The 42,060-nt window shown below is 33.1% G+C and carries 65 protein-coding genes; 16 read left to right on the top strand and 49 right to left on the bottom strand.

What is annotated here, in order from left to right; translation table 11 throughout:
• Window positions 1-808 precede the first annotated feature (808 nt).
• From CN514_RS01000 to CN514_RS00890, 23 genes are all read right to left on the bottom strand, one after another.
• Complete coding sequence (locus CN514_RS01000) at window positions 809-1,627, bottom strand: peptidoglycan recognition protein family protein (RefSeq protein WP_176525746.1); 819 nt, start codon at window positions 1,625-1,627, stop codon at window positions 809-811.
• Window positions 1,608-1,994, bottom strand: a complete 387-nt coding sequence (locus tag CN514_RS00995) for a phage holin family protein (protein ID WP_098230986.1) — start codon at window positions 1,992-1,994, stop codon at window positions 1,608-1,610. Before CN514_RS00995 ends, CN514_RS01000 begins: the two co-directional genes overlap by 20 nt.
• 59 nt (window positions 1,995-2,053) lie before the next feature.
• A complete protein-coding gene (locus CN514_RS00990; protein ID WP_098230985.1) occupies window positions 2,054-2,308 on the bottom strand; it encodes a hypothetical protein in 255 nt (84 codons plus the stop codon).
• Window positions 2,309-2,322: 14 nt separating this feature from the next.
• On the bottom strand, window positions 2,323-2,640 hold the full coding sequence (locus tag CN514_RS00985) for a hypothetical protein (RefSeq protein ID WP_098230984.1): 318 nt from the start codon (window positions 2,638-2,640) through the stop codon (window positions 2,323-2,325).
• Between the two features lie 2 nt (window positions 2,641-2,642).
• Entirely contained in the window at window positions 2,643-3,716 is a 1,074-nt protein-coding gene (locus CN514_RS00980) for a hypothetical protein (protein WP_098230983.1), read from the bottom strand.
• Between the two features lie 5 nt (window positions 3,717-3,721).
• Window positions 3,722-4,861, bottom strand: a complete 1,140-nt coding sequence (locus CN514_RS00975) for a siphovirus ReqiPepy6 Gp37-like family protein (protein WP_098230982.1) — start codon at window positions 4,859-4,861, stop codon at window positions 3,722-3,724.
• A 2-nt stretch (window positions 4,862-4,863) separates the two neighbouring features.
• Window positions 4,864-5,724: a phage distal tail protein gene (locus tag CN514_RS00970; RefSeq protein ID WP_098230981.1), complete on the bottom strand. Its 861-nt coding sequence runs from the start codon at window positions 5,722-5,724 to the stop codon at window positions 4,864-4,866.
• Window positions 5,717-7,660 carry a phage tail protein gene (locus CN514_RS00965; protein WP_098230980.1) on the bottom strand — a complete coding sequence of 648 codons (1,944 nt, stop codon included), beginning with the start codon at window positions 7,658-7,660 and terminating at the stop codon, window positions 5,717-5,719. The genes CN514_RS00970 and CN514_RS00965 overlap by 8 nt, the downstream gene beginning before the upstream one ends.
• A 41-nt stretch (window positions 7,661-7,701) precedes the next feature.
• Window positions 7,702-7,992, bottom strand: coding sequence for a hypothetical protein (locus CN514_RS00960; RefSeq protein ID WP_098230979.1), 291 nt, complete (start codon window positions 7,990-7,992; stop codon window positions 7,702-7,704).
• Window positions 7,964-8,287 carry a hypothetical protein gene (locus CN514_RS00955; protein ID WP_098230978.1) on the bottom strand — a complete coding sequence of 108 codons (324 nt, stop codon included), beginning with the start codon at window positions 8,285-8,287 and terminating at the stop codon, window positions 7,964-7,966. Before CN514_RS00955 ends, CN514_RS00960 begins: the two co-directional genes overlap by 29 nt.
• Window positions 8,288-8,314: 27 nt before the next feature.
• Window positions 8,315-8,761, bottom strand: a complete 447-nt coding sequence (locus tag CN514_RS00950; protein ID WP_098230977.1) for a phage tail tube protein — start codon at window positions 8,759-8,761, stop codon at window positions 8,315-8,317.
• 12 nt (window positions 8,762-8,773) lie between these two features.
• Window positions 8,774-9,181 carry a tail completion protein gp17 gene (gene gp17 / locus CN514_RS00945; protein ID WP_098230976.1) on the bottom strand — a complete coding sequence of 136 codons (408 nt, stop codon included), beginning with the start codon at window positions 9,179-9,181 and terminating at the stop codon, window positions 8,774-8,776.
• 5 nt (window positions 9,182-9,186) lie between these two features.
• A complete protein-coding gene (locus tag CN514_RS00940) occupies window positions 9,187-9,657 on the bottom strand; it encodes an HK97-gp10 family putative phage morphogenesis protein (RefSeq protein ID WP_176525745.1) in 471 nt (156 codons plus the stop codon).
• A complete protein-coding gene (locus CN514_RS00935) occupies window positions 9,644-9,958 on the bottom strand; it encodes a hypothetical protein (RefSeq protein ID WP_098230974.1) in 315 nt (104 codons plus the stop codon). Before CN514_RS00935 ends, CN514_RS00940 begins: the two co-directional genes overlap by 14 nt.
• Window positions 9,955-10,281 carry a phage head-tail connector protein gene (locus CN514_RS00930; protein ID WP_098230973.1) on the bottom strand — a complete coding sequence of 109 codons (327 nt, stop codon included), beginning with the start codon at window positions 10,279-10,281 and terminating at the stop codon, window positions 9,955-9,957. The genes CN514_RS00935 and CN514_RS00930 overlap by 4 nt, the downstream gene beginning before the upstream one ends.
• 15 nt (window positions 10,282-10,296) lie before the next feature.
• Window positions 10,297-11,118 carry a minor capsid protein gene (locus CN514_RS00925; protein ID WP_098230972.1) on the bottom strand — a complete coding sequence of 274 codons (822 nt, stop codon included), beginning with the start codon at window positions 11,116-11,118 and terminating at the stop codon, window positions 10,297-10,299.
• A gap of 51 nt (window positions 11,119-11,169) precedes the next feature.
• Complete coding sequence (locus CN514_RS00920) at window positions 11,170-11,349, bottom strand: hypothetical protein (RefSeq protein ID WP_098230971.1); 180 nt, start codon at window positions 11,347-11,349, stop codon at window positions 11,170-11,172.
• Window positions 11,350-11,370: 21 nt separating this feature from the next.
• Window positions 11,371-12,363: a major capsid protein gene (locus tag CN514_RS00915; protein ID WP_098230970.1), complete on the bottom strand. Its 993-nt coding sequence runs from the start codon at window positions 12,361-12,363 to the stop codon at window positions 11,371-11,373.
• 17 nt (window positions 12,364-12,380) lie between these two features.
• Window positions 12,381-12,974 carry a DUF4355 domain-containing protein gene (locus CN514_RS00910; protein WP_176525744.1) on the bottom strand — a complete coding sequence of 198 codons (594 nt, stop codon included), beginning with the start codon at window positions 12,972-12,974 and terminating at the stop codon, window positions 12,381-12,383.
• A 41-nt stretch (window positions 12,975-13,015) separates the two neighbouring features.
• A complete protein-coding gene (locus tag CN514_RS00905; RefSeq protein ID WP_176525743.1) occupies window positions 13,016-14,362 on the bottom strand; it encodes a phage portal protein in 1,347 nt (448 codons plus the stop codon).
• 11 nt (window positions 14,363-14,373) lie between these two features.
• Window positions 14,374-15,687: a PBSX family phage terminase large subunit gene (locus CN514_RS00900; RefSeq protein WP_176525742.1), complete on the bottom strand. Its 1,314-nt coding sequence runs from the start codon at window positions 15,685-15,687 to the stop codon at window positions 14,374-14,376.
• Window positions 15,687-16,415, bottom strand: coding sequence for a phage terminase small subunit (gene terS, locus CN514_RS00895; RefSeq protein ID WP_098230966.1), 729 nt, complete (start codon window positions 16,413-16,415; stop codon window positions 15,687-15,689). Before terS ends, CN514_RS00900 begins: the two co-directional genes overlap by 1 nt.
• A gap of 248 nt (window positions 16,416-16,663) precedes the next feature.
• Entirely contained in the window at window positions 16,664-16,891 is a 228-nt protein-coding gene (locus tag CN514_RS00890; protein WP_098230965.1) for a hypothetical protein, read from the bottom strand.
• A 445-nt stretch (window positions 16,892-17,336) separates the two neighbouring features.
• Between CN514_RS00890 and CN514_RS00885 the strand changes: the two genes are divergently transcribed.
• On the top strand, window positions 17,337-18,821 hold the full coding sequence (locus CN514_RS00885; protein ID WP_176525741.1) for a DNA/RNA helicase domain-containing protein: 1,485 nt from the start codon (window positions 17,337-17,339) through the stop codon (window positions 18,819-18,821).
• On the opposite strand, the gene CN514_RS00880 is transcribed toward CN514_RS00885, so the two are convergent.
• The 19 genes from CN514_RS00880 to CN514_RS00815 form a co-directional block, all read right to left on the bottom strand.
• Window positions 18,814-19,197 carry an ArpU family phage packaging/lysis transcriptional regulator gene (locus tag CN514_RS00880; protein WP_098230964.1) on the bottom strand — a complete coding sequence of 128 codons (384 nt, stop codon included), beginning with the start codon at window positions 19,195-19,197 and terminating at the stop codon, window positions 18,814-18,816. The two genes, CN514_RS00885 and CN514_RS00880, sit on opposite strands and share 8 nt — an antisense overlap.
• Before the next feature lie 28 nt (window positions 19,198-19,225).
• Window positions 19,226-19,381: a DUF6906 family protein gene (locus CN514_RS25460; protein ID WP_176525740.1), complete on the bottom strand. Its 156-nt coding sequence runs from the start codon at window positions 19,379-19,381 to the stop codon at window positions 19,226-19,228.
• A gap of 12 nt (window positions 19,382-19,393) precedes the next feature.
• Window positions 19,394-19,816 carry a hypothetical protein gene (locus tag CN514_RS00875; protein ID WP_098230963.1) on the bottom strand — a complete coding sequence of 141 codons (423 nt, stop codon included), beginning with the start codon at window positions 19,814-19,816 and terminating at the stop codon, window positions 19,394-19,396.
• On the bottom strand, window positions 19,813-20,163 hold the full coding sequence (locus tag CN514_RS00870) for a hypothetical protein (protein WP_098230962.1): 351 nt from the start codon (window positions 20,161-20,163) through the stop codon (window positions 19,813-19,815). Before CN514_RS00870 ends, CN514_RS00875 begins: the two co-directional genes overlap by 4 nt.
• 227 nt (window positions 20,164-20,390) lie before the next feature.
• Window positions 20,391-21,107, bottom strand: a complete 717-nt coding sequence (locus CN514_RS00865; protein WP_098230961.1) for a 2-methylcitrate dehydratase — start codon at window positions 21,105-21,107, stop codon at window positions 20,391-20,393.
• A gap of 13 nt (window positions 21,108-21,120) precedes the next feature.
• Window positions 21,121-21,543 carry a RusA family crossover junction endodeoxyribonuclease gene (locus CN514_RS00860; protein ID WP_098230960.1) on the bottom strand — a complete coding sequence of 141 codons (423 nt, stop codon included), beginning with the start codon at window positions 21,541-21,543 and terminating at the stop codon, window positions 21,121-21,123.
• Window positions 21,540-21,815: a hypothetical protein gene (locus tag CN514_RS00855; RefSeq protein WP_098230959.1), complete on the bottom strand. Its 276-nt coding sequence runs from the start codon at window positions 21,813-21,815 to the stop codon at window positions 21,540-21,542. Before CN514_RS00855 ends, CN514_RS00860 begins: the two co-directional genes overlap by 4 nt.
• Window positions 21,812-22,024, bottom strand: a complete 213-nt coding sequence (locus CN514_RS00850) for a DUF8096 family protein (RefSeq protein ID WP_098230958.1) — start codon at window positions 22,022-22,024, stop codon at window positions 21,812-21,814. The genes CN514_RS00855 and CN514_RS00850 overlap by 4 nt, the downstream gene beginning before the upstream one ends.
• A gap of 116 nt (window positions 22,025-22,140) precedes the next feature.
• A complete protein-coding gene (locus CN514_RS25455; protein WP_176525739.1) occupies window positions 22,141-22,296 on the bottom strand; it encodes a hypothetical protein in 156 nt (51 codons plus the stop codon).
• 3 nt (window positions 22,297-22,299) lie between these two features.
• Window positions 22,300-23,106, bottom strand: coding sequence for an ATP-binding protein (locus tag CN514_RS00845; protein WP_098230957.1), 807 nt, complete (start codon window positions 23,104-23,106; stop codon window positions 22,300-22,302).
• Window positions 23,039-23,836 carry a DnaD domain-containing protein gene (locus tag CN514_RS00840; protein WP_098230956.1) on the bottom strand — a complete coding sequence of 266 codons (798 nt, stop codon included), beginning with the start codon at window positions 23,834-23,836 and terminating at the stop codon, window positions 23,039-23,041. Before CN514_RS00840 ends, CN514_RS00845 begins: the two co-directional genes overlap by 68 nt.
• A 24-nt stretch (window positions 23,837-23,860) precedes the next feature.
• Window positions 23,861-24,739 carry a RecT family recombinase gene (locus tag CN514_RS00835; RefSeq protein WP_098230955.1) on the bottom strand — a complete coding sequence of 293 codons (879 nt, stop codon included), beginning with the start codon at window positions 24,737-24,739 and terminating at the stop codon, window positions 23,861-23,863.
• Window positions 24,732-26,261, bottom strand: coding sequence for an AAA family ATPase (locus CN514_RS00830; protein WP_098230954.1), 1,530 nt, complete (start codon window positions 26,259-26,261; stop codon window positions 24,732-24,734). Before CN514_RS00830 ends, CN514_RS00835 begins: the two co-directional genes overlap by 8 nt.
• A gap of 13 nt (window positions 26,262-26,274) precedes the next feature.
• Complete coding sequence (locus CN514_RS00825) at window positions 26,275-26,520, bottom strand: DNA-entry nuclease (RefSeq protein ID WP_286141503.1); 246 nt, start codon at window positions 26,518-26,520, stop codon at window positions 26,275-26,277.
• Window positions 26,521-26,613: 93 nt separating this feature from the next.
• The gene (locus CN514_RS25450; protein ID WP_176525738.1) at window positions 26,614-26,763 is read right to left on the bottom strand and encodes a hypothetical protein; all 150 of its coding nucleotides are present in this window, start codon (window positions 26,761-26,763) and stop codon (window positions 26,614-26,616) included.
• 65 nt (window positions 26,764-26,828) lie between these two features.
• On the bottom strand, window positions 26,829-27,497 hold the full coding sequence (locus CN514_RS00820; protein ID WP_098230953.1) for a Rha family transcriptional regulator: 669 nt from the start codon (window positions 27,495-27,497) through the stop codon (window positions 26,829-26,831).
• A gap of 45 nt (window positions 27,498-27,542) precedes the next feature.
• Window positions 27,543-27,671, bottom strand: a complete 129-nt coding sequence (locus CN514_RS26310; protein ID WP_286141502.1) for a hypothetical protein — start codon at window positions 27,669-27,671, stop codon at window positions 27,543-27,545.
• Window positions 27,672-27,818: a hypothetical protein gene (locus CN514_RS25445; RefSeq protein WP_176525737.1), complete on the bottom strand. Its 147-nt coding sequence runs from the start codon at window positions 27,816-27,818 to the stop codon at window positions 27,672-27,674.
• Window positions 27,819-27,867: 49 nt separating this feature from the next.
• Window positions 27,868-28,056 carry a helix-turn-helix transcriptional regulator gene (locus tag CN514_RS00815; protein WP_098230989.1) on the bottom strand — a complete coding sequence of 63 codons (189 nt, stop codon included), beginning with the start codon at window positions 28,054-28,056 and terminating at the stop codon, window positions 27,868-27,870.
• A 344-nt stretch (window positions 28,057-28,400) separates the two neighbouring features.
• On the opposite strand from CN514_RS00815, the gene CN514_RS00810 reads away from it, so the two are divergent.
• A complete protein-coding gene (locus CN514_RS00810) occupies window positions 28,401-28,817 on the top strand; it encodes a helix-turn-helix domain-containing protein (protein WP_098230952.1) in 417 nt (138 codons plus the stop codon).
• Between the two features lie 8 nt (window positions 28,818-28,825).
• Here CN514_RS00810 and CN514_RS26305 read toward each other — a convergent pair whose 3' ends face one another.
• Window positions 28,826-28,957, bottom strand: a complete 132-nt coding sequence (locus CN514_RS26305; protein WP_286141501.1) for a hypothetical protein — start codon at window positions 28,955-28,957, stop codon at window positions 28,826-28,828.
• Window positions 28,958-29,239: 282 nt separating this feature from the next.
• Here CN514_RS26305 and CN514_RS00805 point away from each other — a divergent pair, with 282 nt between their 5' ends.
• Entirely contained in the window at window positions 29,240-29,572 is a 333-nt protein-coding gene (locus CN514_RS00805) for a helix-turn-helix domain-containing protein (RefSeq protein ID WP_098230951.1), read from the top strand.
• An 81-nt stretch (window positions 29,573-29,653) separates the two neighbouring features.
• Here CN514_RS00805 and CN514_RS00800 read toward each other — a convergent pair whose 3' ends face one another.
• Complete coding sequence (locus CN514_RS00800) at window positions 29,654-31,123, bottom strand: recombinase family protein (RefSeq protein ID WP_098230988.1); 1,470 nt, start codon at window positions 31,121-31,123, stop codon at window positions 29,654-29,656.
• A 174-nt stretch (window positions 31,124-31,297) separates the two neighbouring features.
• Between CN514_RS00800 and CN514_RS00795 the strand changes: the two genes are divergently transcribed.
• Window positions 31,298-31,537, top strand: a complete 240-nt coding sequence (locus tag CN514_RS00795; protein ID WP_098230950.1) for a hypothetical protein — start codon at window positions 31,298-31,300, stop codon at window positions 31,535-31,537.
• Between the two features lie 82 nt (window positions 31,538-31,619).
• On the opposite strand, the gene CN514_RS00790 is transcribed toward CN514_RS00795, so the two are convergent.
• The 5 genes from CN514_RS00790 to CN514_RS00770 form a co-directional block, all read right to left on the bottom strand.
• Window positions 31,620-33,773 carry an ATP-binding protein gene (locus CN514_RS00790; RefSeq protein WP_098230949.1) on the bottom strand — a complete coding sequence of 718 codons (2,154 nt, stop codon included), beginning with the start codon at window positions 33,771-33,773 and terminating at the stop codon, window positions 31,620-31,622.
• A gap of 1 nt (window position 33,774) precedes the next feature.
• Window positions 33,775-34,197, bottom strand: coding sequence for a hypothetical protein (locus CN514_RS00785; protein WP_098230948.1), 423 nt, complete (start codon window positions 34,195-34,197; stop codon window positions 33,775-33,777).
• A gap of 10 nt (window positions 34,198-34,207) precedes the next feature.
• On the bottom strand, window positions 34,208-34,489 hold the full coding sequence (locus CN514_RS00780; protein ID WP_098230947.1) for a hypothetical protein: 282 nt from the start codon (window positions 34,487-34,489) through the stop codon (window positions 34,208-34,210).
• A 138-nt stretch (window positions 34,490-34,627) separates the two neighbouring features.
• Complete coding sequence (locus tag CN514_RS00775; RefSeq protein ID WP_098230946.1) at window positions 34,628-34,876, bottom strand: hypothetical protein; 249 nt, start codon at window positions 34,874-34,876, stop codon at window positions 34,628-34,630.
• A complete protein-coding gene (locus tag CN514_RS00770) occupies window positions 34,869-35,702 on the bottom strand; it encodes a ParM/StbA family protein (RefSeq protein WP_098230945.1) in 834 nt (277 codons plus the stop codon). Before CN514_RS00770 ends, CN514_RS00775 begins: the two co-directional genes overlap by 8 nt.
• A 186-nt stretch (window positions 35,703-35,888) precedes the next feature.
• On the opposite strand from CN514_RS00770, the gene CN514_RS00765 reads away from it, so the two are divergent.
• The 12 genes from CN514_RS00765 (at window position 35,889) to CN514_RS00715 (ending at window position 42,047) form a co-directional block, all read left to right on the top strand.
• Complete coding sequence (locus tag CN514_RS00765) at window positions 35,889-36,086, top strand: helix-turn-helix transcriptional regulator (RefSeq protein ID WP_098230944.1); 198 nt, start codon at window positions 35,889-35,891, stop codon at window positions 36,084-36,086.
• A gap of 233 nt (window positions 36,087-36,319) precedes the next feature.
• Window positions 36,320-36,997, top strand: a complete 678-nt coding sequence (locus tag CN514_RS26300) for an Rv1352/Rv1906c domain-containing protein (protein WP_098230943.1) — start codon at window positions 36,320-36,322, stop codon at window positions 36,995-36,997.
• Window positions 36,998-37,047: 50 nt separating this feature from the next.
• The gene (locus CN514_RS00755) at window positions 37,048-37,752 is read left to right on the top strand and encodes a YHYH domain-containing protein (protein ID WP_286141500.1); all 705 of its coding nucleotides are present in this window, start codon (window positions 37,048-37,050) and stop codon (window positions 37,750-37,752) included.
• Between the two features lie 151 nt (window positions 37,753-37,903).
• Complete coding sequence (locus CN514_RS00750) at window positions 37,904-38,185, top strand: hypothetical protein (protein ID WP_098230941.1); 282 nt, start codon at window positions 37,904-37,906, stop codon at window positions 38,183-38,185.
• Between the two features lie 262 nt (window positions 38,186-38,447).
• The gene (locus CN514_RS00745; RefSeq protein WP_097976245.1) at window positions 38,448-39,005 is read left to right on the top strand and encodes a hypothetical protein; all 558 of its coding nucleotides are present in this window, start codon (window positions 38,448-38,450) and stop codon (window positions 39,003-39,005) included.
• Window positions 39,005-39,253 carry a hypothetical protein gene (locus CN514_RS00740; protein ID WP_097976247.1) on the top strand — a complete coding sequence of 83 codons (249 nt, stop codon included), beginning with the start codon at window positions 39,005-39,007 and terminating at the stop codon, window positions 39,251-39,253. Before CN514_RS00745 ends, CN514_RS00740 begins: the two co-directional genes overlap by 1 nt.
• A 187-nt stretch (window positions 39,254-39,440) precedes the next feature.
• Window positions 39,441-39,734 carry a hypothetical protein gene (locus CN514_RS00735; RefSeq protein WP_098230940.1) on the top strand — a complete coding sequence of 98 codons (294 nt, stop codon included), beginning with the start codon at window positions 39,441-39,443 and terminating at the stop codon, window positions 39,732-39,734.
• A gap of 184 nt (window positions 39,735-39,918) precedes the next feature.
• Window positions 39,919-40,080 carry a hypothetical protein gene (locus CN514_RS25440; RefSeq protein ID WP_176525736.1) on the top strand — a complete coding sequence of 54 codons (162 nt, stop codon included), beginning with the start codon at window positions 39,919-39,921 and terminating at the stop codon, window positions 40,078-40,080.
• 76 nt (window positions 40,081-40,156) lie between these two features.
• On the top strand, window positions 40,157-40,390 hold the full coding sequence (locus tag CN514_RS00730; protein ID WP_098230939.1) for a YczI family protein: 234 nt from the start codon (window positions 40,157-40,159) through the stop codon (window positions 40,388-40,390).
• A gap of 184 nt (window positions 40,391-40,574) precedes the next feature.
• Window positions 40,575-40,826: a hypothetical protein gene (locus tag CN514_RS00725; RefSeq protein WP_098230938.1), complete on the top strand. Its 252-nt coding sequence runs from the start codon at window positions 40,575-40,577 to the stop codon at window positions 40,824-40,826.
• Between the two features lie 191 nt (window positions 40,827-41,017).
• The gene (locus CN514_RS00720; RefSeq protein WP_141529274.1) at window positions 41,018-41,503 is read left to right on the top strand and encodes a hypothetical protein; all 486 of its coding nucleotides are present in this window, start codon (window positions 41,018-41,020) and stop codon (window positions 41,501-41,503) included.
• Between the two features lie 199 nt (window positions 41,504-41,702).
• Complete coding sequence (locus tag CN514_RS00715) at window positions 41,703-42,047, top strand: hypothetical protein (RefSeq protein ID WP_098230936.1); 345 nt, start codon at window positions 41,703-41,705, stop codon at window positions 42,045-42,047.
• The last annotated feature ends 13 nt before the right edge of the window (window positions 42,048-42,060 follow it).

Below are 42,060 nucleotides of genomic sequence, written 5' to 3'. Positions count from 1 at the left end.
TGATTAAGTATAGAAACCATAGATTATTTAAGGCTTATGTAACTAACGCATTGCGATTCTTCAATAGAAGATCGCTTTTTTTATTAAACAAAATGGCAGTTTAGTTCAATAAGGATTGACTAAATTAGATGAAAAAGGCGAAATTCCCCCAAATCACAAAGTAGAATGGTTGAGATATAATCATTAAATAAGTATAGGTGCAATTAAGGAGTTTTACGTTAAGTTTAAGCTATTGAGATTGGTAAAAAACTAAGATGACAGGGTGAATAAGAACAAAATGGTGAAATTAATAAGTGCTCATCTCTTTAGATTAATATTTTTCTATGTATGTATATATTTAATAGTTAATAATTCTTTTCTCAAATTAATGTTAATAACAATAATCACTGTAATACCACTAATTCAGTTGAAAATTGATAAAAAGACAAATATAAAAAAGAAATTAGTATGGATTATAGCTAACTTGGATTCGATAATGATGGGTTTAATATTTTTTATTTATTTGATACAAGAAAAATTTTCAATCAATTATTTTGGATTCATTGTAACTGGTTTATTAATCTATATAACTGGGAAAGGCAAGAAAAAATAATAAAGTAAAATGTTGAATAGAAAAACTAATTTAATGATGGTGATTCCTTGTTTAACTACCATGGGAGAGCGATATAATCTTCCATTCACTGTTGTGAATCACTGATTCATGGGTGGCTAATGCAGTGCTTTAGTTGAACAAAAGTGTCAAAGGACTGTCAGTTTTAGGCAGTCCCTTTTTCAATAACAAATTTAAAATCTTACTTTAACCGAACTTTTAATTAAATAATTTAGCCCATGTTTTAGGACCAACTTTCCCATCTACTGTTAACCTCTTTTTCTTTTGGAAGTCCCTCACTGCTTTTTCTGTTAATGGACCAAACTTTCCATCTACTGTAACTTTTAATATCGCTTGAACTAATTTAACATTACTTCCTTTAGAACCTACTTTTAAAAGTGCTCCTGGATAAACAGGAGGTTTAGGTTTTACAATAGGTATAACTTCTGGCTTTGGTGTAGGAGGATTAAGAACTAAAGCTACTTGTTTTTTGAAGTCCTCGAATAATTTTTCTTCCTTTACAAAAGGCTCAGGACAATCTTTATCAGTTACATCATAGTGTCTAACAATATCTTTTTCTGATAATTTATAAATCTTGCAAAGTGCAGCAATATCACTAATAGCACGTTTAATAGTGTCCAGGTGAATCGTTCCATCTTCTTCTACGCACATTTCATAACCTAAAGTATAAAAGTTAGCATTTGGTGCGATTTCTTTAATACCTCGATATGCTGAACCATCCTCATTATGTTTTTGAACATCATTTGCATGGTAAGCTACTTCATTTAAAGGAATAATACAAACTGATTCGTTTTTATCTCCAAAAATATGAGCAGATGCATAAGTTCCTTTCTTACCTTTTTGTTCTGCTAATTTGCTTTGAGCTGGTAGTGTCACTCCAAAATAAGTTACATGCCTTTTAGCACTTGCACCGAAATTAGCAGTCCAATGTAAAACAATCTTATTGACATCCCTTAATAAAATACCTGGTCTTGTATATTTGTTTTTTGGAATAAAATCATTTCTCCATTGAGTCATTTGTATCCTCTCCTTTATCGAAAGATTTTAATTTATCCTCAACTTGAGCAGGAAGTACTACCCCAATCGCTCTTAAGTTCTCTACAATACTCCCACCCTCTTTATAGATAAATAGAGCAAGTGTAAAGCCAGTTAAATAAAAGTTAAGTCCTAAAAATATATCAAGCCCTAACACAAAGACAATCCCTACTAGCTCACCAATCCACCTAATGATCCCGTCTCTCATGACTCTTGATTTGTATTCTGAAACACCTTTCCAGGTCTTTAGTAAGCCAGTTATGAAATCAAGAACCTTTACAAGAAAGTAAAATAATAAAGCTCCTTGAATTAGCTTTGGTAACAATGAAATAATATTAATTTCTTCCATGATCTACCTTCTCTCCATTAAAATAGGCCTGTTAAAAAACAGGCCATAAAAAATACACCTTACATTAAGTCATTTGTAGGTGCAGACATCGGTAAAACTACTTCTTCAGTTATTAATGCTACTGTTTCATCATATTGCTCTTGAGTAATATATCCAGGCTCTAAAGCGTTTAAAATTTGTCCTCTTGTAAAGTTCTTAGCTGCGTAATTTTCAACAGGAGTATAATATTCAGCAGGAATAGTTGCTAATTTTTGTCTACCGTAAATATAAATATCTCTTGCGTAAGGTCCTATACGGAATGAATATACTGTCATGTTGTTTTATCCCCCTATTGTGGTTGTATAGTTGTTAGAATGAAATCCATAAATTCTTGCATATCTATATTTGTTTGCATTACTTGTTGCTTCAATACTGCGTTTTCTTCTTTAACAACCTCAAGCTCTGATTTAGGCTCTGGTTTATTTTGAATTTCTTCTAATTCTTCCTCTGTGATCGTTTCAACCCAAGCTCCATCTTTAAATACAGGCTTGTAGTTTGGTTGAGGAAGTTCTAAATCTGTACAATCTAATGGAATAGGATCATCATCTCCGATTAATACAGGCTCGATGTAAATTCTATTCTCATCAAATTTATATACTTGTTTCATCTTTACACCTCCGCAACAAATTGAATATTGTTTAAAGATACTGGATAAGTGGCATTTGATACTATAAGTATTATTTGCCCATTAGTACTAACAGAAAGTACAGCATCAGCAGTTATTGCACCTGTCGCATGAGCGCATGCAATATTTAATGAATAATCTTTTGGTCTATATCCTGCTGGTAATGTTCCAATGGTTGTATTATTTGCAATGCCTGCTGAAATTTCCCCTTCTACATACACTACATTTCCTATTTTTGTATATTTAGGTGTTCTTGAGTTGTTAATAGTTGCACCATTTTGCAAGGTCAGAGTAGACCATGATGGCGCTTTATCTGTCGTGCTTTTTTGCCAACCCTTCCATGTTCCTAAATCACAGTAGTTATTATACATATTGTTATTTGTATCTATAGCTATTACCCAACCTGTATTAGAAGATGTGAAATGAGCCATCCCTCTAACACTCGAAAATGTAGCAGGATTGTTAACAGCTCCAGAGATTTGATAAAACGTATGAATACCTTTACCGTAAGATAGGAGGATTGCCAAAATGTCATCGGAAAGGCTTGAAGCGTTAATTTTTACTCCACCAGTAGAATCTAAAATATAGTTTGAATTTTTAACGAAAAATCGTTCATCTGTTACCATCATCGCAGAAATGGATGTTACATTAGTTCCCACATAAGTCTGTGCTAATGGGATTTCCCATCTTGAGCTATTTTGCGTAAGTGCTGGAGCAGTAGGTGAAACTGCTGGAGTACCTTGTAACACTGCTAATTGAACTGTGTTTGCTGTCCAATCCAATCTAACTATAATACGATCTATTCGAGAGTTTGTTGTATCTGCTGTAGCTAATGATAAAACTTCTTCAGCATCAGACTCGAAGTAATGGCCTTTTATATATGCAGCACCAGATTTAACTCTGACAGTCAATCCTGCTGAGTTAGCGTAAACTGATAAATCATTTAACACATCCTTGATTACTCCAGTTCCTAGCCAGTGTTGAGCCATCTTTGACCACATAGCTTCTGTAGCATTTGCCCCTTGTCCAGAGTCAAAAGGGAAATATGTTTGAGTCATAGTATTTATCTCCTTTCTAAGTGGCTTATTCGATCATGAAACTTTTTCAATCTAGCAAAAATTCCAGATGTTTTTTTACTTGTAGCATCGGGAGTACCTACAGTTGGCACAACCAATACTCCATCTTGATTTAGTGATATTTTAATTTCCCGTACAACATCTGTTATCTTTTCAAAGTTTGTAGCATCATTTACATCTGGAAGAATGACCGAAATCACATCTCCCACATTATAATCAGTTCCAAAAGCTAACATTTCAGTATCAATTGGTGTAATACTCAAACTCATCTTTTCAGATTTTGAAGATAATTCTTCATCCATAGACTGAGTTAATTCAGCTATATCCGATGTATCCCTACGATCCAAAAACGTTTCAATTCTGCCATAGTTAGAGATACTTGTAGAATCACCTTTCTCAAGTATGATTCTATCCTTCCCCTCTCCACCACCACCAACGATTGTGTAGTTAGCTTCTGGATCTTCTGTTAAATACTCAAACTCTAATAAATTACCTTGTAATGGACTGAAAACAGCAGTTTTTGATTTGTCTGTAGGCTGATAAACTTGAAACTCTAAAGCATTGTTTTTTTGTATAATTCTAAATCCTAAATCTCCACCTACAAGAGCTAATGAAGTAAACATCTCAAGGAGAGTATGAAACCTAGCTCTACCTGTAACTGAATAACCTAATCCAGTATCGGCTTGAGTTGTAATCTCAACTTTCCTCTCTGAACTTGCATTTGCACCTATATTTGCATTTAGATATGCTTTCATAACTGTTTCAGCTTTTCCTGTTTTTACATCGTAATCACGATAACTAAAAGGGAAGCCAGAATATCCAGGCATTGCTAGATTCCTTTGAAGTAAAATCATATCATCGTAACCATTAACCGTTAATTTATCTACACCACCACTCCATTTTCTATTCCTGCCAGTAACAGGACCAGAAATGAATGGTTTTCCATCTTTATATACTACGATTCCAGATTTCTTCTTTACTAACTCTTTAGCTGCTTCACTGTTAGTTGGTAATTCCAAAACCCATGTACCTGGAGTATTAAAACGGATGATCGCATCAAAACTTTGGAAATCCTGTATCGCAGCTACTCTATTAAAATACTGATCTCTCACATAAAGTTCATACATAATTAAGGACTCCAATATCTAGGTGTATAGGATAGTTGTACAGATGAATCTGTCGTAGCATTAGACATCTCAATCCTTATGCTATTTTGACCAGGCTGTAAAGCCCAAAATGATGAATCATCCGACTGAGCGCTGAATAAATTCGTTCCATCTGTTTTCTTAATCGATTTCTTGAGAGGTTTAGTATTAATAATTACCGTTTCACCTACATTAAGTGTTGTATTTATATTAATAACTTCACCTGTCGTTAAATTACGAATAACAATTCCATTTCCAGGCCCTTTGATAATCCACTCTGGATAGGTTTCTACATCTCCACGATTATTTATAGCAATATCTGCAAACACTGTGGAAGATGATAAACGTAGAGGAAAGAAAGGAAAGAAAGTGGCTGGCTGTCCAGTAGTGAATGTTTGAACAACCGTACTAGAGTCATACCAAAATGGATCAAAGGCTCTAAAGCTTAGTAAGGCTTTTTGCCACAGAATACCACTGTTTTCCTGTCCTTCATCCCCTTCAAATCCTCCAGTATAACGACAATTAAGCACCCTTTGACTTCCATCAGATGATACAACTTTTATTTGTCCATCTCTCTTTAATGGGTTAATCATTCTTAAAGTGCTTCTTACAAGGTTTCTTAATTCAACTTCAGAATTCGCTTTAAATTGTAAAGGAATATCTACATCCCTTGGTTTAACTTTGAAAGCTCTAGGTACAGTTCCAGGTTGCAAAGGAATTTCATCCTCCACATACTCGATAGGTGGCATGAATTTCCCTCGCATACCTAATAGCACTTTTATATTTGGTGTATCAAAAGAATATTCAGTGCCATTAGCATCAATCCAATAAGTTTTATCAGCCATATAGCACCTCCATTCTTTGGAATTGACGAACTATATCATCTTCATTTATGACTGCTTTTTGAGGATAGAAATTAAATGTATTACCAGACTTAGCATAGTTATTAGTTGTATTAACTCCTAATGTTGGTAACGAAACTAAACCAGGCATATAATTTTGTACCATTGGAGTAGCTTTTTTGATACTTGTAACAATCGGCCCTCCAAAATCTAATTTATCTAAATCACTTAATGGACCTGTTTTAGCAGGAGAGAACGGTAAGAAATCTCGAACCTGGCTAGCTACTTCACCAATTTTAGATGTTACTTTAGAAACCATTGATCCTATACCTTTAATCAATTGTTCCATGAAGCCTTTACCAGCGTTATAGAAGGATTGAGACATTTTTTCAAACTCTCCACCAATAGACTTTCCAATACCTCTAATAACACCTAGTAAAGCATCTACACCTAACTGGGCTGCATTACTTAAGAACTCCCAAGCCCCTTGACCAATTTTCTTCACATTTTCCCAAGCGCCTTTCCAATCACCTGTTAAAACTGAAACAAAAACTCCAATAATACCAGAAATGACTTTTACAGCTCCAGAAATAGAACCTTTAATGTGATCCCAACACGATGTAACAACAGAGCTTAATACATTCCATAAGATTTTTAGAGTTGCAACCATCGTTTTTACGTTATTAACAACATACGTTTTTACAAAATCCCAAACTACTTTAGCAATTGTTTTAATGTTATCTCCATTTTGTTTCCAGAAGTCTTTTAGGCTTCCCCAAATCTGTTTAGCAAAACTTACTATAGCGTTCCATGTAGGAACTAATACAGTGTTTAATACATAATCCCATGCTTTAATCGCTGCATTTTTTATAGCAGTCCATGCAGAAATGACATTATCTCTAAAGGTTGCATTTGTTTTCCATAGATAAGTAAATACTGCTACTAGTGCAACAATGGCTGCTGCTACAATCCAAACTGTAGCACTCATGGCAGCTAAACCTGTAATAACTGGACCTATAAATACCCAAAGACTAGAAAGAGCTGCTTGGAATCCTGCTAATAATCCTATACCTATTGCAAGAGGTGATAGGAGTAGAGTAAGTATTGGAACGAGCATCATGATCCCTTGAATGAATTTTGCTAATGTAGGATGAGCTTCATTAAACTTGGTAATAATGTGAGCTATTGCATTGATAAATCTAAAAACAGGCTTCATTACAGAAGCAAAAGCTTGAATCATAGGCTCAAATGCTTTCTTAACATTCTTACTCATTGTTTCAAAAAGCTGTTTATACTCTTTATCTGCTTTCATAGCTCCTTTATGTAAAGCGCCATATAAAAGAGCAGAACCCACAGCAGCACCCATAGCAACCATTTGAAACCTCATTAAGCCTTGAGTAATCATCATTTGCATATCACGAAGCTTTTTCATGTTTGCAGTAGGTCCTAAGAGTTTCAATGCAAGTACAGCAGCATTACCATTATTAGCTATTCGATTCATAGCACCAGCAATAGCTAATCCTGCACCATTTACTCTATACATTGGGTTTCTCATTCGTTTATAGTTATCGCTAATTCTTTGTGCTTGAGTTGTCATATTCATGAACGTTCCAACAGTCATTAAGAAACTTCCTCTTAAATAATTGTTGTTAGCAATCATTGCATCTGTAGCTGCTTTGTATTCAGCTCCTAACATTCTTACATCATTCATGAATTGAGCATTTGTTCCTCTATAAGAATCCATACTCATACCAAGATCCATAAACCTTGCTCTAACATCTTGCAATTGAATTTTAAAAGGTAACATTGCAGCCCTAGCAGTTCTCATTGCTGCCCTCATACGACTTGAGACAATATCGGCTCGTCTAGCTACTTCATCCATCCCTCTATCGTATTCAGATGTATCTACTCCAACAATGGCTTCCATTCTTCTTTCCATAATCTCACCTCTCTTTCATAAAAAGAAAAGTAGCCATTTGGCTACTCATCTAAACTATCGAACTCTTTTTCTAGTTCGGCTGTTCTTTCACTAGAAATTTTTTGCATTCCAGGCTTTTTAAACAGTTCATATTTTTTACCAGTTTTAGCAGAAACATAACCAGTTTGAAATGCAGCCCTAATAATCTCATAGTGTTCTTGCCTACCCTCATCGATCAACATTAACTCTAAAGGTGTAAGCTCCCAAAATTGAATTGGATCTACTCCGTTTTTACCACAGGAGATAGAAAAAAGCTTTTCTACATCAAGCTTTCGCTTCTCCTTCAATGGCACTGGGTTTATCTCCAAATGTTCCTTCAATTGCTTGGCCCATCTTATCAGCCAGATACTCGAAACCATGTTCTGCAATAACATCATCCATAAAATCCCCTACTACTTCTGGAGTAAGTTCTTTATCTTCCCACTTTAGGCCAGCGTAAAAAATCGTTCGCATAGTTCCAAATTTAGGATTATCCATTACATCCATTAAACTAGTTCCTAATTGTTCCTCAACTTCTACTACCTGGTTTGTTCCAAAGCGCATATGTCTTTCTTTATCTTGAGTTTTAATAGTTACAATACGTTTCATAATTGTTCCCTCTCCTTTTAAAATTTATTAAGTTAGTGGTCCATTTCCTTCAATACTCACAGAGTAAGTTGCTTCTTTCTCATAAGGTAATTCAGTATTAATTTTAGTGATAATACCCTTACCAGTTTTCCAAGCTACTGCCGAACCTGTGCCAGTACCATCAGAAATACGAATGCTAATATCTTTATCTTGATCGAATGCAGTTAATAAAGCTGCATAGCCTGCTTCAGATTTAACAAATAATGAATCAAATTCAATAGACCATTCTTTTAATCCATGATCCTTCTCTTTGTATCCGTTAGAAGATGTTTTAGAAGTAGTTTCAATAGCATCTTTTGACAGCTCTAGACTTGCATCTCGTTGCCCACCTACTTTAGTCCAAACAGGAGCAGCATCAGTACCAGTATTTACATCAACATAGAAGTAACGACCATTAGAAGCGCCTGCGAATGTTTGTAAGTTAAGTTTTAACATTGGTTATCCTCCTTAAGAATCTTTATATAAATGAAAACGAACCTGTACAATGCCATGATAAATAATTACGTTATCAGACAAGGTAACACGATTCGCATCTAATTCTTTATTAACTTCTGCTAGTTCTAACCCATTACGACAAACAGTAAATCCTGTTACTGTAATTCGTTGATCTACTAACTTATTAATAATGTATTCATTCATTTCTTTCGCCTGTTTAGAGCCAGAATAATTACTAAAAGAGTGAATTGTAAGAACAAATTCAGAAAGTTGCTCGCCTTTTGGATCGTTCCTATTTAAAGTTTCATCACCAATTAGTATGTATGGCATCTGTAGAGGTGTTGAAACATCATCATATACTGGATACGTTCCATTAAGTGCATTATAAACAGCTTTCTGAAGCTCAACTGAAGCTCCCATTTAATTCACCTACCTCTTATAATTTTCTCAAGTTCTCTCTCAAAGCGAGGTCGAATATAGTCAAAGTTTTTAAAGAAAAATGGTTGTGGCTTTTGTCCATGAGTTAAATAAAACTCTTCTCCATTAATCATAATAATTGGGAAATTGTACTCTTTAGCTCCTGCTGCTCGTTTAGGAAAAGCCCAAGGTGTTTTCCTTCCGTTTCCTTCTACAGCATAAATACCTGTACCAAATTCATTATAGAGAGCATGTTCTTTTGTGGTGTATACAGTACCAACCAATCCACCATTTGTAAATTCATGATCAATACTTTTTCGTAAATCACCCTCATTAACAGGCGCATCCCTTTTAATTCGTGTTTCCATGGCTAATGTAGCGTTTTTAACTTCTGCCTTTATATCGGCTTCCATTTCTGCTTTCAATTCGCCTACGCTCTTCTTGAACTCTCGTACATTATTAAACTCAAAGAGTAACATGGCTACCATTCCCTAATGTATAAGAAGTGACTTTCCCAAAGTTCTCAATGTCTGCAATTTTAAATCGCTCACCATTGATTACTACAAAATCCACATCGTTTGGAGGTTGTACCCCTTTTAAGAAAAACTTAGCTTCTTTTGTAATATTAACCCGGGTTGTTTTTTGGTTTCTTGGATTTTCAACATTAGACAAACAACCGTAGCCAGTAAATACAATCTGTTCTGGTCCTTTTGTTGTGCCACCTATACCATCTGAAACCCTTGTATATTTATAAAAAACTGCTTTTGCATCTGTTCTCATAGCATTCGCAGCCTACCCTGTTTACTTTCAGTTGCATTATTCTCTAGGTACTTATCGAGTGTTTCTTTATATGGATCTAATAGATTACCAGAGTATGTTGTCGTGACAGTGTCTATTTTTTCCTGTGAAATTCCTTCAGAGTGCAATCGATTAAACCTGGTAATACTAATTTCATCTACGATCCAATTTAATGAAGCTGGAACGGTAGATAACCCAAGATACTCTCTAACTAAAGAAGCAGCATTGTTAATAATAATGTTTAATTCATTATCTCTGCTATTGTCTGATATACCTATTAATGTTTTTACTTCTGAAATTGGCATATAATCACCACCTAATTAAAGGTATTTATTGATTTCTTTTGAATATGGAGCAACTGCACATCTACAATTCGGATGATAAGGATTGCTGATAAAGTTCCCCTTATATTTCAGTAGTCCACTATCCATTGTCATTTTTTCATTGTCTAATGGCCCACATTCTTCACATGTGCGCTCATCTTGTCTTGTTAGCCATATAACTTGTTTAAGTCCTAGTTGGATATATGAGTCCATACTAGCTTGATTGATCACATGAGCCGATTCAGTGCGTATTACACGCTTTGTATCTCTCATCGCTGAGTTTAATTTGTTCTCAAGATTTCGAGACATAACATCAATTGATTGGCCTTGTATAAATCCTCTTACTAATGTTTCTCTTAAACCATTGATTAGTGCTGTTTTGTTATTCCAAATTCTTGAAGAAAAGTCTGCGCCACTCCAAGGATAGTAAATAACTTTCTCGATAGCTTTTTTATTAATCTTGATAAGATTCGACTTCAAGCCAATACCTTTATAAAACTCATTAATCGATTCAAATGTTTGCTCATACGCATCGATTAAAAAGTCTTCATTCGCTTCTATCTCAGTCTGACCAAGGCCATTAATAATATCTCTTACCTGGCTTTCTAAAGTCACCATTCGATGATATTTACTCATCTCTTGATAAGTTAACTCACCTTGTTTGGAATGTTTAGCATAAAGCGCCCCAATTAAGCTAATAATCTCTGCATAAGCATCTGAATAATAGCCAGTTAAGATTGCGCTTCTTGATTCAATATCGTTATAAACGTTTGCGGTTATATTTCCTATTCGTTCAATCCAATACTCTTGATCTTTCAAATGGTTTCCCTCCCTTACCCATGAAAAAAGAGAGGGAATAAATCCACTCTCTTACTTAGTTGTTTCAGTTGTAGCTGCTGCTTTAGCTTTTACTTTTTCTACCTTATAGCCGTTCGACTCGTGCCATGCTGCGATCCATTCATCATCAGTATGTGCTACGCCTTGTAAGAAAGGTAAGTCTCCTGCTCCTAAGCCTGTAAATTCAGTTGGTGTTGTGATTTTGTATTTCATAATAAGTTATCCCCCTATCAATTATTGAATTTTGATATTACGTAATACACCAGCTTTTCGAGTGTTCTTTAAAGCGACACCCGCTACCATCTCAATCTCACCGTCTTTAACTGCACCTGGTAAAGATAAGTCTGGTAGGTATTGGTTAACGATTGAATCGCCAACCATAGAAATGCCGTGGAATGCATCAAGGCCTAATTGAACTGCGTACATATCAGTTAAACCTGTTTGAGCAGTTCCGACAGTACGGTTAACGATTTGAGAAACTGGCGTCGTTTGCGTTGCACCAGCATTATTTGAAGCGTACCAGCCAAGATCGATTAATGGGATGTTATCGTAAGCATCAATTTTATTACCAAAAGCATCCTCAACTGCTGATTTATAGCCAGCTTCACGAGCTACTGCTTGCATAACTAGTTTCATTTTAGAGTTTACTAATAGCGCATCTGGACGACCATCGAACTCAGATAACCAATCATCGATCGCAAATAATAAAGCTTTGTAGTTAGTAGTGATTAATGCACCAGTAGAAAGGTCAATAACTGCGCCTGTATTTTTCTCAGTAGGTTGGCCAACTAGGATTTTATTTAATCCGTCGAATCCGTTAGCATCAGATGTTTTATCACCATTGATAACTAAGTTGTGGAATTGGTTAACTGTTGCTTTCATTTTTTGATCTGCTTGGAAACCAATTTCATTTAAGTTACCAGATGCTCTTTGGATTACGCGGTCTACTTGGTACTTACCACCTAATACTGCTAGGTTAGTAGTTACTGGTTGACGTTCTGCTTCACCCGCAGTGTATTCACTGTTAAGCGCACGAGTTGCAGCATAAGATGCAGTTTTTAAACGAGTATATCCGTAAGTTAAAGTTGTTCCTCCTGTACCTGGTGAAACAGCATCATCGAAAGTAAGAGAATCTAATAAATGAGATGCTCTACGGAAAGTATCAACTAAAATTTGATCGATTTTATTTACTTTTGTTGCGTTTGCTTGTGCTAAAGTAACCGGCATGTGTCATGCCCTCCTTGTTATTTTTTATAGTAATCTGCTAAAGCACTCTCCCAAGTTAAAGGAGCATTGTCATTTGTACCTGGATGCTTTGGTGCAGTGCCTTTCATTCTTTCCTCAACTGCTGTTTGTACAGCTGCCTGGAAAGTTTGCTCAAATGAATCGATATGAGCTTTTACTTTATCTGCATCATTCTCAGTAATTAGGAAAGATGCGAATTGAGTAGGAAGCTTCTTATCTGCTAAAATCTTAGTTGTTTGAAGTTCTAAAGCATCACGTTGATGTTGTATCTTCTCTGCTTCAAAAGCTTCACGATCCTTTTTAAACTTTTCACGCTCTTGCTCTTCAGCAGAAAGTTTAGCTAATCGCTGTGCTTCTTGCTTCTCAGTTTCTAGCTTTGTCTTATACTCTTCTTCCCATTTCGCTTGCTGCTTCTTCAACGCTTCAGTGACACGTCTGTCAGTTTCAGATTGTAGTTTAGCTTGAAGCTCTTCCTCTGTATAAGTTTTTGGTGGATCTTGAGGATTCGGATCTTGTGGATCTCCTTCGTTTCCTGCAAATAGTTGTAAGTTTAAAGGTAATCCAAATTTTTTCTTAGATAATACGTTTTTCAATGTATTTCCTCCTAATAAGTTCAAATAAAAAAAAGCCCCTCTTAATTTGAGTTGCCTGGTTTATTGCCCTTAAGATTTGTATGATTTGTATTGATTGGAATTAACTTTTTAAATTTCTCTTCTTTCTCTGCATCTTCTTGTTTCTTACGCTTCATTTCCTCTTGCACATCCTCGACCATAGGAAGGTTAGAAAGTAATGTTTCATCACTCACTACTCCCACAAGATCCTTAGCTAAAGCTGCAAGCTCTACTGCATTCTGTGGAATGTTAGCAGTGAATACAGGCTTTACTGTTAGGTAATCATAATTAGCACCTTTAATATTTAAGAAGTTTACTAGCATTTCAATACGTCTTTGTAATGACTTCTTAAAGTAGCGCTCCTTATTAACCCTGTTCTGTTCCATGCCTAACAATTTCATTTTAATTTCAATTGTTGTTTTAGAACCAGCAGCTCCATTACTATCAAGAGCTGGTGTGTTGCTAAATTTATGAATATCTTCATCTAATCGAGTTTTGTAGTTTTCTACCCATGCATCATTGATGTCTTTAACGAGCCATTTAGCATCGCCTTTCTCATCTACTAGCAGAATTCGATTATTTTTCATATCCTTCACATCGTCGCTAGTTGTACCATTCATATCCTTAAGCATTAGATAAGCATCTGTGAATTGGTCCATATCATCAAGTGTATTAGATTGTGTTTTATTGTAACCATCGATCAGAGAAATAACTGTAGCAAAATCACCCATATGCTCCTCATTGTTGAAATAAGGATTAATAGGTACATCTCCAAAGAAATGTTCTTCCTCATCATCTAAAGTGATGTTTCCTGCTTTAATTGAGTAGTGGTAAATCTTATTTGTTTCATATACATCTGCATAAATAATCTCAGTATGTTTTGCATCTTTAGTTACTCGGTAATAAACACCATAAACGATATTATCCTCTAGCGTATTATCTCGTACAACGAATGTATTTTTAGCATCTAATTTCTTAAATCTTGGTTTTGAGTCTTTATCTGAGTAAAGAACTTCATAAGCTAAACCAGCAATCGATGCCTCTTTAGCAATTTCAAGGTTTACTAATTGCTCATCGTTGTAATCGTTAATCTCGTCTAAAGCTTTCATTAACTTATCATCTGTATTTGTGTATGAAATTGGAACTCCTACAAAATAACCTACGTTCATATCCGTAATATATTTTGAGTAGTTGTTCACCAATTTATTATTAGGTTTAGATGGATCATCAATCGTTTTATTTAATATTTCATGTTCGCCCTTATAATAATCTTTAAGGTATTTAAGCTTGGGCAAAATATCACTACGATGCTTTTCAACAAACAACCTAACTTCTTCTTTAGAATGCGCTTCAAGTTCTGTTCTAAACACGTTCTCACCTCCTACAATCCTAATTCGGACTTACTCATGCTTCTTACTGAGTTACCTTTCAAATCAGATACCTCGTAATCATCCAGAGCATACCAAATAGCCGAAAACGTATGAGGATCGATGTTAAATTCATCTTCAATAATTTCCCCTTGTTTATCGACTGCGAATGTTAAATCTTTTAGCTCATCAATTGTATTAACGCAATTGCTAGAGCAAATAATCTTTTTAAATCGTTTAACCTTCTTTGTATATTGAAGCCTTGAACCAGGAAACTTCTTACCAGGCTTCATTTTAAAACCGTTTTGCTTAAAGAAAGCAATTGTTTTTGGCTCTGCTGAATCTGCTTTAATTAGCTCGCCAGACACTTTAAATTCTTTAATATCTTCAGCCGTTTTATCGTCTGTTTGTTGGTTTTTGTAATACTCCCAATAGATATAAAGTATTTTTTTATCATGATCGATGGCCAATCTTAGCAATGCGTTGTAGGATGTTACAAACCCGAAGTCCATACCGTTTTTATAGAGTGGCTTCTTGATTGCTCTGATTTTATTCATTACTTCCTCGTGCGGAGCTTCTACGAACTGAGGTAATACCTTAATCCCGTTCGTTCCAAACTCTCCTTTACGGGCTATTCTGTGCAAATCTGGATCATGATTCTTTAAATCGTCTAATTGTTCAATGTAATCCTCTGGTAAAAACAAATTATCGTCTGCTGTTGAATGGTGATAGTATGTTTTATTTACAACCATGATTCGTTGTTTATATAACTCTTCATCATTCAGCACATGATACTTTGTTTTGTCATTCTTGAAGAAATGCTTATAACTCCAATTGCTTTTCCCAACAGGATTTGTTGAAAGAATGATATGCGTTTTAAAAGTTGGATGCCTTAAACGTCCTGTTAACTCTTTATACCCTGCATATTTTGTTTCGCTGCACTCTTCAAGCCAAACGATTGATACATTATGCACTGACTTTAATTTCTCTGGCTTATCCATACCCTTAAAGATGATCTTAGAACCATTAGGAAATCTTATTTGCATTGGCGAGGATGTAAATTGTATTTTCCCCTTTTCTTTCCTTGTGCTATATAAGCCTAATTCGTCTGCAATATCAGCGAGTAGGGCGAAACAAGAATCTCGAATCGTATCATAAACCTCACGAACGATTAGAGCTGTACGTTTTTCCTCAACTAGCTTTAGGATTAATTTAAGAGCAACATGATAACTTTTAGATGATCCATAACCACCAACCAGGAAGTAATACTTATGTTCCCAATCAAAAATGAAATCTTCAAAATGAGGATTGACTTCTTTTTCAACCATCAGCCTTCACCTTTTCGCTTGATTACAATTTGGATTGAATCGTCTTCATCATCGTTATTTATATCACGTTCAATCTTAGCAATTTCACCTTTAAGCTTCTTAATGCGTAATTGTTGCTCTTCAGTATTAGATAACTCTTCATATTGCTTGATTAAGCTATTTAAAGCTGACATAGCCCTTGATTGTGCAGTAAGAAAACTAGCGTGCTTATCCCAAGCAAATTGGATCTCATACTCTCTTTCAGAAGTAGCATCAGTTTCCCTAGTTTTCTTAAGTTCTTTAGTCATATCACACTTATTAGTCACAAACATTATTCTTTGCGCTCTTATTATAGCTGCGTATTGAATATTAATTTGTTGCCAAAGAATATCTAAAGGACTAAGTTCTTGAAGCTCTTCGATGATATCTAACGATTCCTTTGGAAGATACTTAGCAAAGAAACCATGTTTAACTGCTTTATCATTCCCAATTGGTCCACCATGACCACCTTTGTTCCCTAAAGCGTTCTTACTACCTTTAGGTGCACCTCTAGCTCTTTTCTTATTTTGTTGTACAACATTTTCAGCCTTTTGTTGTACAACATTCCATTTATCACGTTGTTTCCATACTGCTACTTTCTTTTCATCTTCACCAAGTTGCTTAGCAATTTCACGATTTGTAATGTTTCCATTATGACTTCGAAAAATATCAAAAGCCTTATCTCTGTTGGGATTCCTCTCTCTAGCCACTCATTACACCTCACCTCCAAATGTTTTATTTATTCATGTTTTTATGCAAAATAAAGAGACTTGGCACTTAATCCAAGTCTCTAAAATCCTTGATTTATCTACATTGTATAAAAACATGAATAAACAAGAAACATCCACCTAGCTCGAACCCTTATATATAAGGGTTGCCATACATCTCAACTTCCTAATACAACTATTATGTAAACTAGAAATGGATATCATATACATAATTTATGTCGGTTCTGAAATTACACTATATCAAATCCAGGTCTATCAACCGCGTAACCATCTTTGTCTACTTCAATAAGTCTAAACTCGATAACATTATTTAAGTTAACTCTTTGTGATTCATTTCCAAACCAGTTTGAATTGCTGTTTGTTATCTCTCTGGTAAGAACATTTGCTGATTCTCTCTCAACTTGATTGAATCTAATTTCTTGCCCATTTACACTTTTAAAATGCACATCAAAAAACATACTAATCACCTCCTTTAGTCCTATCATTCGACAAAAGAAGCTTTATTCCCTCTAAACTAGACCCATTAGAAAACCGAAGGAAGGGGAAACCTCTCTAACAGATCTAGTTTACAAAGAATAAATCATTGGAGTACTCTTAACTCCTGCCTCGCCTCAACCTATGCAGACTAGCTGCTAAGGTACCAACCTAGTACCATCGATTAATCGAGTTACATAATTGATACAGGAGTTTATGCTTCTCCCATCAGCTACGAATTAAGCTGATAAGAAAAGTTTACTTTTTATGATAATTCAAAACTTCCCCTGAAATATCCCTAAATTTGTCCTTATTTTTATCTAGATTTTATCGAAAGTAGTCAAATATTAAGAAACTACTTCTTTTATTTTCAGAAAAATTATATAGTAATAATTGGAAAAATAATCTAATTACGAAAGGAATAATATATTGAAACCAATTAATTTATTATCATTAGTAGATGCCCATGATGATATGGATCCATCAGTTTTTAAAACATATCTTAAAAATTTTAATATTAAACTTAAGAAAAACGAACCTTCTGATATTAAGTCATTAATAGATTGCATCCAAGTAAATTCTTACGATTTAGAAATTCTTAATGGATTTTACGTAGGTTATACCATCAAACAAATCAGCAAAGAGTTTGACTTATTAAGATTTAGTGAACACAGTGTTGTTAATGTTGAAATTAAAGGCGAAAGCACTCAAGAAAAAATAATAAAACAATTGGAAAGGAATAAATACTATCTAGGTTTCTTAGAGTTAGAAGTATTTAATTTTACATATGTAGTAAATGAGAAAAGACTGTATTTTTTTAATGAGAAGGAAGAACTTGTTGAAACAAACTTTCAATTTTTAATAGAAAAATTAAATGAACAAAATGTGATATACCATGATTTAGATAAATTATTTGATCCTACAAACTATTTAGTTTCTCCCTTTAATTCAACTGAAAAGTTCATTAACGGAAACTACTTTTTAAATGAAAATCAAGAAAAAATAAAAAAAGACATCCTATCCTTAAGTACATTAGATGGCTCAAAATTCGCCTCAATTCAAGGTTCCGCTGGGACTGGAAAAACTCTATTAGTTTATGATATTGCTAAGGAATACTTAAATAGTAATAAAAATGTTCTTATCTTTCACTGTGGGAATCTAAACATTGGACATCGTAATTTAAATCTAGAATATTCCTGGACTATAGTTCCAATGAAAAATTACTGGTCATATGATGTTAGTAAATATGAACTTATCATTTTTGATGAAGTTCAACGAGTTAATAAAAGTCAACTCAAAATACTATTAGACAAAATCAAAGAACTTAAAGTAAAATGTATATTTTCATTCGATCCTCAACAGTGTATGCACGATGGAGAAATTCAAAATGATATTCCAAATTACATAATTGATGAAGTTTCACCGGAATACTATCCATTAACAGAAAAAATTAGAACAAACAAAGAAATTGCCTCATTTATTAAAAACTTTTTAGATTTATCAAAACAAAATCCTAACGAATCATACTCTAATATTAATATCCAATATTTTTCAACGAATGATTCTACCTTAAAGTATCTTGATATTTTAAAGGAAGAAGATTGGGAGATTATAAACTACTCAGCCTCGTTAAAGCATGTTGAGTCATTTGATAAGTATCTATTTAATCGTGGAGAAAGTGCTCATAAGGTAATTGGACAAGAATTTGATAATGTCGCGGTTGTTATAGATAACAATTTTCAGTATCATCATAAAAAATTAATTTATATTAAAGATACATACTATCATCCGGTTAAAATGCTGTTACAAATTTTAACTAGAGCAAGAAAAAAACTCACTTTAGTCATAATAGGTAATGAGACGATATTAAAAAATTGTCTCGAAATCTTAAATAGAGAAAAGGCACTCAAATGATATTGAGTGCCTCTGCCAATGCAAAAATAGCTTGTCTTTTATGTTCATAATATTGATCTTTAGTTATTCCTAAATCCAAATATAAATTAATATCTTTAACACGACTAGAAGAAAGATATTTTTTTTCAATTACTTCTCGTTCAATATCATCTAGCGCATATTCTATAGCCCGTTCCATTTGCTTTACTTTAAATCGCTTTTCCTTTTCTTTATCAACGATCTTAGGAAATGGATTCTCTACACCTTCAGCTATTTGCTCATCTTTATTTTGTACAGCAACCCTTAAAGCTTTAAAGCGTTTTAGCTGCTTAATAACTGCCCTTCTAACCTTTTTCTCATCTATTTCATCAATAAATGAAAGTTGTTCAATATTCATTTTTATGCCTCCTTCAACTTAGGAGTTGTTAGGTATTTGGTAAAACCTTTTTACTACCAGTCTCTCGATGTGCAATATGCAATTCATCTGGTAGGTTTTTAACGATCAGCCAGTTCTCATGCTTTAAACCATATGATTTTATCAAGACAGCTTGTCTTCTAGTTGGACGTTTACCTTGTTTCATATCCCTCACTCCTCAAATAAAATATCCAACGATATCAAACGCTACATAAAAAGTGAACCAGATACTAACTCCAAGTAGTTGTTTATCCTTCATATCCAACTTACTTTCAAGATCCATAACTTCTTTTATCAATTCATTTTCGTTTTTATTGAAACGGATCATTTGCTCATCAATTCTCTTTTGATAGTGAAGAATCTCTTGGTTTACTTTGCTGAGCTCATCTTTTTGCTCAAAGTATTCATTTCTTAACCCATGAAATTGGCTGTATAATTGCTCATGCTCTTTGTTCTTACTATCAAAACGTTCTTGTAAGAAATTCAAATTTAACTTGGCGCTATCATATCTTTGTTCATGCCATTTACCAATCGCTAAATACCTCTTAGCCTTGTTTTCAAAGTGTTTAACCTTGTTATTTGGCTTGAATTGTCTTTTCATTTCTTCTTCCTCCCTTTAAAACTAAAATCTGAACTTTTAGCACCATTACGACCTGCTTCATTTAACGAATAAATAGGAGTAGTAATTGCTCTCTCTTGATCCCAACCTAAACTACCACGGTTTTTAAGATTCGATTCATTAACTCCATACTTTGCGGCACGTTTGAATTGTGCTTTTGTTGGAATCCATTTCATTAAACTCATTTTCGCACGGTTATTTTTTAATTCCGTACCTTGGCCGAATGCCTTTTCAATCTCTTCACGTTCCATACCATGATTGATACGACAATGGATTTTTGAGATAAAATCAGCTTTATATCCGCATCCAGGATATTTGCAAGTCTCCACTTAGCTCACCTCTTGAAATAAATTACATTACTCTCATTGCCTAATTGGGGATCACCTTCGAAAATCTCTTCGTAATCCTTTGGAATTTTTACTGATTTTGATTCTTTTTTGGATTTTGGGTACTTTCCTATTACCTTATTAAAAAACTTCTCTATGAGCCTTTTAAACACGAAATTCACCCTATTCGATTTTATAAAAGCAGGAGGAAAAACCTCCTACATGTTCAATTAAAATTCTTCATTATCAAACGATTCAAAATCTATTTCTACGTCTTCTTGATCAGAAGACTCCACTTCAGTTTCTTCAACCGTTTCAGCAACTTGTTCTTCTGGAACGACTTCTTCACTACTTGTTTGCTCTTCTTCGCTTGTAGACCCTGTTTCTTGATTTTCTTTCCATTCATGCCATGCTACAGCAGATGCAGCTACCCGTTTGCGATACTCATCCACAAATTCAACAATCTTTCCAGAAGAAATTCCTAGTTCATTGGCCAATTTATAGTATGATTCACCTTCGATTTTTCGTTTTACAATGTTTGCAAAATCATATGGTAAATCAGTGTAGTTTGGTGATAATCCACTCAATATGAAGTTATCTACAATTTCACGATCCAATTGCTCTTCTTCAATTCGTGTTTTAACCTTTTCAGGTGGTAGTTCCAAATCTGCTTCTAATTGTTCATGTGTAGGCTGTACCTCTGAAACAACACCTTTATCATCAACCTTGTATTCAGTGATAGGTTTATTTGTTTTAGCATTAATAGTGACGTTGTAATTAACCACTAACGAATCCAAATTCACTTCGACTTTTTGGTCAATCATTTCTGAGAGCTGGTCTAACTTGCCATCTAAAGCAGTACCGTTAATTTCTAAAACAATTTCTTTTACACCCTTTGGTTTAAGATTTACCTTTTTAACTAATGCTTTAAATTCAACGTATGCCATTTAAATAATCCTCCTAGAATAATTGATTAATAGTTACTTCAATACGTGGTGCATTGCTATACCATTTACTAACTGTCAGCTCTACTACTTGGCTGTCATCTTTCCAGATGATTGATTTAAGAGCATCCTTAACTCCTTTGACATAGTTGTCTACATCTGGCTTAGTTGTTGGCCTTAAAATACCTTGCTCTGCTGCAATTGCTTTTTTCTTAGAAAAACTTTTTAAAATGGATTTATAAACTTTAACTTCTAGCTTTAATGGACCTTCTAAAAGTTGTTCTGGTCTATAATCAGCTGCAGCTAATTTGCAGTACTCTTTAAAATCCTTTGATTTTTTTGGATCGTATGCTCGAACATTTCCACCAAACGTAGTAAATTTTGGTCTACCCTGTGCAACTGGTTCTCCATATATTGTGAAATTAATCTGATTACTCATATGTTTAAATTCCTTACAACATCTTTAAGAGCAGCCATATTTAGAATTTGATAACGTGTACCCTTAGCTCCTAAACTACGAGTCTTAAGAATTCCAACTATCTCTAATTTTCTAAGTGCAGCTACAGTTATTGAATTAGTTGCTGATAAGGTTCTCATGCTCATTTTTCCTTTTTCCTCACCTTTAATTGCATTGAAGAACTCTTTTACTGCAAAACTTTCTGTACGTGATAAGCATTTTGCAATTAATTCAGTAGTTGTAGTAATAATCATTGTTTTTTCCCCTTCCTAAGAACTTTCATATTTTCCGGATCTATAACCTCGCCACACTTCTTACATCCTCTGAGTAAGCGACGTTTAACAATTTTTAATTTGAAATAACCATGTCCACAATTTGTACAGATGCCAGGACGAACAATTTCTTGTTCATCCGTTTTTATCTCATCTGTTTTGAATAAGTCATTCCAACCTTTCTTTTTCATGAATTCCTCCGAAAAATTAGGTATATTTTAAAGTTTTCTTGTATATAATTAGACCAAGCCTTGTCCAAGAGGCATTTATCACGCAACTCCTAGCTCCTGATTGTTTGATTGGCTCATCAGGAGCTTCCTTTTTTAAGTTGGAATTGCTCATACAGAGTATCGAATTTTTTATAAAACTCTTTAGTTGCTTCTTTCTTCGCTAAGCAATCACTACACGAACATGATTGAAATTGAATTACACCTGGATAAACTTCAATTACTTTTGAGCACATACCTTAACCCTCTTTAATATTTTTCATTCGATTATTTTGACCATACATTTCCAAAATCGTTGTATGCTGAATCATTCGACTAAAATCTCGTTCACCATACATTTCTAATAGATTGTTAGGATCATAGTTACTTGTATAAATTGTTGAACGACCGACTCGACTATCTATTACTTCAAATAGCTTCTTCTTTGCCCACGAATCTTCTTCATCCAATTTGTTACTTCTGTATTCCGTTCCAATATCGTCAATTACTAAACAATCAATAGTTGCTAACGACCTTAAAAATTCCGATTCACTTATAATTGAATTCTTCGACCACGTTTCTTTAATCTTAGTGAATATTTTAGGAGCTGGAATGAATGCAGCTGCGATCCCTTTTTTCATCAATTCTTTCGTAATAGATACAGATAAATGACTTTTACCAATACCAGGAGTTCCATATAAAAATAAGTTTTCTGGTTTATCACCTTTAAAACGACTTACATAGGATTCACAGAACCTTAATGCATTAATTTGGTCTTTGGTTTCCACTTTGTAGTTATTAAACGTTGCTTTCTTTAATTCAGGATTAATAAAACTACTATCTTCAAAACCACGATACAAATTAATAATCTTTTGTTTCTCATTTTGAAGATTCATCGATGCTACAATTTGTTTGTCTTCACTTAGAACAACTTCGCAGTACCAGCACTTTTCTTCACCATCTATTTGAATCTTTAGTTTCCTACCGCATTCATCACATCTATTCCCTTGTGTTGACGGTGATGTTTGAGAAGTCGTATTTTTTAGTATCGCTTGTAGACTTTCCAACTCGGTTCACCCCTTTTTTATTTTGACTAAAGTGTTGTTGATCAAATGCTTCAGCATCAGCTACAGTTTTGCAGTTAGCTTTTATCCAACTATTTAAAATGGATTTAACATATCCAAAACTTCTTTTATTTCTTTCAGTAGCTTTTCTTATGGCATGTATAATTAATTCTTTTCCGAGCAATTGATAAAATTCATAATAAGTTTCTTCATTAATCGATCCTGCAATCATTCCGATGTTATTTTCAAAAATAGTTATTAATTCTCCGTATTCAGGATCAATTCCAGTAGTAGTAGATATAACCTTATTTTCATTGTTATCATTATTATCATTATTGTTTGTATGTTTTCGTGTCTGTTTCGTGTCGTTTCCGTGTGTGTTTTGTGATGTTTTTTCATCACTCATATTCTGGAAATGCTCATAATTAGCAATGGTTATAACCGTCTTTTTTGTGTCGCTTTTATAGGTCATCATCCCATCATTTTGTAACAGAGTTAAAAACTGTTTTACTTTCGTATTACTCCATCCCCAACGGTCACATAATTTCCTCATTGAAGTGATTGTTTGACCGCGTTTTACCTCGATTAATTCATTCCCTAAGAGAACTTTATTATCTTGGTGGTTAACCTCCATAAGAAGGTCAACCCACGCTTCGAATTTAGAGAAGACTCTTTTTTCTTTATAGAGCCAATGGTCTCTGACCTTCCTATGAAGTGATATCCAACCAGCCATATTATCCTCCTTCTAAGTTGTGGATTAAAACTCGTCTAAATCATCAAAAGTAATCTCTTCTGGTTCTGAAGTTTTCTTTTTCTTGCCCTCTAAATCGATTAGTTTTGATAAACCAACCAATTGCTGCAGTGTAAGTTCTTTCGCTACTTTATTGAAATTGATTTTGATTATGTTCTTAAGTTCATCTTCGCTTAGACTGTATTTAACTTGTTTGCTTTTAATTTCACTCCAGCGTGATTTCATTTCATCCTCTGGATCAATTACTTCACCTTCAGCAATTTGAATCTGATTAGGAGTAATTTCTTTACGATAACCAGATTTAGCTTCATCTACTGAACTTGAACCGATTTGTTCGTCTTCAGCAATTTCAATACCGTATTGAAGCTTTGCTGCACGTTTCATAATGTGCTTTTTGAACATGTCATTAAAGTAGTTAGTCCACATATTTTTGTTATTACCTTTTGTCATATGTTCAACTTCACTTACTTCCATAAGCGTTACAACATCAGTAAAGTTCTCTTTCTTAGCAATTGCATATCCGCCTATTACTTTTCCGCGAGGGAATCCAACTGAGTGAGTAATTTCTTTAGTAGCTGGATTGTATTTGAAATCATCATTTTCATGGACTAGCTCAACATCTACACCTTTAAATCCTGGTTGTTTACGTGCTAATGCAAGTACACCTTCAACTGCTACTTGGATGCTCATTTTTCCACCATATACAATGCAGTAGATCTGATTTAAGAAAGGATTAAGACCTGAATTAACACATGTTTGAACGAATAAAGCGAACTGTTCATTTGAAGTACCTACCGCGATTGTGTGCTTTAATGTATCCAGCTCCGTTTGTGTGAAAGTACCTACTACTGCTTGTGTGTTTGAAACTGCTACTTGATTAGACATTTACAACTTCCTCCTCTAATTGAATAGTTTTTATATTAAAATCTGTGTCTACTACTCTTGCTACAATCAGCTGACCAGTAGGTTTTGAGAATTTAAGAATCGATTCTGCATTATCTACAAATGTTGGAGCGATCAATTCAGATTGCTTCAATAGAACTTCACTAAGTTCTAAACCACATTTAATGCGTTCTGCAGTTGATAACTTACTGAAAGGTCTACCATGCATTTCGATTTCAAAAGTTGCTCTTTCTTCACCGTTCTTCAATTGCTCAAACAACTTAACTGAGATATTCGTAAATAATGAATCAATCTTTTTAATCATCAATTCAGAACGCTTTGTTCTAAATTCTTTAATTGCATCGATGATTGCTAATGACTTGTTTCGCTTGGTGCGGATTTCTTCTTTATTAGCTTCAGCATCAATTAATTCAGCTTTAAGTCGTTCCACCTGATTCACTTGATTTAATTGAGTTTTGATTTGAATAATTTCATTGTTGATTTGCTCTAATAAGTCCTGGTCAATTGGAATCTGATTAGTGTTTTCAAGTTCTTCTAACTCCATTTTCAATTGCGAATATTCAGCTGATAGCTCTTTTCCGTACTCAACTTCTTTAGAGAAAACCAGTTGTTTATTCTTCTTAACTTTTCCGATGGATTCTTCATTTAATAATTGACCGCAAGTACTACAATTCATATTGATCTCTTCATTTTTAATGGCTATAACCTTTTCTCTTTGTCTTTTTAACTGCGTATATAACGTTGACATTTTTACTCTAATTGTGGATATCTTGTTATTAACTTGTTGATTTTGGGATTGAAATTTATTGATTTCAGATTTTTGAACTTCTAATTGCTGTAATGTCTTTTCGTTTACTCGATCTAAGTTATCGAACTTAAATTTTTCTAATTGCTCGCGTAATGTAACTACTCTTTCGCCAGCACGTTCGGAAGACTTGTCCAATTTGTTGTATTGATCACGATGTATTTTTTCTAAATCATCTATGTTATGTTTTTTAAATTCCGGTTCTAATATGCTTACGGACATTTCATGAAGCTCCGCGAATACTTCTTTGTTTAATGGTTCTGGAACGTACTGTAGCAACTGTTTTCTTTGGTCCTGCCAATTTTGGCTAGAAAAATAAGTAGGATTGAAAATTGATAAGAATAAATCTTTATCAAACAACTCACTGACAAGTTCATTAAATTTTGTAGCTTTTTCTGGCACTTCGTTGATAAAGTATTTAGCTGTTTTCTTTTGTGATTTAGCTAACTGAAATTCTTTTCCATCTACATTTAGAACTAGTAAAACCGTAGTTTCTACATCATCTTCACCAATGGGTTTAGGATCTAATTTATTACCATTGATATCAGTACCGAATAATAACCAAGTTGGCGCATCACCTATTGTTGATTTACCAGCTCCGTTACGACCTTCAATGTTTGTAATATCTTTAAAATTGATAGCTAAATCCTTATGGTTTTTAAAATTAATTACTTTAATAAAATCGAATGAAATTTTCATAGTTCCCCTCCGTTTAGTAATAAAGATTTCTATTTTTATAGAACTCGAACAGTCCTGTTTTTCTTAAATTACTTACTTTCATTTGAATAGCTGCTTCAGTTTTTTCAAGCGCAAAAGCTACAGTCTGTAGATCGTCTGCTTCGTAGTATTTACAAAGATACTCAAGCTCATCTTCAGTGAAGTTTTTACCATGCTTCTGATGGAATTCTGGATGATATTGCATTCGATAGTTAACATCGTATACATATACCTCTTCCAATTTTCTCCCTCCTATTGCATATTCTAGGAGTCAACGCATATAATTAAAGTTCCTAGGCTTTATTAAATGGCTGACCTTTGGTTAGCTGTTTTTTTATGCATTTGTACTAAAACAAATTTCACGAATGTACTCTTCAAAACAATCATTATTATCATGAATCTTTCCGCCATTTGGATGTCTAAGTATTTCATCACCTTTATAGATGTTTTCTTTACATCCAATACATTCACCGACGTTTTCCATTGTCTTCACCCCCCTTCAAAGTTATGACAGTTTTCAATCATCAAATTTCGCGAAGGATCTAAAAGTTAAACTAAGCTAGGTCTCCAAGCATTTATGTAGTTGATCGCTTCCTCATACTCATGTTTACGAATATCTCTAAAACTGTTTACTGCAAAAGCGTTTTTCAAATCTCTACCGATAGCAGCATGAACTTTTGGAAGTGTATCTAAAATATCTTGGTTAATTGTTCCGTTATTCCATAATTGATAAACTCGCTTGTTTTTAGCGTTTTGGACCATTCTTTGTTGGCCGAAGTCTAAAGTTAACTGGTTATTTACTTTATCTTCTAAGCTTTCTAAACGCTTATCTTGCTTTATCATTTCATCTGTCATGGTATGAATCATTTGTAATGGTGTCATTTGTGGTAATTGTTGAGTAACTACCTTTTCCATTTCATGAAATTTATCTACGTAAGCTGCTGTGAATAAGATCCCTTTTTCACCAGTCATTTTGTTTGCTACCATATCGCAACCTTTTTTAGTAAGTAGGAAACACGGTTGTTTTTGATTTCTTGAATTTTGATATTCACTTGGTAAAAAGAATGTTTCACTAGGAAGATTTGCCGAGTGAAGTGTTTCTGTATATTTACGAATGGACTTCATTAAATCGCTGTGATCTCTACCAACCATTGCAGCAACTTCTACCGAACTAATAACATTTACTCCATTGTGATTAACTACTTGTAAGTTCCCCATTAATCAGTTCCTCCTGCTTGTCCATTATTTAGTTAAAAAAATTTGTTACTCGCCAATTGTCCAAAGATACTTATCAAATAATTGTTTATACCAATGTGGACCTACAGCTCTTAGAACCAACAAAGCAGCAAAACCAACTGCTACAATAAGCCACATACCATATAAAGAAAGCATTTATTTTCCCTCCTCTTCACGATCCTTTTGATTATTTAAAATCGTTTCAATTGTGACTTCATCCTGGAAGTAAGGTTCTAAAGCTTCTTGAAAGGCTTCTTGTATGTCTTTTGTGCCGAAAGTCCTCTTGATGATCCGAAGAGCCATTTTTATCACCCCTTACTAATGTTTATGCTAATGTTTTGTGTCCTAATTCTCACTCATCGTGAACTTGTTCAGAAAAAAATAACTCTTCAATTGTTACTCCAAAGTATTTTGAAAGTTTTAATTGTAAGTCTTTGCGTGGAAAACGATTTCCGTTTTCAATCATGTTGTATGTAGTCGAAGCGATGTTTAAATCATCTGCAACTTGTTGCTGCGTTCGATCACCTCTTAAAGATTTCATTACCTTATTCTTCACTTTTGTAAGTTCACCCCTCACTAAATGCGACCTTATAATCCTTATTATACTCACAATTTGTGTACAGTCAATACGTTTTTTTATTTTCTGTGAGGATTATGTATAATTTTCATAACAAAAGGTGATAATACTCACAATAACATACAACATTTGTAAGTAATTACTATTTTCCTTATATTTACCAATGTTCAAATTTCACTTTTCGTGATAATGTGATTAAAAGTTACAATTAGTGGATTGTACAAGGTAGAATGGAATAGTAAACATGTATGATTGATGTATGATTCATGTATGATTCAACAAATTAAGAATTAATAGAAGGTGATGATATGACTTTCGGAAGAAGATTAGCGAGGTTGAGAAACAGCCGAAGTTTGACTCAAACTCAATTAGCAGATATATTAAATGCTGGTAAAAGCACTATAGCGATGTATGAAAAGGATAAACGACAACCAAGTTTAGAGGTTTTAATGTCAATTGCAGATTATTTTGATGTGACTGTCGATTATTTATTAAAAGGTGATCAGATATTAGAAGCAAGTGATTTTGGTATAGAAGAAAAGAGAGAACCCACTAAATTAAATATTTTACTAACAGAGGATTCAAAAGAAGAAGACTCAAAAGAAGAAGATTTAACAGATGAGATAAAAGATTTTATTGACCGATATAATAAACTAGGTGAATTAGAACAAAAATATTTGATGGCTAAAATAGATGATATAACTAAATTCTTATTAAAAATGTAAAACCCCCATTAACCATCAATGGGGGTTTTTTCTATACTTTTAACTTCTTTAAAAAGATCTTCAATTGTTGATCGGCTGTCAATTCCACTATTTCTTAATAACGTTATAAAATTAGTTACTTTTTCATCCAACGATTGCACTTGTATATCCCCCGTTCACCGTCTGCTACAACGATTATATCATATAAAAAAGAACATTTGTTCTATTTATTGCTATTATTTTACATTTTTACGAAAATAAATACTTTACTTTTATCATATATTTAACATTTTTAATGTTACTTTAATTTGACGTATAAATCAACGACAAAAGGTGTGCAAAATTTCGTCAAATGTGTGATACTTCCGTTTATTAACATATATAATCAACTAGTGCTATCTTCACTCGAATAAAATATCTAAAAGAAGAGGATACTTATTATTATGAAAGAAATGCAATTAAGTAAAATGATTGGAAACCGTTTAAAAGAATTAAGACTCAATCACAAATACACCCAACAAGAAGTAGCTGATAATATAGGAATATCCCGTAGTACTTACGCTGGATACGAAGGAAAAAATATACCAGATGTAACCTCTTTGATAAAACTCGCAGGATTATATTCTGTTTCAACAGATTCCATATTATTTAATTTGAGTATTAATTTTGACATGCCTATCGAATTTAAAGAAATCTTATCCGAATTAACAAATGAAAATAGGGAAAAGTTTTGGATTCATTTATTAGAATACGCTAAATACTTATCAAAAAAATGAACAGCCTTATAATAACACCTGTTTGCAATGGTTATATATTTCAAATGCAATGTAAACCTATTGCAAACAAAAAGAGCACTCTTATGTAGTAAAAGAGTACTCAATTTCAATATCGCCATTATGATGAACGATAATTTTATTAATTAGCCTGTGGAACGCTTGATAAAGATCGTCACCTTTTTTATTCAATTCTTCAAATGCTTCTTTAGTTTTTGCTATTTGTTGATTAGTGAATTTAATTTCAGATAATTTATTAACTTGAGTTTGCAGCTCAATCTTCTTGGATTCAAATTCTTTATTTCTAATTATGAAACGTTCCTTTGAAATTCCTTTATCAAAATAAAGATCCTCTAAATCCTTTATTCTTCCTTCTATTGAATTTAACTGTCTTGTTAAATTATCTAATTGTTTCTTATTCTTTTCCTCTAAATTATTTCCTAATTTTAAATCAATGTTTTTTCCTATATCCAATAGATCATTCAAAATAGAATCTCTAAATTCCTCATATCGAATTGGAGTATGATTATCACAAAGATGTTTGCCCCCTCTTCGGTAGGCGCTGCACTTCATGTATCTCCATTCAGTTTTCGTACCGTCTTTTTTCTTCCTCCAGGAAATCATAGTAACCATATTACATCCACATTTTCCACAAACTGCAAGGCCGCCACGAAACTCATTAACTAATGACCACTTTTTACGCTCAACTATTTCATTTCCGTTTGCAGCATTCCAAACTTCTTCAGTTACAATTGGATGATGTTGATTTTCATATACTTGCCATTTTTCTTGAGGATTTTCAATTTGTTTCTTCCGGCCGCCAAATTTAACTTTTTGATAACGATTCATCACAACTGTTCCTTTGTATGTAGGATTCTTTAGAATCGTTCTTACACTTCCGTATTGCCATTTAGTCCCGTTACGAGTTAATATACCTTCTTCATTTAATTTATTAGAAATGTTTTTTAGACCAATTCCATTAGTGTACCAATCATACATTTTAGCTACAATCGGAGCTTCCACTTCATTTAGAACTAATTTCTTTTCTTCATTAACTTTATATCCATAAGGCGCTTTCGCTCCCCTGTGTTCACCTCTTCGAACTTTAGCAGCTAAAGCAGATGAAATAGATACAGATAATGTTTTAGGATATTGAGCTGCAAACATAGCGTACATTTCAAACTTCATATCCGATTTACCTTCATATAGTGAATCATACATTTCTTCTATTGTTACTAATCGTACACCATGAGCTATAAATACTTCTTTGATTTCTAAAGCATCTTTTAGATCCCTGGCTAAACGATGGATAGATTTGAAAACAACAAGATCAATTAGTTTTTTTTTCGCTTTCTCTAATAAAACTTGCATAGCTTCACGCTCTAAGAAAGCTGTACCTGTTATTGCATCATCAAAATGTATTGAATCATCATTCCATTCAAAACCATTCTTCTCAAGCCAGTTTCTACATATATCAATTTGGTTTTCTACAGATGAAACTTGTTCATCCTTATCTGTAGAAATACGAACATAAACTCCATAATTACTAGACATCATATTTCCCCTCCACTATGATATTATACTAGCAGTTTTGGAAAATAGTAATTTACTTTTTATGGAATGGTTCTGTTTAAGTAGTTTGTTGATTTGCTATATTAAGCATACAAATAGACAACCAGCATCTTCCATCTTATAATTTAATTATCAGAAAATTTCAGGGGGTATATTATGCCATTAGATATAACTGGAAATATTGAAAATAATTATTATAATGCACATGATGAATTGGTTGAAATTACTCATGTAGAAGTTACATATTACACTCCAAAAGATGACTATAAGCATTTTCAGATTTTACCAATTGAGAAAGCAAACGAGTTTGCAAATAAAAAGGGAATAAATGGAGCATATGTTTCTACCTTGTATTTAAAAGAAGAAGCAATAAATAATGGTTGGATCAAAGAGTAAAGTGTAAAGGCTGACAAAATAGACATTCTTTTTTAGTTCAAAAATCAGCATTTTATTTTAATAGCTTATAAAAAAAAGGCTCTCATTGAGGGCCTTTCAGTCTTTTTATAGGTGGTAAAGCCATTTGTGCAACAAATGGAACTGTTGTTTGTCCTCCTGTTCTTAATATATTAATAGCATGGTATCTTTTTAATTTCATACATTGCTCTAAATCAAATGGCTGCAATTCCTCTTTAAATGCTTTCCATGTTTCTTTTGATGTTGGATATAAATGATAATGAGGTAAAGCGTTTTTAATGGCTAATCTTGCTTGAGTCGGTATTTGCTCCCAATAGTGGAATAACCATGTAAAACTAACTCTCCATTTTCTCGACTCCACCGCCATATTTTCCCACAGTTTAGCACCTCGATTAAATTGATGTGGTTCATCGATTACTACAAAAAACGGAAATTGATTTTCTTCTTTTCTCATCTGCATAGCTAAATTAATCTTAGTCATTAATAAGTTACCAATAACATTAATTTGTTTAGGTGTTAATCCATCCATTTTACTTACATCAATCACAAAAGCTTTTTTCTGACTTAATATCTTCACAAAATCCAGTTCATTTTCACCTTGGAAACATTCATTTAGAAATGGATCGCCCATGATCATATCCAAACGATTGTAAATTGGTCTAACTATTTTCATCCTCATTCCATCTTTTTCATTTTCATATTGTTCTAGTGTAATTTTATGAAGTCCTTCTGGCATTCTTTTAATTGCATCTTTTAAATACTTTTTATCTTCCATAATCTTAAACAGTTCGCTCATCTTAGTTGTTTTCATCGCAATAACAAAAGCTCTTAAATAGCGCTCAGTTTGGACTGTATCCTCCAAAGAATCCTCAAAGAAGGATAATACTGTATCTTGAATAATCGTTTTACTGTCCTCGCTGTATTTAGCTTCACACCAATCAAACGAAGGTTTTAACTCTTTGATATTAATAATTTCATATTCTTCTGGCTTTAAAACCTTTTTAATTTGCTCTGATACTTGTTTTTTCGCTGGATCGATGAAAACACCACCAAAACCATTTCTTACAGCTTCTACTAACCTATTAGCTCCATAGCCATCTGTTTTTCCTTGCCCCATTCCTCCAATCGTACAATAAGGCAGACAAACTTCGTCCCAATTATCTACAGGAATGTAAATGTTAGTTTCTACTCCTTTATAGGTATTTGAACCTAATAACATCCCTCCTTTTGTTACTGCTGCAGGAATAACCGTTTCTGACATAGTGATCCTTTCAAGGCTATACTTCTCCTGTAGTGTTGAACCTGGAAGATACAATAATCTAGAAACCTCTAAACTACTCATATAGTTTGATTGCAGCAAACCTATTTTTCTCTTTTTCATTGATTCAAAGTATTTAATGTTTCTCTTAATTGGTAGTAATTTATTATCACCATCAAATACATTGAAGGCTGTTTCTATAGCCCTCATTAAAATATCCTTACGTTTTTCTTCGCACTCAATACAAATGTTTATCCTTACGTTATATCCTCCATATTTGGCTTTCTGAAGTGTTTCAGTGCGAAGTGTTCCGTCTGTTAACATATTTGCTCTTTCAGATGCGAACAGATCATATTTATCTGGTGTAAATCCCATTAGTTCAACCATAGTACTGTGAGCACCTAAAATAACTCCAGCTATGCCTTTAACAGCTAAATTACCCACTTCCTTCTTATTAAAATGGAACTTATGAGGCAACTCACCTTTTTTAAATCCTTCGTATCCTTCTTTGACACCCACACCCCAATCTAAATGGAGTGGAACGCACAAGATTTGCACCAAGCACTTTTCATTCTTTTTCATTAGGCCAATCGTTTCTAATAGGTAAACTAACCAATCTGTCCTCCTATCTACTTTTATCGATAAGAAATAATGATTTTTATAATCCATACTTTTCATGGCTATCGGTTTAATTTTATTTAGTGGATCGTCTATAGGTTTTACTGTGATATTTGGAAATGAGGAAAGCAGAGACTTTTCAGCAAGTTCTGCCATTCCATCATTAGTGGTTAGATTGAATGTAGATTTGTTTTTCTCCATGTAGATTTCGTATGAGAAGAAATTTTGCTCTTTATCTTTGTAGCGCTGGTATGGTGTTTTGTATTGGTTTAAAGCCTGGGTAAGATGTTCCACTTTATCATTTGTTAATTTACTATCTGGGATGAGTTGAAAGTGTTTCATACTAAGCCCCCTTAATCGCTTTACCTACTTCCACCAGGATTGACATTATACCAGGTGCAAATTGTAATCCGATAAAACCAATTGCAGACCATTTAATCATGGTTAATCCTTTATGTTTTTGACCAATCATAATTAAGATACAACCAGCAGAAATTGTAAAGAAACATGCTGGATAAGCGAATCCTGCAATTGCTTGAAACAGTGGATCAAAAGCATGTGCAACTCTATCTTGAATACCAGCAGTAGCAGGAATGACATCTTTAATTACAATGTTGTCAGATGCAGCAGACACTATTTTACTTGAAAAAGCAACCGTTGAAGCAACTATAGGAGCAACGATCATTGGGATAGTGCTTTTAGTTTCTTTAGGTAATTTCCAAGAACCGTCCATAAAATCACTAAACTTGATAACTTCAGTTTTCATATTAACCCTCCTAAAGTAATGAAAGTAAGATATAAGATAACGATCCCACACCAATGCACTTAATAGCTGTTTTAGGCATTCCGAAGCAAATCAAGATAAAACCTATCCCAACAATGATAAAGCTGAATTTCATTCCTAATAACACAAAAGGCGCTGCTTTTACCATTGCATACCCTGTTGCATTTTCCGAAGCCTGGCGCAGAATGTGATCGCCTAAGAAATTACCTGTTTTATCTGCTACCCAAAATATACCGTCATGTATTCCTTTTTGAAGCTTACTAATAATTCCCATGTGTTTTTAGCTCCCTTCAGTAAATAATAAAGTTAAAGGAGTGATAACTGTGGCTATATTAACTAAGTTAGGATTGGGAATGGTTATTGGAGGCTCTGCTATGGCGGTTTTAAAAGCGATAGGAGATTTTTTAGGATATTAAATAAATTTAGATGCGCTAGGACCTTTCTTTACAGGTAACTCAACCTGTTTAGGAAGGTCTATTTCTTTTTGCTCAATTTGTGCAGTTACAACATTTACTTTTGAGTTAATTACTCCATTCATTTCTTTTTCGATTAATCTTTTGATTACTTTAGAAAACATACCTCTTTTTTCAATGTAATTTAATAACTTCTTATCGAATTCATCATCAGTGTTAAAAGAGACACCCTTCATAACCCTAGCCATTGTTATATATCTCTTTTGCTAAATTGAAGAAACCTATAGCGTTTGCGTACTTGGGATGTACTAAAGTATACTCATTATTTCTTTTATGAACTGGCTGCCCTATTTTCGTATTGGGGTATGACTGCTTTATGACTGGATAGATTTTATTAGCTGCACCACCTACTAACAGAACGTAATCGTCTTCATGAAAATGTTTTGTAGACTCTGAAACAATTCCTCTAGCTAATGCTGTCAAATCGTTCGCTCTAGTTGAATTTGCGCCAAATGTTAAAGTGAAACTCTGCTTATCGTTTTGTTCCCAATCAATAATAGAAGCTACATTAACCGTACCAGAGCCACAATCAATAATTCTAAAACTGGAGCTTTCAACAAACCACCCAAAGAAACTTGAGGCCCCTTCTACAGCTACTGCTACATCATCAATGTAAAATTCTTTTTCTACTCCATTTAAAACTACTCTGTATTGTCCTATCAGCATCCTTTTTAATTTTTCTTTTTCTGTTGGCAAGTGCATTTCGATTGGCTGACCTACAACTACTGTATTATGTTTATCATCACTGTAACGATGGATCGCTGTAAGGATTCTTAATTTTACATCTGCATTTACTTTAGTTGCTCCCATTGATCTACGAGGAAAGTTTGATTCTTTCTCAGCTAATTCTCCTACCCAATATGTTTCATTGTCATAGTGTAAAACCATTTCATCCTCGTATGCTGTTACGATTCTTCGCTCTCTAGCATCACCTATACAACTGTTAAAAGAAAATACTCCTTTTTCTGTTGCCACTTTCACCTCATTATTTCCTGCATCAATTCCAAGCAACATCAGAAACACCTCCAAATGATTAGCAAATGCTCATCAAATGATTATCTGTTTAGCAATTGATTATCAAATGATTAGCAATTGTTTAATAAAGGATATTTCCAAAGTGTTCAAAACTTGCAAGTACCATTTAAAAAAATTTGAAGGGATTCAAAAAGATTTGAAAAATATGTAATTAGAGGTGAATTTATGAAGAATAGACTAAAAGTAATATTTGCAGAAAGGAAAATTAAACAAACAGAGTTTTCTGAGCTGGTAGGAATAAATAATAGTACTTTAAGTTTAATAGTTGCCAAAGAAGATCACTCCCCCACTCTTAAGGTTGCGATGAAAATAGCAAAAGCACTAGATTTAAAAGTAGAAGATATATGGAGCTTAGACGAATAAAAGGACCTACTGCTAAGTAGGTCCTCTTTTCTTTTATTGGACATGCCTTGAAACATCTCCGTATGTTTCAATGTATTCCTATATAGGTGAAAAATTGCCAGTACAATTTAGATTTCGAAAACTTAGTCCACCTTGTTTTGGTAGATTTTACTACTTTTAGAGGTAATTTTGTACTTTATAAAGAATATAGTTTAACTAGTATTAAAACTAGATTAGGAAATGGGGACTGGAATATGAAAGAGAAAATAAAAAAACCTTTTTATAAAAAATGGTGGGTTTGGTTGATCGCAGTAATATTATTTATAGGATTTGTTAATTCGTTTAACGATACAGATACTGCTTCAACAAAACCGAAAGAGGAAGTAAAGAAAGAAACAGTTAAAAAAGAGCAACCTAAGAAAGAAACACCTAAAGCAGCTGCACCAAAGAAAGTTAAGAAAGTTGATAACTCAATCAAATCTGGAATGTATAAAGTAGGAAACGACATCCAACCAGGAGAATATGTTCTTATTTCAAATGGAACTGGATATTTCCAAGTTTCTAAAGATAGCTCTGGTACTTTAGAAAGTATCGTATCGAATGATAACTTTACTACAGATGCAATCGTAAGTGTAAAAGCTGGCCAGTATTTCGAGTTTAAAGATGCCAAAGCTTACCCAATAGCTAAAGCTCCTAAATTAGAGCCTAAGAATGGTAAATTAGGTGAAGGTACTTATAAAGTAGGTTTACACATCCAGCCAGGAGAATATAAAGTAGTGGCAGATGGTATGGCTTATGTAGAAGTATCAAAATCAAGTTATCATGGTTTAGAGGATATTGTAACTAATGATAATTTTGAAGGTGAAAAATACATTACTGTTAAAGCTGGTCAATACATTAAAGTATCAAGTGCTTATATCGTTATTAAATAAAAAATACTCTCCCTCCTGTTTGGAGGGAATTTTTTTAGGGGGTTCTGAAATTGTATAGATTGCTTATTCTATTATTTTTTATATTAATTATACCTAATGTTGTATATGCATCTCCAGGTGGATTAGATGCAAATGGAGGCCATCATTGTTGGACAAATTGCGAAAAATATGGGCTTAAATATGGAGAATACCACTACCATAATGGAAATAGCAACAGCAATAATAATTCTAAAGATGATTATAACAAAGGATATGATGCAGGTTATAATTTTGCATTTAAACATGCTTCAAATTGTGAGGAAGATTTTACAGGTTACTATGAAGGTAGTAAATCATACGAAAATGGATATAATGATGGGTTTGATCAAGGGGAAATTGATGGAGATGCAAAATGTTTGGCAACAATGCAAACCCAAGAAGAACCCGATATATCAGAGGAACCTGAAGAACAGATTAAACCGAAAGTGAGAACATTACAAGATATAAACAGCATGGGGTTTCGCGATGCTCGAGAGAATAACGGAAACTATTCTAGTCATTTTTCTGGTAAAGAGAAGGAAGCGTATTTAGAAGGCTATAATGACGGCTTGCCAAAGAAAGATGTAGTAAATAAAAAAGATTCAAAAGAAACACATAATCAAAAACCTTCAAAAATAGATTTATTTCCTTATATCTACTTATCTATGGTATTTTTAATTCCAGCACTGATACTTTTTCTAGTGTGGTATTTTGGTAATAAAAAGTCCTCCAATTAAGAGCTTATATGATTGAGGATGTTGACTAGTAACACTAAATATGTTCCAAATTAGATAAAATATCTGTTGATTATTATTAAGTTATCCCAAACTATACTTATGTGCTTTTTGTGTTATATTAATTTTAATTTAACTTATTTAGGTGATTTATATGTTCCCACTAAAAAACTACTACGAATCGTTCATCAAGAAAGAAATAGTTGGCATGAAGAAAGACGATGCATTAAAGAAACTTGGAAATATGCTCGCATGTCCTGTGATCACTAAGGATACTAAGGAATCTGTGCATGTTAGATTTTTTTCTTGTAAGTTGGAAGGTACAGAGACGAAGCCGAATATAGATAGATGGTTAGGTACAATTGCTTTGAGGATTGAAAATGGAGTTGTAAAGGAATCAGCTATCAGTGTTCCAGAAGATAAAAAGAAGCCTTAATTACAAGGAGTTCTTAGGGCTTAATGAAGAAAATGCTTATTTTTTAATAAGCATTTTTTTGTTTTTATTGATTTTCTTGTTCCACTAAATGGCAGTTTAGTTGCATAAGGAAATTCTAAAATTCAATGAAAAAAGGCATATTCCCCCAAATTACAGAAGTCAATATGAACTGTATAATTAACTAAGGTTATATTGTGAAATGAGGGGGATTTCTTAATATTACGATTTAATTTAAAGAAGGATTATTACAGGAGTGTTTTAAATGAAAATAGTTAAAGGAATCATATTTTATTCTTTACCATTTATTCTAACTGTTATTGCAGCTTTTCAATACGACATATTAAAGACATTGGATCTGTTTAATGGTTATTTGCTTGTAGCCATTTTTACATTTGGCATTCCTATTCTCTTATTTTGCTCGCCTTATGCTTTGTATTTTTTCATCCTTTTAAAATTGAATAAAATCTCTAAAAAGGGAGCTAAGATTGCCTTTGTTTTGACGTTGGTGGGATTCATTGGGGTTATTGTTGGCGTGGAGATATTATATAAACCTATTGAGAAACAGATGTATTTTAACGAACAAACAACAAAAGAATTAGGGAACCGTTCTTTGAAACAATTTAAAAAGGACACTGGACTTGATGGAGAAATTGAAGAATGTGAGACAACAAGTGGAAAAGGTGAATGGAGTGAAGAGAATATGACAGGTATTGAAGAACGGAGATATACTTTTGTTGTCATACCAAAAGATTCTTCAAAACAGGTTACAAGAAAAGCATATATCTTTACTTATAAACATGGCGATTGGAAGGGCGTCTAATGAAAAAACTTGCTATTTTGATTTTAATTATTTTAATTGGAATTGCATTGTTAAGTTACATCACATATAGCTGGAATGATTTATCAGATAGTAGTATAGCGATTTCTCAAATACTAGCTATGAGTATGTTAATTTTAAGTGGAATTTATAATTTACTAGATGATTATAGAATAATGAAATACTTAGGAGTACTGCAAATAGCACTTGCAATTTTTATGGGGTATATTGTCTATACAAAATTAACTTAATTGAACTAACGCATGTATGATTGAATACCAGCTGCCAATTCAGGTGGCTTTTTTATTGGACTAAATGGCAGCTGAGTTGAATAAGGATTATCTAAAATTCTATGTAAAAATGGCAAAAATCCCCCAAATTACAAAAAACGATATGTTAAGTATAATTAGCTTATAATATTTTTTAGGGGATTCCAATATGAATTTTTTAATATTTTCATTGGTTTTACTATTTTCAATAGGTATGTTATTTGCAGCTGGAAATACATTATTTGATGGTATTAAAAAATTTGAACGTGGAGAGTTTTCAGGCTGGGATACAGATCCATTTTTTGAATTTTTTATAGCAGGTTTATTATTGATTTCAGAAAAATGGTTACCGAAACGATATCATATAGTTTTATTTAAAATTATTACACTTTTATTTGGAGTACTTTTATTAGTTGTAGCAGTTTTTTTACTATGGTACTTTTATGACCAATTGTTCAACTAACCCATGCGTATGTTGAACAACACGATCGGCTGAAAGGTCGATTTTTTTTTATTGAGCTAAATGGCAGTTTAGTTGCATAAGGATGAAGTGAAATTCTATGTAAAAAAGGTTAAATTCCCCCAAATTATCTAATTCGTATGAAGTGTATAATTAATTAAGGAATTATAAAAATGGAGGAATTGTAGTGCGTTGGGTAATTAATATTTTATTTGGTTTGTTACTGTGTGGTTATTTTATATTAGATAAGAAAGGTGTCCGACAAAATAAAAAGCTAACCAGAGTCATTTGGATATTAATAGCACTTATTTCAATCGCCCTATTGGTGATTAATCATCTAGATTACTAAAACAAATTATATATTGAACTAACGCAATGCGAGAGTTGGAATTTATTACTGAGTAAATAGTGAGGAGGAACTTCGAATGTTAAGAATTTTAAGATTAACATTTGCATCGGTTGTCGGAATTTTGTCTATATATGGCTTAATAACTCATAAATCAGGATTAATCCCTTATATGCAATTTTTCTTAGGAGCAATGTTCTTGTTGGCAAGTATAACTGAATTTCAACAAAAACAAAAAAAATCTGGTTATATTTATTTCATAGTTTCTTTGTTTGCGTTCATTGCTTCAATACAAGGATTCTTATATAACTAACGCATGCTTATGTTGAATAGTTCATGAGTCGCAAATACAGCTTTCTTTATTTAAGGTTTATATGAAATTCTATGTAAAAAGGCACTATTACCCCAAATTATAGTAGTAGATTGTAAGCGTATAATTAACATATAACTTTTTTGAAAGAATGTAAGGCATGAATTGGGTTCAAGGAGAGAGGATATTGAAGATTAAAAAAGGAAATGAAGGAAAAGTCTTCTTCGTTGTTTCATTTGTTCTTTTTGTATCGATATTACTTATATTTATAAATTCAAATAATTCTATTTTATATCCAAAATGGGTATTATTTGTACTTCTTTTTTCTACTATTATCAATGTAATTCAGTCAATGAAAAATAAAAGGAAATATTATATGTATGGCTCTATTATGTTAAGCATTTGCTGTGTATTAGCATTAGTTAAGTCATTTTATTGAACTAACGCAGTGCATTAGTTGAACAACACGATCGACTGTTTAGTCGATTTTTTTATTGAGCTAAAGGGCAGATTAGTTACATAAGGAATAATGAATATTTTCACTAAGGTGTATCATTTCAGGTCTAATTAATTGGTATAATTATAGAGAATTTATTTTATTTAAAGTACAGTCTGATATAGGAGCTCAATATGACCAAAATGAATTTACCGTATGGAGTAACAGGGGGATATTACATGCCTGGAGAGGATCCAGTTCCACCCTCAATTGATAAATCAAAATTTTATGCTAAATGTAAAGAAGTCGCTTCATTAAAACATATAAAGTATGAGATATTAAGTGACTTAGAAACAGATTATAAAAATTATTATGCAGTAAAGTTTTTCTTTCTACCAAAACCTGTTTATGCAGTAATAAATAGAGCACATCCATTTGTTGCATTTAGTCTTGCTGATGAATTCGGTGAATTTGGAAACTCATTTCCATTGGATTTTATCGACTTTGAAGAACTGGCAATAGAGTTTACTGGTTATACAGTTATGAAAGTAAGTGACCTAATCAAACAATTTTCTCTTGAAGATCATGAGGAATTAAGAAATATACACACAATTAAAAAACAGGTTGAATACTGGAACCCAATAACAATTGGGGATGTAATGTTTAATTTTTGGGATTAATGTTGTTTCTTTAAATTTTGTATAAATCAATTTAAAAAAAGCTTTTTCTTATGTAACTATCGCATGCGATACTTCAATAGAAGATCGCTTTTTCTTATTCAACATAATGGCAGTTTAGTTCAATAAGGAAATGATATACTTATTAATATGAATTTCTATGTTAATTCAAATAGTTTTAATTTTTGGGATGGTGTACAAAATGGTAGGTATTGATTTTACCTTAGCTAAAGGCAAAAGAAGAAGAGACTGGTTAGATATAGATAGAAATGTGAAGTTTTCTGAAAATATTCACTTTCATCTTCGTGGTAAGGAAAGGAATAATGCAAGCTTACGTTTATTACTTGATTTAGATCAATACAGTGATAAGCTATTTTCAGAAAAAGAAATAAAAGAATTACTCAGTATTTCTGATTATTTGTTAAGTAATTACCAAGCAGAATATGACAGAATGGAAAAAGAAATAAGGAAATTTGCAAGTGAGTTAAAAGAGCTTTGTTTAGAAGCAATCGAACAAAATTTATTCATCATCGCACTTGGTGATTAAGTATAGAAACCAT

It is taken from the genome of Bacillus sp. AFS001701, from assembly GCF_002559405.1.
Lineage (GTDB): Bacteria > Bacillota > Bacilli > Bacillales > Bacillaceae_G > Gottfriedia.
The sequence above is the reverse complement of the archived record's forward strand: the minus strand, read 5'-3'. Positions and strand labels throughout refer to the sequence as shown.

Coding starts and splice junctions, on each gene's coding strand:
- CN514_RS01000 (WP_176525746.1), bottom strand. CDS start 1,627: ATGACTCAATGGAGAAATGATTTTATTCCAAAAAACAAATATACAAGA.
- CN514_RS00995 (WP_098230986.1), bottom strand. CDS start 1,994: ATGGAAGAAATTAATATTATTTCATTGTTACCAAAGCTAATTCAAGGA.
- CN514_RS00990 (WP_098230985.1), bottom strand. CDS start 2,308: ATGACAGTATATTCATTCCGTATAGGACCTTACGCAAGAGATATTTAT.
- CN514_RS00985 (WP_098230984.1), bottom strand. CDS start 2,640: ATGAAACAAGTATATAAATTTGATGAGAATAGAATTTACATCGAGCCT.
- CN514_RS00980 (WP_098230983.1), bottom strand. CDS start 3,716: ATGACTCAAACATATTTCCCTTTTGACTCTGGACAAGGGGCAAATGCT.
- CN514_RS00975 (WP_098230982.1), bottom strand. CDS start 4,861: ATGTATGAACTTTATGTGAGAGATCAGTATTTTAATAGAGTAGCTGCG.
- CN514_RS00970 (WP_098230981.1), bottom strand. CDS start 5,724: ATGGCTGATAAAACTTATTGGATTGATGCTAATGGCACTGAATATTCT.
- CN514_RS00965 (WP_098230980.1), bottom strand. CDS start 7,660: ATGGAAAGAAGAATGGAAGCCATTGTTGGAGTAGATACATCTGAATAC.
- CN514_RS00955 (WP_098230978.1), bottom strand. CDS start 8,287: ATGAAACGTATTGTAACTATTAAAACTCAAGATAAAGAAAGACATATG.
- CN514_RS00950 (WP_098230977.1), bottom strand. CDS start 8,761: ATGTTAAAACTTAACTTACAAACATTCGCAGGCGCTTCTAATGGTCGT.
- gp17 (WP_098230976.1), bottom strand. CDS start 9,181: ATGGGAGCTTCAGTTGAGCTTCAGAAAGCTGTTTATAATGCACTTAAT.
- CN514_RS00940 (WP_176525745.1), bottom strand. CDS start 9,657: ATGTTACTCTTTGAGTTTAATAATGTACGAGAGTTCAAGAAGAGCGTA.
- CN514_RS00935 (WP_098230974.1), bottom strand. CDS start 9,958: ATGAGAACAGATGCAAAAGCAGTTTTTTATAAATATACAAGGGTTTCA.
- CN514_RS00930 (WP_098230973.1), bottom strand. CDS start 10,281: ATGCCAATTTCAGAAGTAAAAACATTAATAGGTATATCAGACAATAGC.
- CN514_RS00920 (WP_098230971.1), bottom strand. CDS start 11,349: ATGAAATACAAAATCACAACACCAACTGAATTTACAGGCTTAGGAGCA.
- CN514_RS00915 (WP_098230970.1), bottom strand. CDS start 12,363: ATGCCGGTTACTTTAGCACAAGCAAACGCAACAAAAGTAAATAAAATC.
- CN514_RS00900 (WP_176525742.1), bottom strand. CDS start 15,687: ATGGTTGAAAAAGAAGTCAATCCTCATTTTGAAGATTTCATTTTTGAT.
- CN514_RS00890 (WP_098230965.1), bottom strand. CDS start 16,891: ATGTTTTTTGATGTGCATTTTAAAAGTGTAAATGGGCAAGAAATTAGA.
- CN514_RS00880 (WP_098230964.1), bottom strand. CDS start 19,197: ATGAATATTGAACAACTTTCATTTATTGATGAAATAGATGAGAAAAAG.
- CN514_RS25460 (WP_176525740.1), bottom strand. CDS start 19,381: ATGAAACAAGGTAAACGTCCAACTAGAAGACAAGCTGTCTTGATAAAA.
- CN514_RS00875 (WP_098230963.1), bottom strand. CDS start 19,816: ATGAAAAGACAATTCAAGCCAAATAACAAGGTTAAACACTTTGAAAAC.
- CN514_RS00865 (WP_098230961.1), bottom strand. CDS start 21,107: ATGGCATACGTTGAATTTAAAGCATTAGTTAAAAAGGTAAATCTTAAA.
- CN514_RS00860 (WP_098230960.1), bottom strand. CDS start 21,543: ATGAGTAATCAGATTAATTTCACAATATATGGAGAACCAGTTGCACAG.
- CN514_RS00855 (WP_098230959.1), bottom strand. CDS start 21,815: ATGATTATTACTACAACTACTGAATTAATTGCAAAATGCTTATCACGT.
- CN514_RS00850 (WP_098230958.1), bottom strand. CDS start 22,024: ATGAAAAAGAAAGGTTGGAATGACTTATTCAAAACAGATGAGATAAAA.
- CN514_RS25455 (WP_176525739.1), bottom strand. CDS start 22,296: ATGTGCTCAAAAGTAATTGAAGTTTATCCAGGTGTAATTCAATTTCAA.
- CN514_RS00840 (WP_098230956.1), bottom strand. CDS start 23,836: ATGGCTGGTTGGATATCACTTCATAGGAAGGTCAGAGACCATTGGCTC.
- CN514_RS00835 (WP_098230955.1), bottom strand. CDS start 24,739: ATGTCTAATCAAGTAGCAGTTTCAAACACACAAGCAGTAGTAGGTACT.
- CN514_RS00830 (WP_098230954.1), bottom strand. CDS start 26,261: ATGAAAATTTCATTCGATTTTATTAAAGTAATTAATTTTAAAAACCAT.
- CN514_RS25450 (WP_176525738.1), bottom strand. CDS start 26,763: ATGGAAAACGTCGGTGAATGTATTGGATGTAAAGAAAACATCTATAAA.
- CN514_RS00820 (WP_098230953.1), bottom strand. CDS start 27,497: ATGGGGAACTTACAAGTAGTTAATCACAATGGAGTAAATGTTATTAGT.
- CN514_RS26310 (WP_286141502.1), bottom strand. CDS start 27,671: ATGCTTTCTTTATATGGTATGTGGCTTATTGTAGCAGTTGGTTTTGCT.
- CN514_RS25445 (WP_176525737.1), bottom strand. CDS start 27,818: ATGGCTCTTCGGATCATCAAGAGGACTTTCGGCACAAAAGACATACAA.
- CN514_RS00815 (WP_098230989.1), bottom strand. CDS start 28,056: ATGAAATCTTTAAGAGGTGATCGAACGCAGCAACAAGTTGCAGATGAT.
- CN514_RS00810 (WP_098230952.1), top strand. CDS start 28,401: ATGACTTTCGGAAGAAGATTAGCGAGGTTGAGAAACAGCCGAAGTTTG.
- CN514_RS00805 (WP_098230951.1), top strand. CDS start 29,240: ATGAAAGAAATGCAATTAAGTAAAATGATTGGAAACCGTTTAAAAGAA.
- CN514_RS00800 (WP_098230988.1), bottom strand. CDS start 31,123: ATGTCTAGTAATTATGGAGTTTATGTTCGTATTTCTACAGATAAGGAT.
- CN514_RS00795 (WP_098230950.1), top strand. CDS start 31,298: ATGCCATTAGATATAACTGGAAATATTGAAAATAATTATTATAATGCA.
- CN514_RS00790 (WP_098230949.1), bottom strand. CDS start 33,773: ATGAAACACTTTCAACTCATCCCAGATAGTAAATTAACAAATGATAAA.
- CN514_RS00785 (WP_098230948.1), bottom strand. CDS start 34,197: ATGAAAACTGAAGTTATCAAGTTTAGTGATTTTATGGACGGTTCTTGG.
- CN514_RS00780 (WP_098230947.1), bottom strand. CDS start 34,489: ATGGGAATTATTAGTAAGCTTCAAAAAGGAATACATGACGGTATATTT.
- CN514_RS00775 (WP_098230946.1), bottom strand. CDS start 34,876: ATGGCTAGGGTTATGAAGGGTGTCTCTTTTAACACTGATGATGAATTC.
- CN514_RS00770 (WP_098230945.1), bottom strand. CDS start 35,702: ATGTTGCTTGGAATTGATGCAGGAAATAATGAGGTGAAAGTGGCAACA.
- CN514_RS00765 (WP_098230944.1), top strand. CDS start 35,889: ATGAAGAATAGACTAAAAGTAATATTTGCAGAAAGGAAAATTAAACAA.
- CN514_RS26300 (WP_098230943.1), top strand. CDS start 36,320: ATGAAAGAGAAAATAAAAAAACCTTTTTATAAAAAATGGTGGGTTTGG.
- CN514_RS00750 (WP_098230941.1), top strand. CDS start 37,904: ATGTTCCCACTAAAAAACTACTACGAATCGTTCATCAAGAAAGAAATA.
- CN514_RS00745 (WP_097976245.1), top strand. CDS start 38,448: ATGAAAATAGTTAAAGGAATCATATTTTATTCTTTACCATTTATTCTA.
- CN514_RS00740 (WP_097976247.1), top strand. CDS start 39,005: ATGAAAAAACTTGCTATTTTGATTTTAATTATTTTAATTGGAATTGCA.
- CN514_RS00735 (WP_098230940.1), top strand. CDS start 39,441: ATGAATTTTTTAATATTTTCATTGGTTTTACTATTTTCAATAGGTATG.
- CN514_RS00730 (WP_098230939.1), top strand. CDS start 40,157: ATGTTAAGAATTTTAAGATTAACATTTGCATCGGTTGTCGGAATTTTG.
- CN514_RS00720 (WP_141529274.1), top strand. CDS start 41,018: ATGACCAAAATGAATTTACCGTATGGAGTAACAGGGGGATATTACATG.
- CN514_RS00715 (WP_098230936.1), top strand. CDS start 41,703: ATGGTAGGTATTGATTTTACCTTAGCTAAAGGCAAAAGAAGAAGAGAC.